The organism is Amorphus suaedae, from assembly GCF_053629675.1.
The window spans coordinates 228353-284911 of record NZ_JBRJIT010000001.1 but is presented as its reverse complement, the minus strand read 5'-3'; the positions used below and the strand labels follow the sequence as shown (position 1 = coordinate 284911).

The 56559-nt window shown below is 68.2% G+C and carries 52 protein-coding genes and 2 pseudogenes (2 of these 54 only partly in view); 28 read left to right on the top strand and 26 right to left on the bottom strand.

The features are described from left to right. Positions 1-487 carry the 3' portion of a pyridoxamine 5'-phosphate oxidase family protein gene (locus AB7M35_RS01280; RefSeq protein ID WP_453956585.1) on the top strand. Its footprint begins 182 nt before the window's first position, so the window shows 487 of its 669 coding nt (coding positions 183-669); the start codon falls outside the window, past its left edge; it ends in the stop codon at positions 485-487. A gap of 26 nt (positions 488-513) precedes the next feature. On the opposite strand, the gene AB7M35_RS01275 is transcribed toward AB7M35_RS01280, so the two are convergent. Together AB7M35_RS01275 and AB7M35_RS01270 are read right to left on the bottom strand one after the other, a co-directional pair. Next, positions 514-1716: a GGDEF domain-containing protein gene (locus AB7M35_RS01275; RefSeq protein WP_453956584.1), complete on the bottom strand. Its 1203-nt coding sequence runs from the start codon at positions 1714-1716 to the stop codon at positions 514-516. Between the two features lie 103 nt (positions 1717-1819). Then, entirely contained in the window at positions 1820-2347 is a 528-nt protein-coding gene (locus tag AB7M35_RS01270) for a MarR family winged helix-turn-helix transcriptional regulator (RefSeq protein WP_453956582.1), read from the bottom strand. 221 nt (positions 2348-2568) lie between these two features. Between AB7M35_RS01270 and AB7M35_RS01265 the strand changes: the two genes are divergently transcribed. The 5 genes from AB7M35_RS01265 to AB7M35_RS01245 all read left to right on the top strand — a co-directional run bounded on the left by AB7M35_RS01265 (position 2569) and on the right by AB7M35_RS01245 (position 10289). Next, positions 2569-4344 carry an N-acetylglutaminylglutamine amidotransferase gene (locus AB7M35_RS01265; RefSeq protein ID WP_453956581.1) on the top strand — a complete coding sequence of 592 codons (1776 nt, stop codon included), beginning with the start codon at positions 2569-2571 and terminating at the stop codon, positions 4342-4344. 222 nt (positions 4345-4566) lie between these two features. Further along, entirely contained in the window at positions 4567-6375 is a 1809-nt protein-coding gene (gene ngg / locus AB7M35_RS01260) for an N-acetylglutaminylglutamine synthetase (RefSeq protein WP_453956579.1), read from the top strand. Then, the gene (locus tag AB7M35_RS01255; protein ID WP_453956578.1) at positions 6363-7517 is read left to right on the top strand and encodes an osmoprotectant NAGGN system M42 family peptidase; all 1155 of its coding nucleotides are present in this window, start codon (positions 6363-6365) and stop codon (positions 7515-7517) included. Before ngg ends, AB7M35_RS01255 begins: the two co-directional genes overlap by 13 nt. A gap of 66 nt (positions 7518-7583) precedes the next feature. Further along, the gene (rnd, locus tag AB7M35_RS01250; RefSeq protein ID WP_453956576.1) at positions 7584-8858 is read left to right on the top strand and encodes a ribonuclease D; all 1275 of its coding nucleotides are present in this window, start codon (positions 7584-7586) and stop codon (positions 8856-8858) included. 234 nt (positions 8859-9092) lie between these two features. Continuing rightward, positions 9093-10289, top strand: a complete 1197-nt coding sequence (locus AB7M35_RS01245; RefSeq protein ID WP_453956574.1) for an amidase — start codon at positions 9093-9095, stop codon at positions 10287-10289. 121 nt (positions 10290-10410) lie between these two features. On the opposite strand, the gene AB7M35_RS01240 is transcribed toward AB7M35_RS01245, so the two are convergent. The 5 genes from AB7M35_RS01240 to AB7M35_RS01220 form a co-directional block, all read right to left on the bottom strand. Then, the gene (locus AB7M35_RS01240) at positions 10411-11955 is read right to left on the bottom strand and encodes a Ppx/GppA family phosphatase (protein ID WP_453956573.1); all 1545 of its coding nucleotides are present in this window, start codon (positions 11953-11955) and stop codon (positions 10411-10413) included. 1 nt (position 11956) lies between these two features. After that, the gene (locus tag AB7M35_RS01235) at positions 11957-14155 is read right to left on the bottom strand and encodes an RNA degradosome polyphosphate kinase (protein ID WP_453956572.1); all 2199 of its coding nucleotides are present in this window, start codon (positions 14153-14155) and stop codon (positions 11957-11959) included. Between the two features lie 104 nt (positions 14156-14259). Next, positions 14260-14901 (bottom strand): HdaA/DnaA family protein, encoded by a 642-nt coding sequence (locus AB7M35_RS01230; RefSeq protein ID WP_453956571.1) that lies wholly within the window; start codon positions 14899-14901, stop codon positions 14260-14262. A 77-nt stretch (positions 14902-14978) separates the two neighbouring features. After that, the gene (locus tag AB7M35_RS01225) at positions 14979-16178 is read right to left on the bottom strand and encodes an AI-2E family transporter (protein WP_453956569.1); all 1200 of its coding nucleotides are present in this window, start codon (positions 16176-16178) and stop codon (positions 14979-14981) included. A gap of 20 nt (positions 16179-16198) precedes the next feature. Next, entirely contained in the window at positions 16199-16744 is a 546-nt protein-coding gene (locus AB7M35_RS01220; protein ID WP_453956568.1) for a CDP-alcohol phosphatidyltransferase family protein, read from the bottom strand. A gap of 162 nt (positions 16745-16906) precedes the next feature. Here AB7M35_RS01220 and purM point away from each other — a divergent pair, with 162 nt between their 5' ends. Together purM and purN are read left to right on the top strand one after the other, a co-directional pair. Next, complete coding sequence (gene purM, locus AB7M35_RS01215) at positions 16907-17977, top strand: phosphoribosylformylglycinamidine cyclo-ligase (RefSeq protein WP_453956566.1); 1071 nt, start codon at positions 16907-16909, stop codon at positions 17975-17977. Then, positions 17977-18636, top strand: coding sequence for a phosphoribosylglycinamide formyltransferase (purN, locus tag AB7M35_RS01210; RefSeq protein WP_453956565.1), 660 nt, complete (start codon positions 17977-17979; stop codon positions 18634-18636). The genes purM and purN overlap by 1 nt, the downstream gene beginning before the upstream one ends. A 4-nt stretch (positions 18637-18640) precedes the next feature. Here the strand turns inward: purN and AB7M35_RS01205 are convergent, their stop codons facing one another. Both AB7M35_RS01205 and AB7M35_RS01200 read right to left on the bottom strand, forming a co-directional pair. Then, positions 18641-18964, bottom strand: a complete 324-nt coding sequence (locus tag AB7M35_RS01205) for a hypothetical protein (protein WP_453956564.1) — start codon at positions 18962-18964, stop codon at positions 18641-18643. Between the two features lie 150 nt (positions 18965-19114). Further along, on the bottom strand, positions 19115-21205 hold the full coding sequence (locus AB7M35_RS01200; RefSeq protein WP_453956563.1) for a molybdopterin-containing oxidoreductase family protein: 2091 nt from the start codon (positions 21203-21205) through the stop codon (positions 19115-19117). 278 nt (positions 21206-21483) lie between these two features. On the opposite strand from AB7M35_RS01200, the gene AB7M35_RS01195 reads away from it, so the two are divergent. Beyond that, a complete protein-coding gene (locus tag AB7M35_RS01195; protein WP_453956562.1) occupies positions 21484-22551 on the top strand; it encodes a TerC family protein in 1068 nt (355 codons plus the stop codon). A gap of 21 nt (positions 22552-22572) precedes the next feature. Here the strand turns inward: AB7M35_RS01195 and AB7M35_RS01190 are convergent, their stop codons facing one another. Further along, on the bottom strand, positions 22573-23079 hold the full coding sequence (locus tag AB7M35_RS01190) for an Lrp/AsnC family transcriptional regulator (RefSeq protein ID WP_453956560.1): 507 nt from the start codon (positions 23077-23079) through the stop codon (positions 22573-22575). A gap of 99 nt (positions 23080-23178) precedes the next feature. Beyond that, a complete protein-coding gene (gene pcaD / locus AB7M35_RS01185; protein WP_453956559.1) occupies positions 23179-23967 on the bottom strand; it encodes a 3-oxoadipate enol-lactonase in 789 nt (262 codons plus the stop codon). A 259-nt stretch (positions 23968-24226) separates the two neighbouring features. On the opposite strand from pcaD, the gene AB7M35_RS01180 reads away from it, so the two are divergent. The 6 genes and pseudogenes from AB7M35_RS01180 (at position 24227) to AB7M35_RS01155 (ending at position 29631) form a co-directional block, all read left to right on the top strand. Beyond that, entirely contained in the window at positions 24227-25159 is a 933-nt protein-coding gene (locus AB7M35_RS01180) for an AAA family ATPase (RefSeq protein ID WP_453956557.1), read from the top strand. Continuing rightward, positions 25156-26418, top strand: a complete 1263-nt coding sequence (locus AB7M35_RS01175) for a vWA domain-containing protein (protein WP_453956556.1) — start codon at positions 25156-25158, stop codon at positions 26416-26418. The genes AB7M35_RS01180 and AB7M35_RS01175 overlap by 4 nt, the downstream gene beginning before the upstream one ends. A gap of 117 nt (positions 26419-26535) precedes the next feature. Further along, positions 26536-27720 carry a PepSY-associated TM helix domain-containing protein gene (locus AB7M35_RS01170; RefSeq protein WP_453956555.1) on the top strand — a complete coding sequence of 395 codons (1185 nt, stop codon included), beginning with the start codon at positions 26536-26538 and terminating at the stop codon, positions 27718-27720. A gap of 133 nt (positions 27721-27853) precedes the next feature. Beyond that, positions 27854-28246, top strand: a complete 393-nt coding sequence (locus AB7M35_RS01165) for a DUF6481 family protein (protein ID WP_453956553.1) — start codon at positions 27854-27856, stop codon at positions 28244-28246. Positions 28247-28635: 389 nt separating this feature from the next. Then, a pseudogene (locus AB7M35_RS01160) lies at positions 28636-28893 on the top strand (RSP_7527 family protein); the annotation flags it as partial. Positions 28894-29220: 327 nt separating this feature from the next. Further along, positions 29221-29631, top strand: coding sequence for a DUF1801 domain-containing protein (locus tag AB7M35_RS01155; RefSeq protein WP_453956552.1), 411 nt, complete (start codon positions 29221-29223; stop codon positions 29629-29631). A gap of 21 nt (positions 29632-29652) precedes the next feature. Here the strand turns inward: AB7M35_RS01155 and AB7M35_RS01150 are convergent, their stop codons facing one another. The 3 genes and pseudogenes from AB7M35_RS01150 to AB7M35_RS01140 form a co-directional block, all read right to left on the bottom strand. After that, the gene (locus tag AB7M35_RS01150) at positions 29653-29877 is read right to left on the bottom strand and encodes a BrnA antitoxin family protein (RefSeq protein WP_453956550.1); all 225 of its coding nucleotides are present in this window, start codon (positions 29875-29877) and stop codon (positions 29653-29655) included. 212 nt (positions 29878-30089) lie between these two features. Further along, a pseudogene (locus AB7M35_RS01145) lies at positions 30090-31754 on the bottom strand (methyl-accepting chemotaxis protein); the annotation flags it as partial. Between the two features lie 256 nt (positions 31755-32010). Continuing rightward, a complete protein-coding gene (locus tag AB7M35_RS01140) occupies positions 32011-32925 on the bottom strand; it encodes an AraC family transcriptional regulator (protein WP_453956549.1) in 915 nt (304 codons plus the stop codon). A 95-nt stretch (positions 32926-33020) separates the two neighbouring features. Between AB7M35_RS01140 and AB7M35_RS01135 the strand changes: the two genes are divergently transcribed. Then, entirely contained in the window at positions 33021-33767 is a 747-nt protein-coding gene (locus AB7M35_RS01135; protein WP_453956547.1) for an SDR family oxidoreductase, read from the top strand. Positions 33768-33845: 78 nt separating this feature from the next. Here AB7M35_RS01135 and AB7M35_RS01130 read toward each other — a convergent pair whose 3' ends face one another. Continuing rightward, positions 33846-34748 carry an SDR family oxidoreductase gene (locus AB7M35_RS01130; RefSeq protein ID WP_453956546.1) on the bottom strand — a complete coding sequence of 301 codons (903 nt, stop codon included), beginning with the start codon at positions 34746-34748 and terminating at the stop codon, positions 33846-33848. A 97-nt stretch (positions 34749-34845) separates the two neighbouring features. On the opposite strand from AB7M35_RS01130, the gene AB7M35_RS01125 reads away from it, so the two are divergent. From AB7M35_RS01125 to AB7M35_RS01095, 7 genes are all read left to right on the top strand, one after another. Next, complete coding sequence (locus tag AB7M35_RS01125; RefSeq protein ID WP_453956545.1) at positions 34846-35673, top strand: helix-turn-helix transcriptional regulator; 828 nt, start codon at positions 34846-34848, stop codon at positions 35671-35673. Positions 35674-35816: 143 nt separating this feature from the next. Continuing rightward, positions 35817-37232, top strand: coding sequence for a carotenoid oxygenase family protein (locus AB7M35_RS01120; protein WP_453956544.1), 1416 nt, complete (start codon positions 35817-35819; stop codon positions 37230-37232). A gap of 495 nt (positions 37233-37727) precedes the next feature. After that, on the top strand, positions 37728-39179 hold the full coding sequence (locus tag AB7M35_RS01115) for a DUF1254 domain-containing protein (RefSeq protein WP_453956542.1): 1452 nt from the start codon (positions 37728-37730) through the stop codon (positions 39177-39179). Positions 39180-39357: 178 nt separating this feature from the next. Continuing rightward, positions 39358-39948, top strand: coding sequence for a nuclear transport factor 2 family protein (locus AB7M35_RS01110; protein WP_453956540.1), 591 nt, complete (start codon positions 39358-39360; stop codon positions 39946-39948). 90 nt (positions 39949-40038) lie between these two features. Then, positions 40039-41067, top strand: coding sequence for an AraC family transcriptional regulator ligand-binding domain-containing protein (locus AB7M35_RS01105; protein WP_453956538.1), 1029 nt, complete (start codon positions 40039-40041; stop codon positions 41065-41067). 118 nt (positions 41068-41185) lie between these two features. After that, complete coding sequence (locus tag AB7M35_RS01100; RefSeq protein ID WP_453956536.1) at positions 41186-41509, top strand: hypothetical protein; 324 nt, start codon at positions 41186-41188, stop codon at positions 41507-41509. A 161-nt stretch (positions 41510-41670) separates the two neighbouring features. Beyond that, positions 41671-42492, top strand: coding sequence for a hypothetical protein (locus AB7M35_RS01095; protein WP_453956535.1), 822 nt, complete (start codon positions 41671-41673; stop codon positions 42490-42492). A 125-nt stretch (positions 42493-42617) separates the two neighbouring features. Here AB7M35_RS01095 and parC read toward each other — a convergent pair whose 3' ends face one another. From parC to rpoZ, 11 genes are all read right to left on the bottom strand, one after another. After that, positions 42618-44864, bottom strand: a complete 2247-nt coding sequence (gene parC / locus AB7M35_RS01090) for a DNA topoisomerase IV subunit A (protein ID WP_453956533.1) — start codon at positions 44862-44864, stop codon at positions 42618-42620. A gap of 73 nt (positions 44865-44937) precedes the next feature. Next, positions 44938-45678 (bottom strand): DNA repair protein RecO, encoded by a 741-nt coding sequence (gene recO / locus AB7M35_RS01085; RefSeq protein ID WP_453956532.1) that lies wholly within the window; start codon positions 45676-45678, stop codon positions 44938-44940. Positions 45679-45716: 38 nt separating this feature from the next. Continuing rightward, a complete protein-coding gene (era, locus tag AB7M35_RS01080) occupies positions 45717-46643 on the bottom strand; it encodes a GTPase Era (RefSeq protein ID WP_453956531.1) in 927 nt (308 codons plus the stop codon). Beyond that, positions 46624-47343, bottom strand: coding sequence for a ribonuclease III (gene rnc / locus AB7M35_RS01075; RefSeq protein WP_453956530.1), 720 nt, complete (start codon positions 47341-47343; stop codon positions 46624-46626). Before rnc ends, era begins: the two co-directional genes overlap by 20 nt. Further along, on the bottom strand, positions 47340-48086 hold the full coding sequence (gene lepB, locus AB7M35_RS01070) for a signal peptidase I (protein ID WP_453956528.1): 747 nt from the start codon (positions 48084-48086) through the stop codon (positions 47340-47342). Before lepB ends, rnc begins: the two co-directional genes overlap by 4 nt. Before the next feature lie 91 nt (positions 48087-48177). Then, positions 48178-48621, bottom strand: a complete 444-nt coding sequence (acpS, locus tag AB7M35_RS01065) for a holo-ACP synthase (RefSeq protein ID WP_453956527.1) — start codon at positions 48619-48621, stop codon at positions 48178-48180. Then, positions 48618-49397, bottom strand: a complete 780-nt coding sequence (locus AB7M35_RS01060; protein WP_453956525.1) for a pyridoxine 5'-phosphate synthase — start codon at positions 49395-49397, stop codon at positions 48618-48620. The genes acpS and AB7M35_RS01060 overlap by 4 nt, the downstream gene beginning before the upstream one ends. A 25-nt stretch (positions 49398-49422) precedes the next feature. Then, on the bottom strand, positions 49423-50025 hold the full coding sequence (locus AB7M35_RS01055) for a DUF2062 domain-containing protein (RefSeq protein ID WP_453956523.1): 603 nt from the start codon (positions 50023-50025) through the stop codon (positions 49423-49425). 207 nt (positions 50026-50232) lie between these two features. Continuing rightward, positions 50233-50814: an orotate phosphoribosyltransferase gene (gene pyrE / locus AB7M35_RS01050; RefSeq protein ID WP_453956521.1), complete on the bottom strand. Its 582-nt coding sequence runs from the start codon at positions 50812-50814 to the stop codon at positions 50233-50235. A 99-nt stretch (positions 50815-50913) separates the two neighbouring features. Next, positions 50914-53082, bottom strand: a complete 2169-nt coding sequence (locus tag AB7M35_RS01045) for a RelA/SpoT family protein (protein ID WP_453956519.1) — start codon at positions 53080-53082, stop codon at positions 50914-50916. Positions 53083-53159: 77 nt separating this feature from the next. Next, on the bottom strand, positions 53160-53543 hold the full coding sequence (gene rpoZ / locus AB7M35_RS01040; protein WP_453956517.1) for a DNA-directed RNA polymerase subunit omega: 384 nt from the start codon (positions 53541-53543) through the stop codon (positions 53160-53162). A gap of 57 nt (positions 53544-53600) precedes the next feature. Here rpoZ and AB7M35_RS01035 point away from each other — a divergent pair, with 57 nt between their 5' ends. The 5 genes from AB7M35_RS01035 to AB7M35_RS01015 all read left to right on the top strand — a co-directional run. Beyond that, positions 53601-53924 (top strand): hypothetical protein, encoded by a 324-nt coding sequence (locus AB7M35_RS01035; protein ID WP_453956515.1) that lies wholly within the window; start codon positions 53601-53603, stop codon positions 53922-53924. 1 nt (position 53925) lies between these two features. Further along, complete coding sequence (locus tag AB7M35_RS01030; protein WP_453956513.1) at positions 53926-54525, top strand: LabA-like NYN domain-containing protein; 600 nt, start codon at positions 53926-53928, stop codon at positions 54523-54525. A 1-nt stretch (position 54526) separates the two neighbouring features. Then, positions 54527-55189 (top strand): uracil-DNA glycosylase, encoded by a 663-nt coding sequence (locus AB7M35_RS01025; protein WP_453956512.1) that lies wholly within the window; start codon positions 54527-54529, stop codon positions 55187-55189. 219 nt (positions 55190-55408) lie between these two features. Next, a complete protein-coding gene (locus AB7M35_RS01020; RefSeq protein WP_453956510.1) occupies positions 55409-55741 on the top strand; it encodes a TfoX/Sxy family protein in 333 nt (110 codons plus the stop codon). Positions 55742-56004: 263 nt separating this feature from the next. After that, positions 56005-56559 carry the 5' portion of a fasciclin domain-containing protein gene (locus AB7M35_RS01015; RefSeq protein WP_453956508.1) on the top strand. The gene runs 15 nt beyond the window's last position, so 555 of the gene's 570 nt are visible here — the first part of the coding sequence; the start codon lies at positions 56005-56007; the stop codon falls past the right edge of the window.

The following is a 56559-nucleotide window of genomic DNA, read 5'->3' as shown; positions in this document are numbered from 1 at the left end:
TCGGCCGACGGTGAGCTACAAGGGCGGCCCGCCGGGCGTCTGTCATGTGGTGGACGAGCGGACGCTCGTCTTCCCCAGCTATGACGGCAACGGCATGTTCAAGAGCATGGGCAATGCGGTCGACACCGGAAAGGTCGGGCTCCTGTTCATCGACATGGTGACGCCGAACCGCGTGCGCGTTCAGGGCGACGTGACCGTGTCGGATTCCGACCCGGAGATGGCGCGCTATCCCGGGGCCTCGCTGGTCGCCCGCGTGGCCGTGGAGCACTGCTTCCTCAACTGCGCGCGCTACATCCACAAGCACACGCGGGTGGCGGCGAGCCCGTACGTGCCGGACGCAAGCGGCTGCCAGCCGCACCCTTCCTGGAAGCGGATCGACATCGTCCAGGATGCCCTCGGCGCCGAGGACCGCGCGAAGACGGTCGCCGAAGGCGGCACGATCACCATGGACGACTACGCCGAGAAGCTGATGGCCGGCCAATCCTAGGCGGCGACGGGGCAGGACCGGGGGATTCAGGTGGTGCGGACGGTGGCGAGCGCGGTGGCGGCACCGTCCCGCGGGATCTCGCCGACGAAGACGGCCCGGTTGCGGCCTTCCACCTTGGCCCGGTAGAGCGCCCGGTCGGCCCGCTCGAACCATCTGGCGTAGCTTTCGTCCCCCACCCTTTCCGCGACGCCGAGGCTGGCGGCGATCGGCTCGGCGCCGTCGGGAATGGGAAAGCCCGCCTCCTTCACCTGCCGCTGAAGCTCGGTCACGAACCTGCCCGCTTCCGCCAGCCCGCCGTCCGGCAGCATGATGGCGAACTCCTCGCCGCCGAGCCGGCCGACGAGATCGTGCTCGCGGCCGATGCGCCGGAGCAGTCTCCCGAAGATGCTGAGCACCTCGTCACCCGCGCCGTGACCGTAGGTGTCGTTGACGCGCTTGAAATGATCGAGATCGCAAACGATCAGGGTGAACGGCTCTCCGGCCGATCGCTTCATGAACGCAGCGGTTCTTTCCTCGAACCCCCGGCGGTTGAGCACGCCCGTCAGGGCGTCAAGATCGCGTTCCCCCCGCAGGTCCTCGATGAAATCGATCAGCACCGCGACAATGAAGGAAACGATGAACGCGGCAGCGAGAACCGTGTTGGTCAGCTGCAGGATCTGCCAGTAGTTCGGATCCGAAAAGGCGCTCCTGGTCAGGGATGACGAATGCAGGGTGCTGAAGATCGCCAGCGGGACCAGTCCGACGCCGAAGACCACCATCGACCCCAGAAGCAGGCGGTCTCCCACGTGGCCGCGCGCCAGGTGCCGCAGACTTGCCGCCGTGCCCAGAAGGATCGCCGCGGCGGTAAAGTCCTGCAGGTAGACGCGCGCGTGAAAATTCGGCGTCACGAAATAGAAGTAGGCCACCAGCGTCGTCAGGCCGGCGACGATCGCGACATCCCAGACCAGCCCGATCCGCTTCCCCGATCTGGCGAGCACGCCTTCCACGGCCGCCAGGAAGGCGCACGTGACGACGGCGTTCGACAGCACCACGTTGACGCCGAACACCGGCAGAACCGGAAATATCTGCAGGAAGGCACCGCACACGGCGAAAAACGGGGCGCACGCGAAGATCAGCAGATAGTTCTGCCGCCCCAACAGCAGCCAGGCGCCGAAGCACACGAGGACGATCAGCCCCAACATGGTCGGGGCAAGCATCTGCAGCATCACATCTGCGGTGACATCGTTCATCGCTACCCGCTCCGCAGCGCCCTTTTCGCCGCGCGCGAGAGATCTGTCGAGTACTGACAGCAGCTGTCAGCGCTAAAATGAACGCGTTTGGATCCGGACTGGTTCACACGCCGCCGTCGCCTTCGGCAAGCCAACGAGCCTCTTCTCCCTCGCCCGTGTCCATCATGTCGGCGATCTCACCGAGCGCGGCGAGCAGAGCATCCTGACGGGTCGCGTCCAGTCCGTCGAAGCGGCGCACGAACGACTCCTGCAGAAGTGGCGGCGCCTTCGCCAGCGCGGCCGCGCCCTCGCCGGTCAGGCGCGTGTGGACCACCCGGCGATCGTTGGCGCTGCGGTAGCGTTCGACCAGGCCGCGGCCTTCCAGCTTGTCGAGGATTGTCGTCACCGTGGCGGGGCTGAGCGAGGCATGGGCGGAAAGCGTCGTCGAGGTGACTTCCCCGAGATCCCGGACGGCCTGCAGGACGATCAGCTGCGGGATGGTGAGTCCGACGGTGCGCGCCACCTGCCGCGACTGGAGATCGACCGAGCGGATGATCCGGCGCAGGACGATCAGCACGGAGCGGCTCCGGCTGCCCCCGCCCTGCTCGATCGGGGTTTCGTCCTCTCGCGCGTCTTCGCTGTCCGTCTGCATCATGCCATTCCGTCGAGCGGATTGGCGAAGCAAGACGGCCGGGACGCTCGACAATCCCGACCCGTCCGTCGGCGCTGGTCCCGTCCTTGCAGGGGCGGCACGACAACCGATGGTCATGGAACCTTATTTGCACTCAAAACTTTTGAGCTGTAAATATCTCTCGGATCCGGTTGGCCGGCGGGCCTGAGATCCACCCCCAGCGACGTTCAGGAGACCGATGTATGTGTGGCATTTGCGGCGAATTGACCTTTGACGGGACGATGGCGTCCGCCGCCGCACTGGGCCGCATGACGGAAGCAATGGCGCCACGCGGGCCCGACGCCGAGGGAATCGTCGGACGTGGGCGAGTGATGTTCGGCCATCGCCGCCTGTCGATCATCGACCTGTCACCGCGCGCCGAACAGCCGATGGTGGACACCAATCTCGGCCTGACGATCGCCTTCAACGGCTGCATCTACAACTACCCGGAGCTGCGCCAGACCCTGGAAGCCGAGGGCTATTCCTTCTTCGCGCATTCCGACACCGAGGTGATCCTCAAAGCCTATCACGCGTGGGGGCCCAACTGCGTGGAGCGCTTCCACGGCATGTTCGCCTTCGCGATCCTGGAACGCGACACTGGTCGCGTCGTGATGGCTCGCGACCGCTTCGGCATCAAGCCGCTCTACATCGCCGAGACGCCGGGCAAGCTGCGCTTCGCCTCCTCCCTGCCCGCCCTCATCGCGGGCGGCGGCGTCGACACCGAGATCGACCGGGTCGGCCTGCACAACTACATGTCGTTCCATGCCGTGGTCCCCGCGCCCCGGACGATCCTCAAGGGCGTCAAGAAACTGCCGCCCGCCACGGTGCGCGTGATCGAGCCCGACGGCGGCATCAAGGATCATGTCTACTGGAAGGTCAGCTACGAGCGAACCGACGAGGACGTCCACATGTCGGCCGACGAGTGGCGCGAACGGCTGCTTGCCGCGCTGCGCCTGTCGGTGGACCGGCGCATGGTCGCCGACGTGCCCGTCGGCGTGCTGCTCTCCGGCGGCGTCGATTCCAGCCTCATCGTGGCGCTGCTCGCCCAGGCCGGCCAGAAGGACCTCAAGACCTTCTCGATCGGCTTCGAGGACGCGCACGGCGAGGTCGGCAACGAGTTCATCTACTCCGACATCATCGCCAAGGAATTCGAGACCGACCACCACCAGATCCACGTGCCCTCCGCCAACATGATGGAGGCGCTGCCGGGCACCGTGGCGGCCATGAACGAGCCGATGGTCTCCTACGACAACGTCGGCTTCTACCTGCTGTCGAAGGAGGTCGCCAAGCACATCAAGGTGGTCCAGTCCGGCCAGGGCGCCGACGAGGTGTTTGGCGGCTATCACTGGTATCCGCCGATGGGCCAGACGGACGACCCGCTGGCCGAGTATGCGCGGGTGTTCTTCGACCGCGACCACGCCAAGATGGGACGCCACCTCTCGCCCGACTACATGCTCGAGGAGGACCCGAGCTTCGCCTACGTGCGCGATCACTTCGCGCTTCCGGGCGCGCCCGATCCGGTCGACAAGGCGCTTCGCATCGATTCCACCGTGATGCTGGTCGACGACCCGGTGAAGCGGGTGGACTCCATGACCATGGCGTGGGGCCTGGAAGCGCGCGTGCCCTTCCTCGATCACGAGCTCGTGGAGCTCGCCGCGCGCATCCCGCCGGACCACAAGCTGCGCGAAGGCGGCAAGGGCATCCTCAAGGACGTTGCGCGCCTCGTCGTGCCGTCGGAGGTGATCGACCGCAAGAAGGGGTATTTCCCGGTTCCGGCGCTGAAATACATCTCCGGTCCCGCGCTCGATCTCTGCCGTGAAGTGCTGTCGACCGACAAGGCGCGGGAACGCGGCCTGTTCCGGGAGGATTATCTCGACAGCCTGTTCGCCGATCCGTCCGCCCACATCACGCCGCTGCGCGGCAACGAGCTGTGGCAGGTCGCGGTTCTGGAGATGTGGCTGCAGACGAACGGGGTCTAGGCGGCGTCCGGTCGGGAACGATCCGCCGATCGGAATGCGCTTCGAACTGCCTTTGGCGAGCATGCCTTTCGGGTCGCTGTCCGATCCGGGTTCGTGCTCCAGGCCCGACAAGCGGACACCGCGCCTTACTGCGGTCCGCACCGATCACCACCTCGTGCGGACCCCCGCTCCCGCGAGACCGCCTGCGATACGACGTCCGATCGACGACGGAGAATGAATCTTATGAGCACCCCGCCGGATCCTCGCAGGGAACGCGGTTATTCACAGCGCCTTCGACGGATGCGCGAACAGGGCGTCAAGCCGTTACCCGGGCGCGACGGCCATCCGGCCTCGGACCGCTACAGCCAGACCGGTATCTCGGTCGACTGCGGATGGGGCAACCTGCACTTCGCGCAGACCTTCGAAAGCCCCACCGCGCTTGCCGAACGCATGCGCAAGGAGGGTCCGGGCCGGCGCGACATCGCGTTCTACGTGCGCGAGCCCCACGTGGCGCTGGCGTCGGCGCCCCAGGAGCTGTTCCTCGACCCGTCCCACACCTACCGGCTCGAGCTGTCCACCTACCGCGCCTCGCGGCGCAAGCTGCAGGGCTTCACCGTCCGGCGGATGACCAACGAGGACGATGCGGAGGCGGTGAACCGCATCTATTCGTCGCGCAACATGGTGCCGGTGCGGCCGGACTTCTTCTGGCACCGGAAGGACCGCGCGCTCGTCTATCTGATCGCGGAGGACAACGCCTCCGGCGCGGTGGTCGGAACCGTCACCGGCGTCGACCACGTCCGCGCCTTCGGCGATCCGGACCGCGGCGCCTCGCTGTGGTGCCTGGCGGTCGATCCCCAGGCCCGCCACCCCGGCATCGGCGAGGCCCTCGTGCGCCGCCTGGCGGAGGTGTTCCAGGCGCGCGGCAACGCCTATCTCGACCTCTCCGTGCTCCATGACAACGACCAGGCGATCGCGCTCTACGAGAAGCTCGGCTTCTACCAGATCCCGGTCTACGCGCTGAAGCGCAAGAACCCGATCAACGAACGGTTGTTTGCCGGGCCCGGTCCGGAATCCGAACTCAATCCCTACGCGCGCATCATCGTCGACGAGGCGCGGCGCCGCGGGATCGACGTGACGGTGGTGGACGCCGAGGGCGGGTTCTTCCGCCTCACCTACGGCGGCCGCTCCGTCATGTGCCGCGAATCCCTCAGCGAGATGACGTCGGCGGTCGCGATGTCGATCTGCGACGACAAGACGGTGACGCGCCGGGCCGTGGAGCGCGCCGGCGTGCGGGTTCCCGCGGAAATGGAGACCACCAGCGCCGAGGCCGTGGCCGAGTTCATCGCCGAGCACGGCTCGATCGTCATCAAGCCGGCGCGCGGCGAACAGGGCCGCGGCGTCGCCGTGGGCCTCACCGCCGACGACGACGTCGAGGGGGCGATCGAGCGTGCCCGGCAGATTTCCGACCGCGTGCTGGTGGAGGAGTTCGTCGAGGGCGACGACCTGCGCCTCATCGTCATCGACTACCGGCTGGTGGCCGCGGCGGTGCGCCGCCCTGCCCGCATCGTCGGCGATGGCCGGTCGACGGCGCGCGAGCTCATCGAGCGGCTGAGCCGCCGCCGGGCCGCCGCCACCGGCGGCGAATCGAAGATCCCGCTCGATTCGGAGACCGAGCGCGCCCTGCGCGAGGCCGGCTGCACCCTCGACGACGTGATCGACGACGGGCGCGAGGTGGCCGTGCGCCGGACCGCGAACCTCCACACCGGCGGCACCATCCACGACGTGACCGACCATGTGCATCCGGCGCTGATCGACGCCGCCATCAAGGCGGCGCGGGCGATCGAGATCCCGGTGGTCGGCATCGACCTCCTCGTGAAGTCGCATCTCAAGCCGGATTACGTGTTCATCGAGGCCAACGAACGCCCGGGCCTCGCCAATCACGAACCGCAGCCCACGGCGGAACGCTTCGTGGACCTTCTCTTTCCGCTCTCGATCCCCCATGCTGCCCGGCAGGCCAAACGAACAGAACCGGAGAAACCGTGCCCCGCCTGACCATCGACACCGAGTACCTCAAGGACATGCTCGCCGAGTTCCTGTCGATAGCCAGCCCGAGCGGCTACACCGACACCATCGTCCGCGCCGCTGTCACCGAGTTGCGCCGGCTGGGTCTGGAGACGCAGATCACCCGGCGTGGCGCCATCCGGGCGCGCATTCCCGGCAAGAAGCGCCAGCCCGCCCGCGCCATGATCGCGCATCTCGACACTCTCGGCGCTCAGGTGAAGCAGCTGAAGGACAACGGCCGGCTCGAGCTGGTGGCGATCGGCCACTGGTCGGCGCGGTTCGCCGAAGGCGCGCGCTGCACGATCTTCACCGAGCGCGGCGCCTATCGCGGCACCGTCCTGCCGCTGAAGGCCTCCGGCCACACCTTCGGCGACGAGGTCGACGAACTGCCGGTCGGCTGGCGCTACGTGGAGCTGCGCGTCGACGCGCTGGCCGGCAGCAAGCGCGACCTGGAGCGGCTCGGCTTCTCGGTCGGCGACATCGTCGCCATCGACCCGCAGCCGGAATTCATCGACAACGGCTTCATCGTGTCGCGCCATCTCGACGACAAGGCCGGCGTCGCGGTGCTGTTCGCCACCATCGAGGCGCTGGTCCGCGAGAAGCCGGAACTGCCCGTCGACACGATGTTCCTGTTCTCCATCGCCGAAGAGGTCGGCTACGGCGGCTCGTCGATCCTGACCCACGACATCGCCTCCATGGTGACCATCGACAACGGCACCACGGCGCCGGGCCAGAATTCCAGCGAGTTCGGCGTGACCGTCGCGATGGCCGACCAGACGGGCCCGTTCGACTGGCACCTGACGGACAAGCTGGTGCGTCTCTGCAAGGAGAACGACATCCGCTACCAGAAGGACGTCTTCCGCTATTACCGGTCCGACAGCGCCGCCGCGCTGGAGGCGGGTGCGGACGTGCGGACCGCGCTGATCACCTTCGGCGTCGACGCGTCGCACGGCTACGAGCGCATCCATCTGCACGCCCTGCGCTCGCTGGCGGAGCTTGCCACCGCGTACGTGACGAGCCCGGTGGAGATCCAGCGCGACGCCGAGCCCGTGGGTTCGCTGCTTGGCTTTCCCTCCCAGCCGATGGAAGATGCCGCACCGACCACCTCCGATCCGAGCGATCCGACGGTCTAGCCGGCGATGCCCGCCCGACCGTCCAGCCGCCCGTCCCCATAAACGCGTCCCTGTCCCCGCCCCCATATGAACCTGATCACCACCACCGCCGAACTGTCCGCCGCCTGCGAGCGGCTCGCGACCGCCGATTTCGTCGCCATCGATACGGAGTTCATGCGGGAGACGACCTTCTGGCCGAAGCTCTGCCTGATCCAGCTGGCGAGCACCGACGAGGCGGTGATCATCGACCCGATCGCCGGCGAGGAGATGGATCTCGCGCCGTTCTTCAAGCTGATGGCCGACGAGACCGTCACCAAGGTCTTCCACGCGGCGCGCCAGGACATCGAGATCGTCCACCATCTGGGCGGGCTGGTACCGCACCCGGTGTTCGACACCCAGGTGGCCGCGATGGTCTGCGGCTTCGGCGATTCCATTTCCTACGACCAGCTGGTGGCGCGGGTGACGGGCGCGACGATCGACAAGTCGCACCGCTTCACCGACTGGTCGCGGCGGCCGCTGTCCGACAACCAGCTCGACTATGCGCTGGCCGACGTTACCCACCTGCGCGAGGTCTACGCCTATCTGAACACCGCGCTGGCCGACCAGGGCCGGACGGAGTGGGTGCAGGAAGAGATGGCAACCCTCACCTCCCCCGAGACGTACCAGCAGACGCCGGAGCTTGCCTGGACGCGGCTCAAGCTTCGCGTGCGCCAGCCCCGCGATCTGGCGGTTCTGCGCGCCATCGCGGCATGGCGGGAGCGCGAGGCGCAGAGCCGCGACATTCCCCGCGGCCGGGTGCTGAAGGACGACGCGATCTACGAGATCGCCGCGCAGAAGCCGAAGGACGAGGCCGCGCTGTCACGCCTGCGGACGATCCCGCGCGGCTTCGAACGCTCGAAGTCCGGCCGCGACATCGTGACGACGGTCGCCGAGGCGCTCGCGAGCCCGAAGGAGACGTGGCCGGAAGTGCCGAAGCCGCGACAGGCGCCCGACGGCGCCGGCGCGGCGACCGAGCTGTTGAAGGTGCTGCTCAAGCAGGTGGCCGAAGCGAACGGCGTGGCCGCCAAGGTCATCGCGACCTCGGACGACCTGGAACGCCTCGCCTGCGACGACACCGAAGGCCTGGGAACGCTGTCGGGCTGGCGGCGGGAGCTGTTCGGCGAGAAGGCGCTCGCCCTGAAGGAGGGAAAGCTCGCCCTCAGCTTCGACGGCCGCCGCGTCGTCACGCTCGATTCCGACACACCCTTCGTGTCCGCGCCCGTCGGGAAGCGCAAGCCGCGCCGCCGGGGCCGCAAGACCGGCACGGGGACCAGCGAAGCAGAAGCGGCAACCGAGCCGACAGCGCCGGAAACAAAAGCCTGATCACAAGCGTTTAGCCAGCGAGATATCCGTCAGCCACGTCATCGGTGGCCGCATCGCACATCGACGCTTGGGCCCGCCGATCCGGCCTGATCAGAGCTCCGGGCGGAGAGCCCGCGGCTATAGCCTTGCGACCGGCCGAAGCGACGGGGTCGACGGGACGGGCAACCGTGACGCACGAGGCGCGCCTCGTCCGATCGTCCCCGCTGTATCCGCGTAAACGGGAGTTCAATCGGGATGACCTCCGAAGCGACCGCCAGCCCAGTCGACTATCGCTGCTTCTGCGACTATCCCGCCGTCGAGGTCGCAAACGCCGCGACCGGCCCGCTCGCCGGCACCGACTTCGCGGTGAAGGACCTGTTCGACGTTGCCGGCTATCCGACGGGATGCGGCAACCCCCGCTGGCCCGGCCTCGACACTCCGAGCACCACCACGGCCGCGGTGGTGACGACGCTTCTGGAAGCGGGAGCCGCGTTCGGCGGCAAGGCCATCACCGACGAGATCGCCTACAGCCTGAGCGGCCGCAACGCCCACTACGGCACGCCAGTCAATCCGGCCGCCCCGGATCGCGTGCCCGGCGGATCCTCGAGCGGCCCGGCCGTCGCGACCGCCGCGGGCCTCGTCGATTTCGCGATCGGCACCGACACCGGCGGCTCGGTGCGCGTGCCCGCCAGCCATTGCGGCGTGTTCGGCATTCGCCCGACCCACGGCCGCATCGCCCTCGATGGCTGCATGCCGCTTGCCCCGTCCTACGACACCGTCGGCTGGTTCGCGCGCTCGGGCGCGGTCCTGCAGTCCGTCGGCGACGTGCTGCTCGCCAACGACCCGCTCCCCCCGACCCCTTACTGTCTCGTGCTGACGACGACGCTGGACCTCCTGGAGCGCCAGACACGGGCGGCGGTCGAGCGCGCGATCCGGAGCGCAACACGTCACTTCAGGCGCGTCTTCGCGGTCTCCGACATTCTCCTGATCGAGGAAGACTGGAGCCTGACGTTTCGGGTGAGCCAGGGCGCCGAAGTCTGGCAGTCCATGCGGACGTGGATCGAGGACCGCAATCCCGAGCTGGGTCCCGGCGTGCGCGACCGGATTCACTGGGCGCGGAACCTCGCCAAGGACGACGTGACCTTCCACCAGAAGCGGCGCGCGACGCTCCGCTCCGAACTGCGGGCACGGCTTGGCCCGGACACGGTCTTCGTGCTTCCCACGACGCCTGCCGGGGCGCCGCTTCTCACAACGGCGGACGACGAGCTGGAGGATTTCCGCAACAAGCTGATCGCGCTGACGTGCCTCGCCAGCATCGGCGGGCTGCCGCAGGTGACGATGCCGCTCGCCACCGCGCCGGACGGCGCACCCATCGGGCTGTCGCTGATCGGCGCGCCGGGGGCCGACCGCACGTTGCTCGCCCTTGCGGCGGCGATCGACGCGGAACGCTAGAGGATGGCCGGCGGCAGGACCGAGGCCCGTACCGGCCATCGGCGCACAGAGTCTCCCCACGCGGAATGATCTGCGCGGTCAAGCCGTTAGCCGGAACAGCTGACGTGAATTCGGCGCGCCGCTAGGTAACGACCACCGTGCTGGCCTGGTCGGCAAGATCGGCGAGCTGGTCGAGGCGACGGCGAATGGCCTCGCCGTCGAGGGCCTGCAGGTCGCGCGGGATGTGCAGGACGATCCGTTCGCCTTCGCGCACCACCTCGGTGCGCGGGATGATGCCCGGCATCGCGGCGGAAATGCCGTAGGCGAGCCGCATGGCCGCTCCGAGGATGCGGGCCCGGAACTTCAGGCGCGACGACATCAGCCGCTGGATCGGCGGCAGCTGGGATTCCGAGACGGATCCGGCGTAGCGGTGGAAGATCGCCATCGCCAGATAGCCGCGCCCGGGATGGTCGACGCCGATGAACGCCCCGTTGGCGATCATCGCGACGGCCTGATCACCGCGGTAATCCGGATGGGCGCGCCAGGCGATATCGGCGAGCAGGCAGGCGGCAACGCGCAGCCGCGCCTCGTCCTCGGTCTCGGTGATGCCGAGCGCCTCGAAGACGCCGGCGGTCCAGGGGGCGAGTTCGCGGCAATGCCCGGGCGAGCGCGAGCGCAGATCGGCGAGCTCGGCGGAGGCGACGATCAGCGGATCCTCGGCGCGCGCCTCCGGCGACAGCTTCTCGTAGAGATGGCCCTCCCGCAGCCCCAGGGCCGACAGCAGCACCACTTCGGGCTGGCCGATCTTCAGCACCTGCTCCAGCACCGCCGCGCCGAAGGGCAGCAGCGGCCGGCGGGCGCGCGAGACCACGTCGATGCCTTCGATCTCGGAGACGTCCGAGCGCACCACCATGCGGCAGAGCTCGAAGGCCTCGTCGGCCGGGATGGCGTAGTGGTGCATGATGTGCAGCGGATAGTTGGTCCGGTGCATGTGGAGGCTGGCAAGCGCGCGCCACGTGCCGCCGACGGCGTAGAAGGTCCGGCCGGCGGCGCCCTTCAGCCCCTCCGACTGCTCCAGCGCCTCGGCGGCCAGCTTGCCGGCCTTGCGCGCCGAGCCCTTGGCGACTTCCGACAGGCGCAGCCCGCCGAGCGGAAACGTCTCGCCGACCCCGAGCTGGTCGCGCTTCAGGTCGATGAGTTCCAGGCTGCCGCCACCGAGATCTCCCACGACCCCGTCCGGCTTCCAGAAGCTGGAGGCGACGCCGAGCGCCGACACCTTTGCCTCGTCCTGGCCCGTCAGCACCTGCAGGTCGCCGCCGCAGATCTCCTTGACCGCCTCGATGAAGCCGGCGCCGTTCTCGGCGTCGCGTACCGCCGCCGTGGCGATCACGTCCAGCTGGGTCGCGCCGCTCTGGCTGGCGAGCTGGCGGAAGCGACGGATGGCCGACAGCGCGCTGTCGACGGACTCGTCGGCGAGCTTGCCCGTCTCCGACAGCCCCCTGCCCAGTCCGGCGAGGACCTTCTCGTTGAACAGCGGCGTCAGCGCTCGCGACAGCCGCTCGTAGAGCACCAGGCGCACGGAGTTCGAGCCGATGTCGATGACGCCGACCGGGCCGTAGCCCGGCAGCCGCCCCGGGGCGATCTCGTCGAGGGTGAAGGTTCCGACCGGATCGCCCGCGTCCGCCATCTCAGTGGGGCCGCTGTATTGGAGTGGCGAAGGTACGGGGGGAGTCGGTCTGAATGGATTGTCCACGGCCTGACAGCGACGGGTTGGTCATGAAGTATTCGTGGGCATTGAAGGGCTCCTCGCCCTCCGCCGGGATGATGCGGCGGTGACCACCGTTCGCCAGTAGTTCCCAGCTCTGCTGGTTGTCCGTGATGTTCGCCACCATGATCTGGTCGAGGATCTGAGCGTGGACCGTCGGATTGTCGATCGGCACCATGGCCTCCACCCGGCGGTCCAGATTGCGCGGCATCAAGTCGGCCGAGCCGATATAGACGATCGCCTCCGGCGACGGAAGGCCGAAGCCGTTGCCGAAACAGAATATCCGGCTGTGCTCCAGGAAGCGGCCGACGATCGACTTCACCCGGATGTTGTCGGAGAGGCCCGGAACGCCCGGACGCAGGCAGCAGATGCCGCGGACCACGAGGTCGACCTCGACGCCCTCCTGGCTCGCCGCGTACAGGGCGTCGATGATCTGGGCGTCGACGAGGGAGTTCATCTTCATCCACACCTGCGCCGGGCGGCCGGCACGGGCGTGCTCGATCTCGCCCTCGATGTGCTCCAGCAGGCGGTTGCGCAGGCTGACAGGAGAGACCGCCATGCGGGAAAGCTCCGCCGGGCGGGCGTAGCCCGTGATGAAATTGAAGATCCGGGCGACGTCCTGGGCGATCACCTGGTCGGCGGTGAAGAAGGACAGGTCCGTGTAGATCTTGGCGGTGATCGGATGGTAGTTGCCGGTGCCGATGTGGCAGTACGTGGCGAGCTGGCCGCCCTCGCGGCGCACCACCATCGACAGCTTGGAGTGGGTCTTCAGCTCGATGAAGCCGAACACCACCTGGGCCCCGGCGCGCTCCAGGTCGCGCGACCAGCGGATGTTGGCCTCCTCGTCGAACCGCGCCTTGAGCTCCACCAGCGCGGTCACCGACTTGCCCGCCTCGGCGGCCTCGCCGAGCGCCTTCACGATCGGGGAATCGTTCGAGGTCCGATAGAGCGTCTGCTTGATGGCGACGACGTCGGGGTCGCGCGCCGCCTGGGACAGGAACTGCACGACGGCATCGAACGATTCATAGGGATGGTGGACGACGATGTCCTTCTGGCGGATCGCCGCCAGGCAGTCGCCGCCGTGCTCGCGGATGCGCTCGGGGAAGCGCGGCGTGTACGGCTTGAACTTGAGATCGGGTCGGTCGACGCCGACGAGCTGGGAAAGGTCCTTCAGCGCAAGCCGACCATTGACGAGGAACACCTCGTCGCCGGCGACGCCGAGCGCCGAGGCCACGAACTGCCGCAGCGTCTCCGGCGTGGAGGATTCGATTTCCAGCCGGATCACCGATCCCCGGCGGCGGCGCTTCAGCGCCGTCTCGAAGGTGAGGACGAGGTCTTCCGCCTCTTCCTCGATTTCCAGGTCGGAGTCACGGATCACCCGGAAGGCACCCTTGCCCTTCACCTCGTAGGCGGGGAACAGACGCCCGATGAACAGGGCAATGACGTTCTCCAGCGCCACGAACCGGGCGGAATTGTCCTCTGCCGTCGACGGCACGCGGATGAAGCGGTCGACCTGGGCCGGAACGCGGATGAGCGCGATCATCGGCTCGGCCCCCTCGGCATCCAGATGGAAGACCAGCGTGAAGCCGAGGTTCGGGATGAACGGGAACGGATGCGCCGGGTCGATCGCCAGCGGCGTCAGGACCGGAAAGATGTGGCTCAGGAAATAGTTTTCCAGCCACTCCTGATCGTCGTGGGAGAGCCGATCGGGATCGCAGAGGAAGATGTCGGCCGATTCCAGTTCGCGGGACAGCTCCGCCCACTGGCGCTGCTGGGCGCGCTGCAGCTTGCTGACCGCCTCGCCGATCCGCGCCAGCTGGTCGCTGGGGGTGAGGCCGTCGTCGCTGCGGGTCTCCACGCCCTCGCGCTGCATGCCCTTGAGGCCGGCGACGCGGACCATGAAGAACTCGTCGAGATTGTTCGCCGAGATCGACAGGAAGCGCAGGCGTTCCAGCAGCGGGTGGTTCGCATTCTCCGATTCCTCGAGGACGCGCACGTTGAACTGCAGCCAGGAGAGCTCGCGATTGACGAAACGCTCCGGCTGGGTGCGCAGCTCCTCGCCGGTCATTCCCTCGATGCTGCTCTCAGCCGTTGCCGCTGCCTGTTCAGTGGTCGCGTCCATACGCCCCTCCCTGGTTCATCGCGCGGTCCTACACTGCGAGTATGACGGAATTTTCTCCCGGCCCGGAGGAAAGCGCCCTTTCCACCGATACCGGCCGCCCGCGATCACGTCTCCGGATCGTCGTCGCCCTCCGCCTCGCCCAGCCCCTCGCGCACCAGGACCTCCGCCGCCATCGGCCGGGTGATCGCGCGGCCGCGCGCCAGCGCCTCGCGGTCGAGCGCCTCGACCACCCGGAGCCCCGCCCGGAACGAGCGCTCCATGCGCCGCACCAGATAGTCCGCCACGGTCGGATCGACGGCGATCTGGCGATCGCGGAACAGCTTCGTCAGCACCCGCTGCAGCAGCTCGTCCTCGGGCTCGCCGATGAAGGTCGGGGGAATCGCGCGCAACCGCGAGGCGAGGTCCGGCGTGCCGATCTTCCACTCCGACGGCGGAACGCGGGCCGACAGCAGCAGGAACCCCTTGGCGGACTGGACCGCGTTCAGCAGATGAAAGAGCGCCGGCTCGTCGAGAGGGAAGCGGTCGCAATCCTCCACGACAAGCGTGCCGGAATGCACGAGCGACACCGGGTCGCTGTCGGCAAGGTCGTTGGCGGAAACGATGCGCGCATCGGCACGCGCGGCCCAGATGGCGGACAGATGGCTCTTGCCGGTGCCCTCGCCGCCGACCATCAGCGCGACGCGGTGCGGCCAGTCGGGCCAGCGTTCGATCAGCGCCCAGGCGGCGCCGTTGGAGCCGCCGACCACAAAATCCTCGCGTCGAAAGGACGGCGCCAGTGCGAGAGTTAACGGCAGTTGCCGTGGGCGCTCGTCCGGTCCGCCGATCACGCCCCTCCTTTTCGGGTCGGATGCGGCCCGGAGATCACCGGTGCCGCCTTGGCTCGGTAGGGACCCTCCCCGCTCGCCCCGACGTCGGGAGACAGCGGCACCGCGGCGACGGCGGGATCGCCCTCATCGTCGGTCACGTCTCCCTGGTAGATCCGGCTTTCGCGGTAGCGGCGGACGAAGAAGCGGACCAGCACGCCCACCGCGGCAGACGCCGGCACCGCGATCAGCATTCCGGCGAAGCCGAAGAGGTAGCCGAAGGCGAACAGCGCGAAGATCAGCCACACCGGATGCAGGCCGACCCGGCCGCCGACGAGCTTCGGCTGCAGGACGTTGCCTTCGAGGAACTGGCCGACCAGGAAGATCGCCACGACGATGCCGACCATGATGCTGTCGGGCCAGAACTGGTTGAGCGCGACGCCGACCGAAATGGCGAAGCCGAGGCCGGATCCCAGATAGGGAACGAAGGAGATGAAGCCCGCCGTCAGGCCGATGATGAGGCCGTGGTTGAGGCCGACGGCCACGAGCGAGACCGCGTAGAAGAGACCCAGGATCAGGCAGAGCGACACCTGACCATGGATGAACCCCGACACCGCGCGGTCCATCTCGCGGAACAGCTCGCGGATCGTGTCGGCGTGGGCGCGGGGCAGCAGATTGTCCAGCGTCTTCACCATGCGATCCCAGTCGATCAGCAGGTAGAAGGCGATCACCGGGGTGACCACGATGAGCGACAGCACCGAAATCAGCGCCTGGCTGCCGGACCAGACCGACTTGACCACGCTGCCGGCCCAGCTGGTGCCCTGGCTGACGAGGTTGGTCACCGCCGATTGCAGCTCGCTGGCGTCGACGCCGATGGCGTCGGCCAGGCGGTTCGTCTCGGCATGTTCGCTGAGGAAGGCCTGCAGGTGCGAGATGTAGCTCGGGACCCGCTCCAGGAAGCCGGTGATCTGGTTGAAGACGGCCGGCAGGATGACGACCATGCCGACGATGCCGACGATCAGGAACACGATGAGGATCAGGCTGGTGGCGATCACGCGGTTGAGGCCGCGGCGCTGGAGCCAGCGGGCGATCGGGTTCAGCAGATAGGCCAGGAACATGCCGCCGACGAACGGCAGCAGGATGCCCTGAAAGAGCCTGAGCAGGAGCAGGAAGCCGATCGCGGCAGCTACCCAGAAGACGATCTGGCGACCCAAGGTCACGGTTGAGGATCCTCTCCTGATCATTTGGCGGGGGTCCGCACGCTCATGTAGCGAAGCCACGCGACGAGATAGGCCCCGGCCGACGCCGCCGTCAAGGCAGCCACCACCAGCACCATCACGGCGATCGGACGGGCGAGGTTCAGGTCGAACGCCGAGGCGGCAAGCACCAGAGCGGCCAGCAGAATCTGGGCGACGGTGTTGAGCTTGCTCACGAACAGGGGGCGAATCGGCAGCGTCTGTCCGAGCAGGCTGGAGACGACGACGGCCGCGAGGATCAACGCGTCACGCGCCACGACCAGCGCGACCAGCCAGATCGGGAGCGCCCCCACCACGCCGAGCGCCACGAAGATCGACACCAGCAGCGCCTTGTCGGCTAGTGGATCCAGATACGCTCCCAAGCTGCTGGAAAGGTTCCACTTCTTGGCGATGAAACCGTCCAGTCCATCGGTCACGCCGGCGATGACGAACACCGCGAACGCCAGGATGTGATGACCGTCGGCGATGGCCCAGACGACCACCGGCACGAGCAGAAAGCGCAGAACCGTCAGGAGATTGGGGATCGTCACGACACAGACCACGCCTTCGCTGCTGTTTTTGCGTGCGATTTATGACATGCGTCCGGGGCGCGCGCATCTGCGGATCTTCCAGCCGCGCGAACGAAAACCCGGTTGCATTCGATGCGCCGGCCGGATTGGATGCGGCCGAACCCAACGGAGCCTGCCCTCGCAATGACCAAGACCCCGGACCGCCCGTCCGTCACCTACGCCGATGCCGGCGTGGACATCTCCGCGGGCAACGCCTTCGTCCGTGCCATCGCGCCGCTCGCCAAGGCGACGGCGCGCGCCGGCGCGGATGCCTCGCTCGGCGGCTTCGGCGGCCTGTTCGACCTGAAGGCCGCGGGCTTCGAGGATCCGCTCCTCGTGGCCGCCACCGACGGGGTGGGCACCAAGCTGAAGCTCGCCAGCGACACCGGCGTCCACACGACGATCGGCATCGATCTGGTCGCCATGTGCGTCAACGACCTGGTCGTGCAGGGCGCCGAGCCGCTGCTGTTCCTCGATTACTTCGGCTGCGGCCGGCTCGAGGTCGGCGTGGCGCGCGACGTGGTCGCCGGCATCGCCGAAGGCTGCCGCCAGGCGGGCGCTGCGCTCATCGGCGGCGAGACGGCGGAAATGCCGGGCATGTATGCGCCGGGCGACTACGACCTTGCGGGCTTCGCGGTGGGCGCGGTCGAACGCGGCCGCGTGCTGCCGCGCGGCGACGTCGGAGCGGGCGACCGCCTGCTCGGCATCGCTTCCTCGGGCGTCCACTCCAACGGCTATTCGCTGGTGCGGCGCATCGTCGAGCAGGCGGGCGCCACGCTGGACGCCCCTGCTCCGTTCGACGGATCGAAGACCCTCGGCACCGCGCTCCTCGAGCCGACCCGGATCTACGTCGAGGCGCTCAAGAGCGTGTTCAAGGCCCGGCCCGACGCGGTGAAGGCGCTCGCCCACATCACCGGCGGCGGGATCACGGAAAACGTGCCGCGTGTATTGCCCAAGACGTGTTCGGCGGCGATCGCGCTCGACCGCATCCCGGTGCCGCCGGTGTTCTCGTGGCTGGCGTCCGCCGGTCCGGTCGAGGCCGGCGAGATGCTGCGCACCTTCAACTGCGGCGTCGGCATGGTGGTGATCGTGGCGCCGGACGATGCGGATGCGGTGGCCGATCTGCTGCGCGCGGCCGGCGAGACCGTCTTCCCGCTTGGAGAACTGGTCGAGGGGGACGGAGAAGTCGCCTACAGCGGCACCCTGGCCCTGTGATGAGCGCCCGCCGGACACCCGTGGCCGTGCTCGTCTCCGGGCGCGGTTCCAACATGGCCGCCCTGATCGAAGCCGCGAAGGCACCCGACTATCCGGCCGAGATCGTCCTCGTGATCTCCAACCGGCCGGGTGCCGGCGCGCTCGACACCGCGGCTACGGCCGGCATCGCGACCTCCGTCATCGACCACAAGGCGTTCGCGACCAAGGCCGCGTTCGAGGCGGCGGTCGCGGAGGCCATCGAGGCGAGCGGCGCGGAGTTCATCTGCCTGGCGGGTTTCATGCGGGTCCTGAGCGGCGCATTCGTCGACCGGTTCGCCGGCCGGATCCTCAACATCCACCCGTCGCTGCTGCCATCGTTCAAGGGCCTCGACACACACGAACGGGCGCTGGCCGAGGGCGTGCGCATCCACGGCTGCAGCGTCCACATCGTCAGCGCCGAACTGGACGCGGGCCCGATCGTCATGCAGGCCGCCGTCCCGGTGCTGGACGCGGACACGGCCGAGACGCTGGCGGCCCGGGTGCTCGCCTGCGAGCACCGGATCTATCCGGCCGCGCTCTCCGCCCTGGCAAGCGGGACGGCAAGACTTGTGGACGGTCATGTCCGGCACGTAGGGGCGAGCGAGCCGGCTGCCCCGCTGATCTGGCCGGGCGCCGGCTGATCGCTCACTGGCAGGCGGCGATGCCCTTGTAGACCTCGTCGCGGACCGAGCCCGTGAGAGGCGCCCCGACCTGGAGCCTGGCGACCTGGTCGGCGCTTATCGACGAGCCGGACTTGCGCGCGGCGCACTGGCAGCGCTTCAGGATGCCGTCGCTGTTTCCCTGCCGGCGGTACTGATCGTAGACGCAGGCATCCACCAGCTTGCGGGACAGCGCCCCGCTGCTCGCCGACGCGTTCTGCGCCATCGACGGCGTGGCCGCCATGACGGCGACCACCAGACCCAGGGAGGCCAGAAGCCGGCCGGCCCGCATCACATACCCCTCACCCATTCCGACACTCCCGCGATGTCTTCAAACGACGAGTCCATCTAGAGCAGGCCCCGCCCCGGTCGAGTGCGCGCGGCCAAGAGCGGTTGCCCAAGACATTGAATCCGGACGCATTTCCGCGCTCCCGGCGATTCCAGCTGCTCGAAAAAGGCTCTAGACCACGGCATCGGCGGCGGCAAGCGCCACGCGGGTATCGTGGAAGGCCGCACCGCCATAGGGCGCAATCGGTTCGGACGAGGTCAGCGTGTTGATGCCCCGGCCGCCTTCGAAGGCGGCGTTGGGCCACAGCCCCTCGGAAATCACCACACCGCGCTGAACCCCGGCAAACAGCCGGGCGGCGACCACCACCGTGCCCTGCCGGTTCGAGACGCTGACCCGCGCCCCCTCCTCCAGGCCGAGCGCGGCGGCATCGTCGGGATGGATCATCACCGTGGGCATCCGCTCCTTGGCGATCGAGCCGGGCGTCTCGTTGAACGTCGAGTTGAGGAACGATCGCGCCGGCGCGGTCACCAGCCGGAACGGAAACGCGTCGGTCGCGCCGTCGATAACGCCCCAATGATCGGGGAGCGCCGGGATCGCCTCCCACGGGCCCATGGGACCGTTGTTGTTGGCCTTGACCTTGGTCCAGTCCGGCTTGAAGCGGAACTTGCCGTCCGGATGATTGAAGCCGCCCAGATAGTGCGCCTCTTCGAACGGCGGCTGGCAGTCGATCCAGCCCTTTTCCTCAAGCTCGGCGAGCGTCCCGTGCCCGGAGTGCCGCAGCATCCAGTCGATGTGCGCGCGCGGGTCCATGTCGTCGCCCTTGTGGTGAACCCCCAGGCGGGCGGCGAGCGCGGTGTTCACCTCGTGGTTCGAGCGGCAGCCCTCGGGGCCGTCGATGAGCTTCGGCCCGAACAGCAGATACTGGTGGCCGCCGCCCTTGTAGATGTCGTCGTGCTCCACGAACATCGTCGCCGGCAGCACCACGTCGGCCATCCGCGCCGTTTCGGTCATGATCTGCTCGTGAACGCAGACGAACAGGTCCTCGCGCGCGAACCCGCGCTTGACGCGCTCCTGGTCCGGGCAGACCGAGACGGGGTTCGTGTTCTGGATCAGCATGGCGCTCACTGGCGGCCCGCCGAACAGGACGTCCGGGTCGCCGGTCAGCACCGCCCCCAGCCGCGACTGGTCGAGCCGACGGGTGGACGGATCGACCGCATCGGCCGCGGTCACCATCGACATGTTCAGCTGATAGATGGCGCCGTTGTTGTGGAAGGCGCCGCCGCCCTCGTGCTGCCAGAGGCCGGCCACCGTCGCGATCGACGCCGCCGCGTGCATGGCCACCGCGCCATTGCGCTGCCGGGTGAAGCCGTAGCCGAGCCGCAGGAAGGTGCGCGGCGTCGTCCCCACCAGCCGGGCGAAGGCCTCGATATCGGCCACCGCGAGCCCGGTGATGTCGGCGGCCCAGCCCGGCGACCGCTCGGCCAGATGCGCCTCCAGCTCGTCCGGACAGTCGGCGAAGCGGGCCATGTAGTCGCGGTCCGCATAGCCGTCGCGAAACAGGACGTGCATGACCGCGCAGGCGAGCGCCGCGTCGGTTCCCGGCCGCAGCACCAGCTTCAGGTCCGCCTGGCGGACGGTCTCGGTCTCGTAGACGTCGATCGCCACGATGGTCGCGCCACGGGCCTTCCGGGCGGCGATCGCGTGGGTCATCACGTTGACCTGGGTCGCGGCGGCGTTGGTGCCCCAGATGACCACGCAGTCGGACCTGTCGATCTCGCGCGGATCGGGACCGGCGAGCCTGCCGGTGCCGGCGATGTAGCCCGTCCAGGCGGGATTGGTGCAGATGGTGTCGAACTGGCGCGAATAGCGCTTCAGGTGGCGGACGCGGTGGATGCCGTCGCGCTGAACCAGCCCCATGGTACCGGCGTAGTAGTAGGGAAAGACGCTCTCGGAACCGTGGCGCGCTTCCGCCGCCAGAAAGGCTTCGGCCACCCGGTCGAGGGCCTCGTCCCAGCCGACTTCCGCGAACTGCCCGGACCCCTTCGGCCCCGTCCGCACCAGCGGCTTCGTCAGCCGGTCGGGGTTGTGCACGCGCTCGGCGTAGCGGGCGACCTTCGCGCAGATGACTCCGGCCGTGTAGTCGTTGGACTTCGCGCCGCGCACCCGGCCGATCGTGCGCGGGTCGAGGACGTCGATCTCCAGCGCACAGGTGGACGGACAGTCGTGGGGACAGGCTGAACGTCGAACGACGGGCTTGTTCATCGGGTCACGCTGCGGTTGACGGTCTTGAACGGCAGGCGGGCATCGATCGTGGCACGACCGTCATGCCCGCAGTCCTCCGACCCACGGGCAACGGCCAGGCGGCACGTCCGCCAGCGGGAGCGGAAATTCAGTTCCGTTCCAATCTACGCATCATCCCACGTGATGTCGCCCCCGGCCCTTGCATATGGGGCTCCGCGCACCGATCTTCCGACACATACCAGAGCAGGACGTGCGTTACGGTCGCGACACTTCGCCGGCTGCGTAAAAGCGAACCCCCGATGATTCCCGATTCAGACACGATTGGCGCATCCCCGGTCTTCTGGACCGTCTTCTTTTCACTCGTCGCCATCGTTCTGATCGTCGATCTGGGGATCCTGCATCGCCGGGCCCACGTCGTGGGCATGAAGGAGAGCCTGCTGCTCGCCTCGGGATACGCGGGCCTCGCCGTCCTGTTCGGTATCGGCGTGTGGGTCACCGCCGGCATGGACGCGGGCGCAAAGTTCTTCACCGCCTACATCGTCGAACAGAGCCTGTCCTTCGACAACGTGTTCGTGATGTCGGTGATCTTCGTCTATTTCGGGATCCCCCGCGAACACCGGCACCGCGTGCTGTTCTGGGGCATCCTCGGCGCCATGGTGTTCCGCGCCATCCTGATCGGAACCGGCGCCGCCGTCCTCCACAAGTTCGAGTGGGTGCTGCTGTTCTTCTCGGCCCTGCTGATCTTCACCGGCATCAAGCTTCTCCTCCACGACCATGAGGAGACCATCGACATCGCCAACAACCCGGTGTTCCGCTTCCTGGCGCGCCACATCCCGATGACCCACCGGATGCACGGCGCACGGTTCGTCGTGCGCGAGGAACGCCCCGCGACGGGCCGTGTGGCGCTGGTGGCGACGCCCCTGCTGTTCGCGCTGATCGTCGTCGAGATTTCCGACCTGATCTTCGCGGTGGATTCGATCCCGGCGGTGCTCGCCATCAGCCGCGACCCGTTCATCGTCTACACCTCGAACGTGTTCGCGATCCTGAACCTGCGGGCACTCTACTTCGTGATCGACGCGCTCGTGGCGCGCTGCTGCTACCTGAAGCCGGCGCTGTCCGCCGTCCTGATCTTCATCGGCGGCAAGATCCTCTGGGACGCGTTCATCGGCGAGACGGAGGCCCTCGTGAGCCTCGGCGTAACGGTGTTCCTGATCGGCGGCGCGATCGTGCTGTCGTTCCTGTTCCCCCGGAAGACCGCCACCAGCGAAGCCGTCGGCACCGACATGTCGGAGAACGGCGGCCCGCTGCCCCGGCGACCGTCCAACGAACCCGCCGTCGTCACGCGCGATCCGAGCAGGCTCGGCTGAGCCAGCGGACGGTCCGACGCCTCACGACGACGGCGACGGGCGGTTCTTGTCCTTGTCGAGCTGGATGAAGCCGAGCGGCAGCTCCGTGGTCGACTTGATGCGCTCCATCGCGAACGTGGTCGACACGTCCGCCACCTCGATCTTGGAAATCAGCTTCTTGTAGAAGGCGTCGTAGGCCTCGATGTCGGCGACGACGACGCGCAGCAGGTAGTCGACGGAGCCGGCCATCCGGTAAAACTCGACCACCTCCGGCAGCGCCTTGATCGCCGTCGCGAAGCGCTCCAGCCAGTCTTCGGTGTGCTGGTTGGTGGTGATCGCCACGAAGGCGGTGACCTTGGCGTTGACCTTCGCGGGGTCGAGAATCGCCACCCGCCGGGTGACCACGCCCTCCTCCTCGAGCCGCTGGATGCGGCGCCAGCAGGGCGTCGTGGAGAGGCCCACCTTTCGGCCGATCTCGGCGACGGGCAGCGTGCAGTCTTCCTGAAGGATGCCCAGGATTTTCTTGTCGGTACGGTCCAGAGTGATCATGGGAGTATCCGATTGCACAATCGGGCGAAATCGCCTCGCTTTGTGCAAACGTGTACTCCTGACGCAGCCATCTGGGAATGACGTTTCGCGCAGACCTGATCAGCGCGCAGCGAGGAACGGGATCACCCGGGCATTGAACAGCTGGGTCTGCTCGATGTTGGAGAGATGCGCGCAGTCCGGAAGGATCTCAAGTTCGGCCCCCTTGATCGCCGCCGCGATTTCCTCGCCGCGCGCCGGCGGCGTCGCCGGATCGTCGGCGCCGGCCACCACCAGGGTCGGCCGGCCGATGCCGGAAATCGCCGAACGCTGGTCCATGTCGCGGATGGCGGCGCAGCAGCCCGCGTATCCGGCCGGCGCCGTCTCCAGCAGCATGGCGCGGACCCGCGCGACCTTCTCCGGCTCGTTCTCGATGAACGGCTCGGTGAACCAGCGGGCGACCACCGCGTCGACGATGGCGGCCATGCCGTCGGCAAGCACCGTATCGATGCGCTGCTGCCAGGCGTCCTTCGGCGGCATCATCGCGGCGGTGTTGCAGAGCGCCAGCCGCGTGACCCGGCCGGGGGCGTGGACGCCGAGCCACATGCCCACCATGCCGCCCATCGACACGCCGCAGAAGGCGGCCTTCTCGATGCCGAAGCCCTTCAGCACCGCGACCGCGTCCTTGCCGAGACGATCGATGGTGTAGTCGCCGGCCGGCGCATCGCTCTTGCCGTGGCCGCGCACGTCGTAGCGGACCACGTGGAAGTGCTCCACCAGTGGCGCGACCTGATCGTCCCACATGGTGAGGTCGGTGCCGAGCGAGTTGGAGAGCAGCACCGCCGGCTTGCCCGGATCGCCGTCGCGACGCACATGGAGCGCAATGCCGTCGTCGGTGGTGATGGTGGTCATCGGTGGAGCCTCGCGAACGGAGTGAAACGGACGGTACAGCGCGGGGGCGAAACGTAATCCGCGCCGGGCGCGGAGGAAAGATGCGGAGCGCGCGAATTGCTTTCGCGGCCCCGCGGTGCTTGAAGCCGCCGCGCCGGAGCGTCATGGTGACGTCGTTTCCGGCCCGGCCGATCCCTCACCAGCGGGAGGCCCGGGCTTCATCCGCCTGTGGCGACGCGATGCCGCCTCTCCTGAAACGGCCCTCCCTTGGAGTCTGCGTATGACGATGACGCCCGTCCCCGGATCGATCGACGAGACGCTCGCCCTTCTGCAGGGCGCGAACTACGTCGCCGGCCGCTCGCTCGCGACGGTGCTGTACCTGGCGCTCAAGATGCAGCGGCCGCTGTTCCTCGAGGGGGAAGCCGGCGTCGGCAAGACCGAGATCGCCAAGGTGCTGGCGGGCGGGCTGAACCGCAAGCTGATCCGGCTGCAGTGCTACGAGGGACTGGACGTCTCCACCGCGGTCTACGAGTGGAACTACCCGGCCCAGATGGTGGAAATCCGCATCGCGGAGGCCGCCGGCCAGACCGACCGCACCGAACTCGCTTCCGACATCTTTTCCGAGCGTTTCCTGGTGAAGCGCCCGGTGCTGGAGGCGCTGGAGCCCGACCTCAACGGCCCGCCGGTGCTGCTGATCGACGAACTCGACCGCGCCGACGAGGCCTTCGAGGCGTTCCTGCTGGAAGTGCTCTCCGACAGCCAGGTCACGATCCCGGAGATCGGCACGATCCGCGCCGACCAGCCGCCGATCGTCATCATCACCACCAACCGGACCCGCGAGATCCACGACGCGCTGAAGCGCCGGTGCCTCTATCACTGGGTCGACTATCCCTCGGCCGAGCGCGAGCTCGACATCGTTCGCCTGAAGGCGCCCCAGGCGAGCGAGACGCTGTCGCGCGAGATCGTCGCCTTCGTCCAGGCGCTGCGCCAGCAGGACGACCTGTTCAAGGCGCCCGGCGTCGCCGAGACGCTGGACTGGGCCACCGCGCTTTGCGAACTCGACCAGATCGCGCTCGATCCGGCGGTGGTCTCCGACACGCTCGGCGTTCTGCTGAAGTACCAGGACGACATCGCCCGGGTGCAGGCGAGCGAGCTGACCCGGCTCCTCGAGCAGATCAAGACCAAACCCGACGAGACCCAGCCAACCCTATGAGCAACCCGGACGCCAACGACCGGCCCGAGGCCGCGGGGGCATCGACGGCCGATGCGGCCGGCGACCCGAGCGGCAGGCTCCTCGACAACATCACCCACTTCGCGCGGCTGCTGCGCGCCGCCGGCATGCCGGTCGGCCCGGCGCGCGTGCTGGATGCGGTTGCGGCGGTCGAGGCGGCGGGCATCACCCGGCGCGACGACTTCTACTGGGCGCTGCACGCCGTGTTCGTCTCCAAGCGCGAGCACCAGGCCGTCTTCCACGAGGCGTTCGAGCAGTTCTGGCGTGCCCGCGGCCTGCTGCAGAAGATGATCGAGCTGCTGTCGCCGGTCGCTCCGCCGCGCCAGTCGGCCCCCAAGGCGAAGGCCGGCTCGCTGCGGGTCGCGCAGGCGCTCAATGCCGGCCGCGAGCGCAACACCGAGACTGAGCGGCCCGAGATTGAGATCGACGCCCGCCACACGGTCTCCGGCTCGGAGGTGCTGCAGCAGAAGGACTTCGCCCAGATGACCGCGGCGGAGATCGCGGCCGCGAAGATCGCGCTGCGCTCGCTCGTGCTGCCGCTGGACACGGTGAAGACCCGCCGCTTCGTGACCGCCTCGCGCGGACGCCGCATCGACATGCGCCGGTCGATCCGCCAGAGCCTGCGCGGCGGCGGCCAGTCGATGACGCTCGCCTTCAAGAAGCCGGCGGAGATTTCCCCGCCGATCGTCGCGCTGTTCGACATCTCCGGGTCGATGAGCCCTTATAGCCGGCTGCTCCTCCACTTCCTGCACGCGCTCGGCGAGCGGCGCCGGGTGACGACCTTCCTGTTCGGCACGCGGCTTACCAACGTCAGCCGCCAGCTGCGCATGAAGGACCCCGACGAGGCGCTGGCCGCCTGCGCGGGCTCGGTGGAGGACTGGTCGGGCGGCACGCGGATCGCCGCCGCGCTGCGCGACTTCAACCGGAAATGGTCGCGCCGGGTGATGCACGGCGGACCGATCGTGCTGCTGGTCACCGACGGGCTGGAGCGGGATTCCGACGAGGACCTTGCCCACGAGATGGACCGCCTGCACCGCTCCTGCCGGCGGCTGATCTGGCTGAACCCGCTGCTGCGCTACGATCGCTTCGAGGCCAAGGCCCGGGGCATCCGCGCGATGCTGCCGCACGTGGACGAGTTCCGCTCCATCCACTCGCTCGACACCATCGCCGACCTGGTCGAGGCGCTGGGCCGCGAGCGCGGCACGCTGGAGACCGATCCGCGGAAATGGATGGCCGCGTAGGCATGAAGGGTTCCTTGCGTTCCCTCAATGCCCCGCCACCGGGATCCTCGTAGACGCGTGGTCAGGCCCGCGGCCGATGAACCCTTTCGGCCGCCTCTCCTGTCGAGCTCGCGCACCATGCCGTTCCGCCGCATCGTCTTCTGGTCCCATCTCGCCGCCGGGGTCGCCGTCGGCCTCGTCGTCTTCTTCCTGTCCGCAACCGGCGTGCTGCTGACCTACGAGCGCCAGATCGTCGCCTTCGCCGAGCGTCAGGCGTTCACCGTCGCCTCGGAAGGCCGGACGCGGCTCGACCTGGACAGCCTGGCGGCGCATGCCCGCGAGGCCCTTGGCGACGACGCTTCGCTGGTGCTCACCCGCGATCCGGAAGGCCCGGTGCTGGCGACAGCCGGGCGACGCGACCGCGCGTTCCTGGATCCCTACACCGGCGCGACCCTGGGCAGCGGCGTGGAGCGCGTGGATGGTTTCTTCGGTACCGTCGAACAGCTTCACCGCTGGTTCGCGCTGAGCGGCGACGCCCGCCCGATCGGACGCTCCATCATCGACGCGGCGAACCTGGCGTTCCTGTTCATCCTCGTCTCCGGCGCGGTTCTCTGGTGGCCGAAGCGCTGGCGGTGGTCGCTCCTGAAGACCAAGCTGCTCTTTCGCCGCGGGCTGCCGACGCCGAAGGCCCGCGACTACAACTGGCACCACGTGTTCGGCGTCTGGGCGCTGGTGCCGCTGGTGCTGATCGTCGTCTCGGGCGCGGTGTTCTCCTATTCCTGGGCGAACGGTCTGGTGTTCGCGCTCTATGGCGAGGCGGCGCCCCAGGGGCGCTCAGGTCCGCCCGCGGCAGCCCAGGGACAGGCAGGCGGCGGCGCCCGTGAGGTACGCCCAGCCGCGCGCGCCGCCGACCCGGTGTCGCTCGACCGGGTGCTTGAAACCGCCCGGAGCGTCGATCCGGACTGGCGCACGATCACGCTGGCGCTGCCCTCGGCGGGCGCGCGGACGGTGACGGCCACCGTCGATAGCGGCAACGGCGTCCAGCCCGCGGCCAGGACGACCCTGTCGGTTTCGCGGGCCGACGGCACCGTCGTCGCGGCGACCGGCGGCGACCAGCAGTCCCCCGGCCGGCGGGCCCGCACCTGGATGCGCTTCATCCACACGGGCGAGATCTACGGCATCGCCGGGCAGACTGTCGCCGGCCTGGCGTCGATCGCGGCGCTGTTCCTGGTGTGGACCGGCCTGTCGCTTGCCTGGCGCCGACTGATCTGGCCGCTCACCCGCAAGCGACCAGTGCGCGCGGCCCAGCGGGCCGGCGGATAAGGTCGGCCAAAACCGCGTCGGGGGGCAGCCACACCCGACCGGCGCATTGACCTTTTCTTCAACAAGGCCCATTTCCAGTGGGCAATTGCCGGACGGGGTCCGGTCATATCTTACAGACATGGTGAAACTCGGTTTGAAACACAGCAACAACGACTTCCAGGATCGCCTCAGCAACGCGAATGCCGCCAAGGCGGCTCTCCTGGAGAAGGCCAAGGCGAAGCTGAGCGACCCGGCGATGGAAGCGAAGCGCCAGGAGCGGGCCGCGGTTGCCGCCGCCCGCGAAGAACGCCAGAGGGCCAAGCGCGAGGAACAGGAGCGCCTGAAGGCCGAGGAAGCCGCACGCGAAGCCGCCCTCGCCGCCGAAAAGGCTGCCGAAGAAGCGGCGCTCGCCGCCGCCAAGGAAGCCGAGGAACAGGCCAAGCTCGCGGAGAAGAACCGTCTCCTGACCCGCGTGGTCGAGGACGAGGCCGCCCGCAAGGCGGCGCGCGACGCCAAGTACGCCGCCCGCAAGGCCCGCCAGCGCTAAGACCAGCCGGCGCCAAGACGCGCCAAGCAGACGGACGACGCCCTCGCCGTCCGTTCAGCCCACGACAACAGGCTCAGGGTCCCGCATCCTGGGCCCTTTTTGTATCCGTCCGCTACCGGGCGAAGGGGCTCCCTGGCCCGCCCCCGCACACAGGGACGGCCCGCGGCCGGACCCAGGCTTGCGTGGGGCCTGCTTCTGCTGCACTGCGCCACGCGCTCGACGCGACCCGGCCATGCATCCGCGGAGCGTCTCGCCCATCGCATTGCTGCATTGCAACAATTCACGGTACCGCATGGCTCGGGTCGGGACTATCTCATGTCGCAGAGGGGCAACACACCCCACCCGGTCCGCACCGATGCGGACGATCCGAACCGAAGACTGATGATACCATGAAGAACATCACGACCTCCCAGCCGCTCGACACGAACCGCATCGAAGCCCAGGCCCGCGTGCTGCGCGCCGAAGAGACCGCCCGTCTCGCCCGTGCCTTCGGCCACTTCGTCGTCTCCAGCTTTCGCTCGCTGTCCGCCAGCTTCGCCGAAGCCCGCCAGATGCAGCGCGTCTACTCCGAGCTGTCCGCGTTCTCCGACAAGGAACTGCGCGACATCGGCCTGAGCCGCTCCGACATCCCGGCCGCCGTTGCCGGCACGCTGCGCCGCCCGGTCGAACTCACCTCCATCGAGGGCAGCAAGACCGACGCGCCGGCCACCGCCGCCCGCGACGAGACCATCCGCCTCGCGGCCTGATCGCCCGACGGCCTGACGATCCGATCTCCTGGACGCCGGTTTCAGCCGGCGTCCGGATCAGCCTGCCGCTGCCGACCCGCAGCCACAGGCGATGACAAACGCCGATAGGCCATCTTGGCCGCCGGCTCGACACTGTCGCTGACAGCGCATCAGATTTCCCTTCGCCGGGAAAGGCTTTAGGGTGCTCCCCGAGCCCCTTCGCTGACGTCTCGAAAGAGGCAACCGGCCATGACTGACAGCGCGCCCGCAACCTCCCCCTCCGACAAGATCGACGAGAAGATCCGTGCCCTCGCCGACTGGCGCGGCGACGCGCTGGCGCAGCTGCGCCGATGGATCCGCGAGGCAGTTCCCGACGTCGTCGAGGACTGGAAATGGCGCGGCGTTCCGGTCTGGTACTGCTACGGGATGATCTGCACCGGCGAGAGCTACAAGGACAAGCTGAAGCTCACCTTCGCCAAGGGCGCGTCGCTCGAAGACCCCTCCCGCCTGTTCAATGCGAGCCTGGATGGCAATGCCCGCCGCGCCATCGACGTCCACGACGGCGATGCGATCGACGAGACGGCCTTCAAGGCCCTCGTCCGGGCCGCCGTGGACCTCAACCGCGCGGGCGCCAAACGCCCAGCGCGCCGGAAGGTCTGAGTCTCCCGACCTTCAAACGCCCTAGAGCCCGGCCGCCTTGCGGAGCGCTGCGTTCATGCGGTCCTGCCAGCCGGGTCCGTCTTCCTGGAAATGCTCCAGCACGTCGCGGTCGATCCGGAGCGACACCATCTCGCGCCCCGGCGGCAGCGTGCCCGGCGCCGGGCGGGCGACCGGCTCGGCCTTCGGCTGGGCCGGCTTGAACAGCGCCTCGGCGGCGGCGCGGGGATCGGTGGGGCGACGGGCCATGGGACGGGTCCTGTGATGCGGCCGGCGGGCGGCGCTCGAGTTAGGCGAATCCGATCCCGAGTGTCGCACAGACGGCGGCGGGGGCAAGCGGCCGGCGACCATTCCGGCGCATGGCAAAGACCCGGACTCAGGATGCGCCTGCCCCCGGGCCGATGGCCTCTATCCGTTCGAACTGGAGCCGGCGGCGCTTCCGTCGCCGGCCCCAGGCTGCCTTATGCCGCGCGGATGCGGCCGATGAAGGCGTCGACCTGGCTGCGCAGCGAGGCGGCCTGGTCGGATAGCTCGTTGGCGGCGGTCGAGATTTCGGCCGATGCCCGGCCGGTATCGTTGGCGGCCGACGAGACCGACACGATGTTGGTGGAGACCTCCTGGGTGCCTTGGGCGGCCTGCTGGACGTTCTGGGCGATCTCGCCGGTGGCAGCCCCCTGCTCCTCGACGGAGGAAGCGATGGCGGACGAGATCTCGTCAACCTTCCGAATCGTCGCCGAGACGGCCTCGATCGCCTTCACGACCTCGTTCGTGGCCTCCTGGACCGTCGAGATCTGCGAGGTGATCTCGCCAGTCGCCTTGGATGTCTGCTCCGCGAGCATCTTCACTTCCGTGGCGACGACGGCGAAGCCCTTGCCGGCCTCGCCGGCGCGCGCCGCCTCGATGGTGGCATTGAGGGCGAGCAGGTTGGTCTGCGAGGCGATGTCGGTGATCAGGTTGACGACATCGCCGATACGCTGGGCACTCACCGCCAGATCGCGGACGACCGCCGCGGCGCTTTCGGCCCTCCCCGTCGCTTCGCGGACGACCTGGGAAGACACGCTCACCTGCTGCCCGATCTCGCGGACGGAGGCAGCAAGCTCATCGGCAGCCGACGCAACCGTCTGGACGTTGGACGTCGCCTGCTCGGCGGCGGCCGCGACGACGGTCGACTGCTGCGACGTCTCGTCCGCCGATGAACTCAGATTGCTGGCGTTCTGCTGCAGCTGGGACACGGCGGAGGCGACGGTGCTGACGATGGAAGAGACCTCCGCGTCGAAGCGATCGGCGAGCGCGTGCATGGCCGCCCGCTGTTCCACGACCGCGCGTTTCTCGGCTTCCGCCTGTTCCGCACGCAGCCGCTCGGTCTCGGCCAGATTGTCGCGGAAGACGACAAGGGCCGTTGCCATCTCGCCGATTTCGTTGTGTTTCCGGGTGTAGGGGATGTCGGCCTTGAGATCACCGCCGCTCACCTGGCCCATGGCCCGGGTGATGCGTCCGATCGGCCGCGACACGCCGAACACCGCGAACAGCATCGCAATCAGACTGACGACCGTGCTGAAGACAACGGCTGCGAGCAGAAACAGCCGCGTCTGCGAATAGCTTTCAACCGACATGGCGTAGTCGGATTTTGCGCCCTCGTTGTTCAGCGCGACGGCCTGATTGGCCAGCTCGGAGTACTCGTTGAACAATTGCCGCATCACCCCCTTGAACAGGTCTGTCGCCTCCGCATTCTGGTTTTTGCGGGACAGATCGATCATCCGGTCGTGCGCCTTCATGTAATCAGCGAACTTGGCGCGGAAGCGGGTGTTGATGCCCCTTTCCTCGTCCGAGGAGATCAGCTTGTCATAGACCTGCAGGTTGTTGTCGAGGCTCGTCAGAATGCGCGCCATGTTGGCTTCGGCCTCATTCATTTCCTCCGGCGTGGTGGAAAGGATGTGCGCGGCCTCCTCGATGCGAAGATCGGAGGTTTCGGTGTTGATCTTGTTGACATGATCGATGCTGGGAACCCAGTTCGTCGCTTCGTTCTTCACGTTGTTGTTGATGTCGCGCAGACTGCTGAGGGCAAGCCAGCCCTGGCCGATGATGAGGACGACGAGGAGGCCGAGGAGACCAAGCAGTGTGGTCTTGAGGTTGAGGCGCATGACCCGATTCCTGGGGGGTGAAGGGAGCCGGAGATTGGCGCCACGAGACTTGCCCAGGGCTTGCGCGCCTCCCTCGGGATCATGACCGCCGCGCGGCCTGCTTGAGACGGTGTCGCGGCCGTGGATTCCTGCCTTAGCGGTACGTGGCGGCGGGGTCGGCGGGGAGCGCATCGCCCCCGCGGTCCGGCCGGCGCGCCCGCGGCCATCGCGACCACCCTGTGGTCTCCCGCTCCGGGGCCGCCTAACCGTGCGCTCTGCCGCCATGCTCCCTGGCAAATGTCCCTGGCGAACAGCCGATCCGCTTGCGGAACGCGGTGCTGAAGGCGCTCGCCGACTCGTATCCGATGTCGTCCGCGATCCGGTCCAGCGTCTTCGCGCCGTGGGTGAGCGCGTCCTTGGCGATCGCGATCCGCCAGCGCGCCAGGTACTCGATCGGCGAACACCCGACGGCTTCGGAAAAGCGCGCCGCGAAGCCCGACCGCGACATGCCCGCGATCCGGGCGAGCCCGGCAACCGTCCACCGGGATCGCACGTCCGCATGGATCGCCCGCAGCGCCCTCGCGAGGGCGGGATCGCGCAGTCCGTTCAGCATGCCCGCCGAGGCGGCGTCGCCGCCGACGAAGCTCCAGCGCAACGCCTCCACCAGCAGGGCCTCGAGCAGGCGCTGGATGATCAGGTCCCTCCCCGGATCGCTCGCGACGCACTCGTCGGACAGAAGCTCGATCAGGCGGCCGAAGCGCGTCGAGCGGCCCTCGGCGGCCCGAATGTGGATGAGGTCGGGCAACAGCGCGAGGAGCAGCGGCGCGTTGACCCGTTCCAGCGAAAAGCTTCCCCCCATCGCCACGAAGTCGGGCGCGCCATCCGGCTCGCCGTGGCGGACCGCTTCGCCGCGCGGGTCCGCCGGCAGGCCCGCGATCCCCGGGTCACTGCCAAGCGAGAAGGCCGGCGTCGTCGGCAGCAGCAGGAAGTCGCCCTCCGCCAGCCGCAGCGGCGCCCTGCCGTCCACCGAGAGCCACGCCTCCCCGGACAGAACGATCGTGAAGCCGGGCGCATCGTAGGGCCGGTAGCGCACGCCCCACCGCCCCCGCGCGCTGATCGGTTTCGCGACGGCGGCGCTCGGCCGCAAGAGGGCGATGATGTCGCTCAGAGGATCCATCTGTCCGGACGATCCATAACGTTATATGGACTTTGAATTATATATCGTATCGGCGGCTTGTCTATCTTCCCCGCATCGCAGCCAAGGAGACAGACATGGCCCAGACGATCCTCATCACCGGCACCTCGTCCGGATACGGCAAGGCGACGGCGGAGCTCTTCCTCTCCCGCGGATGGAACGTCCTCGCGACGATGCGGCGGCCAGACCCCGCGCTCTTTGGCGACAGCGAGCGGCTGCGCGTCCTGCCGCTCGACGTGACGTCGGCGGACAGCATCGCGGCGCTGGTGGAAGCGGCCGGGCCGGTCGACGTGCTGGTGAACAACGCCGGCCTCGGCGGCGTCGGCGCCTTCGAGGCGATGCCGATGTCGCTGGTGCGCCAGCTCTTCGAGACCAACACCATCGGCGCGATGGCCATGTGCCAGGCCTTCATCCCGCAGATGCGGACGCGGCGGTCCGGCACGATCGTCAACGTGACCTCCAGCGTGACCCTCGGCGACTTCCCGCTCGCCGCGGTCTACACCGGCACCAAGCAGGCGGTCGAAGGCTTCTCCGCCTCGCTGGCCCATGAGCTCGGGCACTTCGGCGTGCGCGTGAGGCTCGTCGAGCCGGGCTATGCGCCGACCACCCGGTTCGCCGCGAACGCCGCCATCCCGGTGGCGGATCTGCTCCCGCCCGCCTACGCCGACTTCGCCCGGCCGATCCTCGAGGCCTTCGCCGCGCCCGAGTTGACGACGACCGAAGCCGACGTCGCCGAGGCGATCTGGACCGCGGTCCACGCGCCCGAAGGCCAGCTCCGCTTCCCGGCCGGCGCCGACGCCGTCACGCTTGCCCGGGCGCGCTGAGACCGCGTGCGCCCGCCGCCGGGCAGGCCGCATCCGGGAGCGGGGCTCTCCCGCCCCGCCCCCGACGTCGCGGCCGCGTCAGTGCACCCGGATGGCGCCGTAGTCCATGGCCTCCAGGTCGGCAATCAGGTCCGGCCCGGTGGGCTCCCAGCCGAGCTTCGCACGCGTGAGCGCGCTGTCGGCGGACATGTCGTGGCCGGCGAAGATGGCGAGCCAGCCGAAATGCTCCGCCGCCTCGTCCGGCGACACGGAGGCGACCGGCAGCTCCAGTCCGGCGCCCAGAACCTCGGCGATCCGCCGGACCGCGACCCCTTCCTCGGCGACGGCATGATAGCGCGCGCCCGGCTCGCCGCGGTCGATCGCCAGCGCATAGAGCCGAGCGACATCGAGGATGTGCGCCGCCGACCAGCGGTTCGCTCCCTCGCCGACATAAGCGAACACCCCCTTCTCGAGCGAGATCTGGATGTAGGGCGTGATCAGGCCCTGGCGCACCGTGTCGTGCACCTGCGGCAGGCGCATGACCGAGACGTTGATGCCCGCGTCCAGAAGCCGCTGTCCCGCCAGCTCCGAAGCGATGCGGGGGTTGGGATGTTGCGGGTTGAACACCGCCTCGGACGCCGGCTGGCCGTCGCCGGCGTCGCCCATGGTGATCGCGGACGTGATCAGCAGCGGGCTGTCGGAGCCCTTCAGCGCCGATCCCAGCGCCTCGATCACCCGCCGGTCCTTCTCGCAGTTCTCCGCGAAGCGCGAGAAGTCGTGGTCGAACGCCGTGTGGATCACCGCGTCGGCCTGGGCGGCGCCGGCCGCGACGGCGGCCAGATCCTCGAGGGTGGCCAGATGAGGGGTCGCGCCGGCCGCCTTGAGCGACCGCGCTCCCTCCTCAGACCGTGTCATGCCCACCACCTCATGGCCGGCGGACAGCAGTTCGGGCACGATCCGCGATCCGATGAAGCCGGTCGCGCCAGTCACGAAAACACGCATGGAAACCTCTCCGAGTTGTCAGGAGAGGCAAGATGGCCCAATCTTCTTCCTCTTAAAGACGTGACTTTATCATGGTATAGATCTCAATAGGCTCGCCATGCCCCGGCCGGACGACAATCCCCTCGGCACCTTCCTGCGCGACCGCCGCATGCGCCTCGATCCGGCCAGCTTCGGCTTCCCAACCGGGCGGCGGCGCACGCCGGGTCTGCGCCGCGAAGAGGTGGCGAGCCGCGCCAACATCAGCCCCACCTGGTACACCTGGCTGGAGCAGGGCCGCGGCGGCGCGCCGTCGGCGGACGTGCTGGAGCGCATCGCCGCCGGGCTCATGCTCACCGAGCCGGAGCGCGAGCACCTGCACATCCTGGCGTTCGGCCACCCGCCCGAGGCGCGCTACCGCGGGCCGGAAAGCGCCATCACGCCGCGGCTGCAGCGCGTGCTCGACGCCATGCCCACCTGCCCCGCCCTCATCCGGACCGCGACCTGGGACGTCATCGCCTGGAACCGGGCAGCGGCCGCTCTTTTGACGGACTACGCCGAGCTTCCTCCCCACCAGCGCAACGTGCTGCGGCTGATGTTCTCCAATTCGCGCGTCCGCGCCGCCCAGGCGGACTGGCTCGCCGTCGCGCGCTTCGTGGTCGGGGCGTTCCGGGCCGATGCGGCGCGCGCCGGCGCCGGCGCCGAGATCGGCAAGCTGGTGGAGGAGCTCTCCGCCATGAGCCCGGAGTTCGCGGCGCTGTGGCGCGACAACGAGATCGCCGGCCACGGCGATGGCCTGAAGCGCCTCCACCACCGCGAACTCGGACCGATCGAGCTGGAGTTCTCGACCTTCTCGGTGGAGGGGCGGCCGGACCTGACCATGATGGTCTACAGCCCCGCCACGGAGGCCATCGCCCGGCGCGTGGCGGCGTTCCTCGAGAGCCGGTAAGCCCGTTTCCGCGCGTTCCGCCCGGACACGACCCCAGATTGCGCGCGACACGCGGCGCGCTTACGCTTCGGCGTGACCGTCTGGCGCCGGCCTCCCCGCCGCGACGCCCATGGGTTTCGTCCCGCCCGTCGAAGGACCCGCCGATGACCGCCGCGCCGCGCCCCGAGGACCCGACCTGGCATTCCCACGACCCGCACCTCAGCGGCGTATTCACGCCGGTGGCGCGCGAGATCGACGTGGCCGACCTCACCGTGGTCGCCGGCCGGATCCCGGAGGATCTCTCCGGCGCCTACATGCGCAACGGGCCGAACCCGCTGTTCCAGCCACTCTCCTACACTTACCCGCTGGACGGCGACGGCATGGTGCACGCCGTCTATTTCGACAACGGCCGCGCCCGCTACCGCAACCGCTTCGTGGAGACGCGCGAGCTCGCCGTCGAACGCCGCGCCGGCCGCGCGGTCTGGGGCGGGCTGATGGCGCCGATGCCCATCGATCCTGCGCTGCTTCAGGCGGGCGAGGCCGGCAGCCCGTTCAAGAACGGCGCGTTCATCAACGTGCTGGCGCACGGCGGCCATCTGCTGGCGCTCGGCGAGGCGGAAGCCGCCTACGAGATGACGATGGAGCTGGAGACGCTCGGCGAATGGACCGCCGGCACCGACCGCCCGCTGCCGATCGGCGCCCACAACCGCCGCCATCCGGCGACCGGCGACCTGTTCGCCATCGCCTACGATCCCGGCAGCCCCGAGGTGCAGGTCCGCCGCATCGACCCCGCCGGGCGCCTCGCCGACAATTTCGTCGTGACGCTTCCCGCCTCCAGCATGATCCACGACTTCGTGCTGACCGAGAGGCACGTCGTCCTGCTGGTCGGACCCGCGATCTTCGACATCGAGGCGGCGCAGCACGGCGGCCCGTTCCTCGCCTGGCGGCCGGAGCTCGGCACCACCATTGCCGTGATGGAGCTCGACGGCGGCGACCCGACGCTGTTCGAGGCGGAGCCCTTCTTCGTCTACCATTTCGCCAACGGCTTCGAGCGCGGCGGCTCGATCGTCATCGACTATGTGCGCCACCCCGAGTTCAGCCTGGGCCCCGATGGCGCGGACGGAGCGCCCCATCTGCACAGGCTGGTGCTCGATCCGGCGGCGCGGCGGATCCGCGACGCCCGGATCTCCGACTTCGCCACGGAGTTTCCGCGCGTCAACGACCGGCTGGAGGCCCAGGCGACACGCTTCGTCTACGTGCCGCAGCTCTCAGGCTCGCTGACCCACGGGCCCCACCCGTCCGCGACCTTCAACACGATCACCAAGGTGGACACCGAAAGCGGCGTCACCCGCACCCACGATCTCGGCGAGAGGGTCGCCGGCGAGCCGGTGTTCATCCCGAGGCCCGGCGCCTCGGCCGAGGACGACGGCTACCTCGCCGTCTTCGCCACCGACCCGGCCGCCATGATGAGCGACCTCGTCCTCCTCGACGCCGCCGACCCCAGCCGCGAACCGGTCGCCGTCATCCGCATGCCCCAGCGCGTGCCCCAGGGGCTGCACGGAACCTGGGTCGGACGGTAGGTTCTGCCTGCCGCCGGGTGGGCAAGGGCTTTTTTCCCGCTCACGCAGAATCCGCTGATGGGGGTGTCGCGACGGGCTTTGCGGCCGGCCCGGGCGGCGAACGGATCCGGGCCGTGACGCCCTGCCCCGCGGATCCGTGTGCAAACCTCCGGTGTCTGGCGGGAAATGCAAAGCCGGGCGACGCGGATTGGTTTCATTGTCCCCTCGCGCGTCGCCGCGGTGCGGCTGCGTTCTGTCCGGCGACGACGCCACGAACCGACGGCTGGATGCCCTTCGCCTTCGGGAGCAAGATCAACGATCCGCTTGCGACCATCGGCGGCAACCGCCGGAGGCGCGGTGCTCGCGCGCTCATGGAACCCGCCAGCCCCCGGGCGAAGCGGCAAGGCATCGGCGTGACGCGCCAGACTTGATGAAGCGGGAACGGACCGGCGTGGCTCCCTGAAGCCGCGGCGGCCCGATTGGCAGAACGACCATTTTTTGGGGTGGGGACACACAATGAACCTGAAATCAGTCATGGCGGGAGCGGTCGTCGCCGCCTCCCTGCTCGCGGGGACCGGCGCCGGCCAGGCGCGGACCCTGACACAGGATGACGCCAACACCATCGCGGTGGAGGCCTATCTCTACTTCTATCCGCTCGTCACGATGGACCTGACCCGGCGGCAGATGACCAGCCTGGATCCGGCCAAGAATCCGTTCGGCGGCGCGGAGAACTGGTTCACCAACGTGCGCGCCTACCCATCTGCCGACGAGAAGGCCGTCGTTCGACCGAACTTCGACACGCTCTATTCCGCCACCTTTCTCGACCTGACAGAGGAGCCGATGATCGTCTCGGCTCCCGATACCGACGGGCGCTACTACCTGCTCCCGATGCTCGACATGTGGACGGACGTATTCGCCTCGCCCGGCTGGCGGACCACCGGCACCGAGGCGGCGAACTTCCTGGTGACCCCGCCAGGCTGGCAGCCGGAAGCCGGCCGGGACCTCCCCGAGGGGCTTCCGGAGAACACGCAGAGGATCGCGGCGCCGACGCCGTTCGTCTGGGTCATTGGGCGCACCAAGACCGACGGGCCGTCCGACTACGCGGCGGTTCACAAAATCCAGGACGGCTACAAGGTCACGCCGCTCTCCAAGTGGGGCCAGGAGGTCAGCGAGCCGCCCTTCTCGCCGGACCCGACCGTCGACACGAAGACGCCTCCGAAGATCCAGGTCGATACGATGGGCGGGAAGGACTACTTCACCTACGCCGCCGAGCTCCTCAAGACCGCCCCGCCGCACGCGACCGACCAGCCGATCCTGGCGCGCCTGGAGCGTCTCGGCATCCGGCAGGGCGAGAGCTTCGACGTCGACGGCGCCGATCCCGTCGTGAAGGCGGCCATCGCGGCCGCACCGAAGACGGCCCAGCAGCTGATGGCCTGGAAGGCGCCGACGATTGCGGAGGCCGTCAACGGGTGGTCGATGGACGTCGACACGGTCGGCGTCTACGGCAACTACTACCTGAAGCGCGCGATCCTGGCGCAGATCGGCCTCGGCGCGAACGTGCCGCAGGACGCCATCTATCCGATCTCGCTCACCGACAGCAACGGTCAGCCGCTCGACGGTGCCAACGACTACGTCCTGCACTTCGAAGCGTCCGAGATCCCGCCGGTCGACGCCTTCTGGTCGGTCACCATCTACGACAACGACGGCTTCCAGGTCGCCAACAGCCTGAACCGATTCGCCCTCTCCAGCTGGATGCCGCTGGAACGCAACCCGGACGGCTCGGTCGACCTCTACTTCCAGAACGAAAGCCCCGGCGCGGACAAGGAGGCCAACTGGCTGCCGGCGCCGGACGGGCCGTTCAACGTGACGATGCGCCTCTACGCGCCGCGTCCCGAGGCGCTGATCGGGAAATGGGCGCCCCCCGGGATCACCAGGGTGCAGAAGCTCTCCACCCACACGGCGCAATAGCACCGCCCGGCGGACGCCGCCGACGATCCACGCGCGCCGCCGGGCTTCCGGCCCGGCGGCCGACCTCGTCCCGAATGCGCCGTGCCCCGCCGGCCGAGAGACGGGTGGCGTCCGCCCTCGCCCAAGCGCCGGGCGACCGCGAAGGGCGTCCAGCGCAGCCCAACACCTGGAGAGACACATGAATCCGTTTGTGCGCGGGGCCCTGGCGATCCCGCTTCTCGCCTGCCTTGCTGCCGGGTCGGCCTCGGCCAGCGACACCGCGATCCCGCCTGGCGCCACCGCTGCCGCCGACGTTGCGGCGCTCCGGTCCTACGCGCCGGCCGGCAATCCGGGCCGCACCGATTTCGACGTCGCCGACCGCACGGCGATCGCCAACCTGATCACCGCCTACTCGTTCGCCTACGACAACGGCGAGGCCGACGTCTGGCTCGGCCTGTTCACCGCCGATGCGGTGTTCGTCGCCGGCATCCCGGGTCAGACGCCGATATCGTTCACGGGCGAAGGCTTCCGCGCCTTCTGGACGGAGCGGATGAAGGAATTCCGCACTTCCGGCAACCTGCGCCGGCACCTGATGTCGAACGTCCTGTTCCTCGACCAGACCGCCGACACGGCGCATGTCAGCGTGGTGGGACTGCTGACCAATGCCAACGACGGCAAGACCTTCAGCGCCGTCTCCAGCCTCAACTACGAGGGCTGGCTGACGAAAGGCCCGGACGGCTGGAAGATCGAGCGCTGGCACGACTTCCCGGACGCGGCATTCCAGGAGTAGCTGACCGGACGCGCGATCCGCTTGCGCGTCCGGCCGACATTCGTCATGACCAACGGTGAGACTTCGCATTCTTCGCCGGTTGGGGGGCGAATGGCATTTGACGAGTCGGTGTCGCTCGTCCGCGCGAGCGGATTCGGCCCGCTTCCAACGGTCTTCGAACAACGGGCGGGCGAGCGGGAACTCTGGAAGGCCTTCGCCCAGGAAGGCCTTCCCCTCGCGGTGATCGACGCGCCGCAGACGCCCCTGCCGCTCAGCGCCATGATCGGCGTCTTCGAACGATGCGCGCATCTGCTGGGCGACCGGACGTTCGGGCTCGATGTCGGCTTCGAGATGGCGAAAGCCTGGGGCTATGGCCTGTGGGGCATGTACGGCGCGGCCGCGCCGACGCTCGGCGAGGCCATCGAACGATACTGCCGGACGTTGCGCGCCCACGCCGTCAGCGGACGGCTGGAGCTCCTGAGGGGCGACGACCACGCGCTCTGGCGCTGCATGGGCCCCTCCTTCAGCCTGGCGTCCATCCATCACGCCGATCACATGATCGGGCCGATGATCCTCATCGCGAGGGAGTATCTCGGGCCCCGCTGGGCACCCAAATGGATCGAGGTCTCCTATTTCCGCGACCCCGACGCCCGGCTGCTGGAGGACCGGCTGCAGGTGCCGATCCACTATGGCCGCCGTGCCACCGGGATCGCCCTCGCCCCCGCAGATCTGCTCGCCCGGCGCCCCCGGGACACCGCGAACGGCACCGAGATCATCACGCTGCGGGAGGTGTTCGCCGACCTGGTGCTGTCGCGGGCGCCCGAGCCGGCGCGTTCGATTTCGGCCATCGTGGCACTCAGGCTCCTCGACGGGCAGAGCGACATCGACGGAACGGCCCGGATGGCCGGCACGAGCGTGCGGAGCCTGCAGCGCCAGCTCGGCGAGAAGGGCTACACCTACCGCGACGTGGTGCGCGCGGCCCGCAGCGCGCGGGCGCTCAGCCTCCTGCGGGAAACGGACCGGCCGATCGTCGAAATCGCGATGCTTCTCGGCTACGAGGATCACGCCAGCTTCACCCGCGCGTTCCAGAGCTGGATGGGCTGCACGCCGTCGGAGTTCCGGGCGCGCCCTCACCCGTAGCGCTGGCGTGAAATGCCAAGCCCCCCACCCGCCTGCTCTTTATACCGTTGAGGTGGTGGCGACAGCTGATCCCTGCCGGCCGCACGTTGCGGACGGCGGGAATGCGGAGGGACGGGGCATGACGGTCTACTCGGTCTACTACGGGTCGGACGAAGCGCGGGCGAATGCGTTCGACCGCGAACTCGCCGACCGCTTCGGCGACACCTACCGGGTGAGCGACGATCTCTGGCTCATCGACACGGGGCGCGAAGCCGATGCGATCTTCGGCAGCCTGCGCGCCGCAATCGGGAAGGCCGATCGCCTGTTCATCGCCGAGATCACCCGCGACTTCTTCCCCCGGCTCTCCGAGAGCGGTCTGAGCTGGCTGTTCGCGCCCCAGCGCTCCTGGAAGGGACGCTACGTGGCCCGCGACGTCGCCGAGCGGATCCACGCCGCCGCCTGATCGGGCAGCCGAGCCTCGAGTTCCGAGACTTTTCTGGCCAATTCCACTGACTTGATCGACAGGAATGATCCGGCCAGGGCGCCGACCATGAAGCCCGGATATGTCCGGCACCTTCGAACGACGCCGCTGGCATTTCACGAGACGGAGGCCCTTGGGGCGACATGCGGATAGATCTGTTGCAGTTCCCGATGCCGTCGCGAGCGGCACTGGCCGCCGTGGGCGCGGCCGTCGTCTTTCTCGCCAGCCCGACCCTTCGCGCGGCCGACCTCGCGGGGCCCGCCCCGACCCCCGTTTCGAAGGCGGCCTCGCAGCCGGAGCTGACGATCAGCATCGCCCCCTACTTCTGGGCGGCCGGCATGTCCGGCACCGTGGCGTCCTTTGGGGCCCCGGGCGTCGACGTCGACATGAGCTTCTCCGACATTCTGAGCGACCTCGACTTTTCACTCATGGTCGCAGGTGAGGCCCGCCGCGGCCGGTTCAGCCTCACCACGGATTTCCTCTATCTGAAGCTCTCCACGAAGGAGACGACGCCGCTGGGCATCGCGGCCTCCAATGTCAGCTTCGGCTCGACGACCATGGAAGCGACAGCCCTCGCCGGCTATTCGGTCGTGGATCTCGCCAACGCCCGCCTCGACGTGGTGGGCGGTGCGCGTCTCTGGTCGGTCCGGAACGAACTTTCGTTCAACGGCGGCTTCTTCAATGGCCGCGGCTTCGAGGACAACGCCACCTGGGTCGACGCCATGGGCGGCCTCAAGGGCCGGATCGATCTCACCGATCACGTCTATCTGACCGGCATGGCGCTCGGTGGCGGAGGCGGCTCGAAGTTCGCCTGGGATCTGCTCGGCGGGGTGGGTTACGAGTTCTCCGACCGGATCTCCGCCGTCGCCGGCTACCGCGCGATCAGCGTCGACTACCAGAGCGGCCCGTTCGAATTCGACACCACGATCCAGGGTCCGATCATCGGAGCGTCCTTCACCTTCTGAAGGGGCGCAGGCGGGCCGGCCTGCCCGAACCATCCGGGCGGCCGGCCTGCCACCGCCATGCGCGGTTTCTGACCGAATTCCATCTCGAGATCACGTGGGCCGACGGCCCGCGTAGGCGACAACGCCTAGCTCGCGTCGAACCGGTTGCCGCGCGGGAACTTCGGCGGGGGAAGCCTGCCGGCCTGGGCACGGTCGCCCTGCCAGTCGCGCATCTCTTCCATGGTACGCACATGCCGGCGGCCCGAGCTGTCGGTCCAGGAGAGCCCGTCGTCGGCGGCGAACACCTTCAGGTCGGCGAGACCGCCGTCCTTGTAGCGCTGCAGGCGGACGCCGCGGCCCTTGGTCATCTGCGGGATCTGCGCCTTGGGGAACAAGAGCAGCTTGCGGTTCTCGCCCAGCACCGCGACCGTGTCGCCACCCGCGTCGACGATGCGGTAGGCTTCCTCGGTACCGCTGACGGTGAGGATCTGCTTGCCGCGCCGGGTGTTGGCGACGCACTCACTCTCGGCCACCAGGAAGCCGCGGCCGGCAGTGGAGGCGACCAGCAGCGTGCGGTCGGGCACGTGCACCAGCACGTCGACCACGTCGTGGCCCTGCTCCATGTCGACCATCAGACGGATCGGCTCGCCGTGGCCGCGCCCGCCAGGCAGCTTGTCGGCGCCGATGGTGTAGAAACGGCCCGCGGTGGAGACGATCAGCAGCTTGTCGGTGGTCTCGGCGTGAAGCACGCGGCTCAGCCGGTCGTCCTGCTTGAAGACGATCTGCGAGACGTCCTGCAGATGCCCCTTCAGCGCGCGGATCCAGCCCTTCTCGGAGACCACGACGGTGATCGGCTCGCGCTCGATCATCGCCTCGATGACGATGTCGTCGGAGAGCGACGGCGCCGTGGAGAACGTGGTGCGGCGGGCGCCGAGCTCGGTCTTCTGGCTGAACGTCTCGCGCAGCCCCTTCACCTTGTCGGCGACCTTCGACCACTGGGCGCCCTCGTCGGCCAGCAGCGCCTCCAGCCCGGCCTTCTCCTCGGTCAGGCTGGTGTGCTCCTTGCGGATCTCCATTTCCTCAAGCCGGCGCAGCGAGCGCAGCCGCATGTTGAGGATCGCCTCGGCCTGAACCTCCGTCAGGGTGAACACCCGGATCAGTTCGGCCTTCGGGTCGTCCTCCTCGCGAACGATCTGGATAACCCGGTCGAGGTCGAGATAGACGACCAGGAAACCGTCGAGGATCTCCAGCCGGCGGGTGATCTTGTCGAGGCGGTGCCGCGACCGGCGGATCAGCACGTCCTTCAGGTGGTCGAGCCAGGCCTTCAGCGCCTCCTTCAGCCCGACGACCCGCGGGACGGTGCCGCCCATCAGCACGTTCATATTGACGGGAATGCGCGATTCCAGGTCGGTCAGCCGGAAGATCGACTGCATCATCAGCTCGGGATCGACGGTCTTGGAGCGCGGCTCCAGCACGAGGCGGATGTCCTCGGCGGACTCGTCGCGCACGTCGTCCAGCAGCGGCAGCTTCTTGAGCTGTAAGAGGTCGGCGATCCGCTCCACCAGCCGGCCCTTCTGGACCATGTAGGGGATCTCGGTGACGACGATCTGCCAGGTGCCGCGGCCGAGGTCTTCCTTTTCCCAGCGCGCCCGCACGCGGACGCCGCCGCGGCCGGTCTTGTAGCATTCCAGCAGCGAGGCAGGATCCTCCACGATGACACCGCCGGTCGGGAAATCCGGCCCGGGCACCATCTTCACCAGCGTCTCGGTCGCCGCGTCCGGATGCTTGATCAGGTGCAGCGCCGCCTCGGCGAGCTCGGCAACGTTGTGGGGCGGTACGTTGGTGGCCATGCCCACCGCGATACCCGAGGCGCCGTTCGCCAACAGGTTCGGGAACGAGCCGGGCATGACGACCGGCTCCTGGTCGAGCCCGTCGTAGGTCTCGCGGAAATCGACCGCGTCCTCGTCCAGGCCTTCCAGGATGAGGCCGGCCACCGTCGTCATGCGCGCTTCGGTGTAGCGCATGGCGGCCGCGCCATCGCCGTCGATGGTGCCGAAGTTGCCCTGCCCGTCGACCAGCGGATAGCGGACCGCGAACGCCTGGGCCAGGCGAACGATGGCGTCGTAGATCGCCTGGTCGCCGTGCGGATGGAACTTACCCATCACGTCGCCGACGACGCGGGCGGATTTCTTGAAGGGCGTGCCGGGATCGAGGCGCAGCTGGCGCATGCCGAACAGAATGCGCCGGTGCACGGGCTTCAGGCCGTCGCGCACGTCCGGCAGCGCCCGGTGCATGATGGTCGACAGGGCATAGGCGAGGTAGCGCTCTTCGAGCGCCGCCTTCAGGTCGACGTCCTCGATGCCATCGCCGTCTGGAATCAGTGTCTCAGCCATGTTCGATGGGTAACGGTGCGCTGTCGAGGTAGCAAGCGAAGAAGGCCGCAAACGCCGCAGAAGCGCTGGCTTTTCAACCGTCGGGATCCAGGCCGCGTGCCACCGCGGAGACGAAGTGCTCGCGCGCCGGCGGCAGCCGCTTGTCGGTCGGGCCCAGCAGGCAGGCCTCCAGGAAGAAGCCGGTGAGGTCGAAGGCGGCGCGCACCTCGGCAGGCGTCGACGGCGTAGGGGCCGCGGCGTCGATCAGAAAACCCGGCAGCGTCAACAGCTTGGCGGCATAGGGCAGGCCCGCCTCGCGGGAGACGGCGCGGCCGGTTCGCGGCGAAACCCAGACCAGGTCTTCGGTGACGCCGGTCGCCGCACAGGAGGTGAGGTCGAGCCCGAAGCCCGCCTCTTCCAGGTAGGCCATCTCGAAGCGCACCATGATGGCGCCCGCCCCCCGCGCCTCGTCGAGATGCTCCAGCACCAGCCCCAGCGCCTCGTAGAGCCGCGGATGCGGATCGCGATCGGGCAGGAGCTTCAGGAGGCCGGCGAGCGACTGGATGCCGAAGGTGCCGGTGGCGGTCTCCATCAGCCGGCCGGCGCGGGCCTCGGCCAGCTCGATGGAGAAGTTGCCCAACTGATCTTCCAGGCGGGCGCGCCAGGTGAGCGACAGCGTGTTGCCGGGCTGCAGGCTCGGCCGCATCCGCCGCGACTGGCCACCGCGCACCAACCCGGCCGAGCGGCCGTGCTCGCGCGTCAGCACGTCGAGGATGACGCTCGTCTCGCCGAACGGGCGGGTCGCGAGCACGATCCCCTCGTCATGCCACTCCATGGCGGTGCGGTCCCTGGCCGGCAGTCAACGCGTCATCGCTAGTTGGAGAAGTCCAGGCCCATCTCGCGGAACCGCTCCGGATCGTCGGACCAGCGGCTGCGCACCTTCACGAACAGGAACAGGTGCACCGGCCGCTCGATCATCTGGGAGATCTCGGCCCGCGCCGCCTGGGAGATCGAGCGGATGGCCTGGCCGCCCTGCCCCAGCACGATCTTCTTCTGGCTCTCGCGCTCGACGTAGATCGTCTGCTCGATGCGGACGCTCTTGTCGCGCAGGCGCTTCCACTGCTCGGTCTCCACGGTCGAGGCGTACGGCACCTCGTCGTGCAGCCGCAGCATCAGCTTCTCGCGGGTGATCTCGGCGGCGAGCATGCGCTCCGGCAGGTCGGAGATCTGGTCTTCCGGATAGAGCCACGGCCCGGCCGGCATCCGCGCGCACAGGCCGCTCTTCAGGTGGGCGATGCCGCTGCCGTTCTGGGCGGAGATCATGAAGGTCTCGTCGAACTTGGCGCGCGCGTTCGCCTCCTGGGCGAGGCCCAGGAGCTCGGTCTTCTCGACCAGGTCGACCTTGTTGAGGATCAGGCACTTCGGCCCGTTGATGTTTTCCAGGCCCTGCAGCATCCGCTCGGCGCCCTCGTCGATGCCGCGCTTGGCATCGATCAGCGGGCAGACGAGATCGGCGTCCTGGGCCGAGCCCCATGCGGTGCGGACCATCGCGCGGTCCAGCCGGCGCTTCGGCGGAAAGATGCCGGGCGTGTCGACCAGGATCACCTGGCTGTCGCCCTCCAGCATGATGCCGCGCACCAGCGCGCGCGTCGTCTGCACCTTGTGTGTGACGATCGACACCTTCACGCCGACCAGCGCGTTCACCAGCGTCGACTTTCCGGCGTTCGGCGCGCCGATCAACGCGACGATCCCGCAGTGGGTGCGGGGGGCCTCGGGGGCCTCAATCGGTGTCTGCGTCATCGCTCCAAACCCCTTCGCGCACCAGAACGTCCCTGGCGGCTTCCTGCTCGGCTTCGCGCTTCGAGCGTCCTGTTCCAACGCCGGGTTCCCGGCCGGGCACCACGACCTCGACGGTGAAGCGCGGCGCATGATCGGGACCGCTGCGTCCGACTTCACGATAGGTCGGCGTCGGCTCGCTGCGCGCCTGCACCCATTCCTGAAGCGTCGTCTTGGCATCGCGGACCGGCGTCGCCGCCATCCGCATGCGCGGTCCCCAGTCCCGTTCGATCACGACCGCGGCGGCTTCGAAACCACCGTCGAGATAGAGAGCGCCCAGCACCGCCTCGCAGGTGTCGGCCAGGATCGCCGTGCGCTTGCGTCCGCCGCTCTGGCTCTCGCCGGTGCCCATCGCAAGCGCCGCGTCGAGCCGCCATTCCGCGGCCACCTCGGCGCATGTCTTGCCGCGCACGAGCTGGTTGTAGCGCTGGGCGAGCTCGCCTTCGTCGGCGTTCGGGTACGCACGAAACAGCAGCGACGCGATGCACAGGCCGAGCACCCGATCGCCGAGAAACTCGAGCCGCTGATAGCTGTCCGTCGACTTGGCCGATGGCGCCAGCGCGCTCGCGTGGGTCAGGGCCTCGCGCAGGAGGCCGCTGTCCGCAAAGCGATGATCGAGGACCGCTTCGACCTTGGCAAGTGCCGCCGGGTCGACCTCGGTCATAGGGTGTCGAAGATTCGGTTCCAGCGCACGTCCCATGGCCAGCGCCAGATCTGCCAAACCGGGGCTTCCTCGCGGATCGAGAAGAAGATGATCGACGCGCGCCCGACGAAATTCTCATACGGCACGTAGCCGACATAGCTCAGGACACGGCTGTCCGACGAGTTGTCCCGGTTGTCGCCCATCATGAAGTAGTGGCCGGCCGGCACCTCGTAGACCCGCGTGTTGTCCCAGAAGCCGTCGGGGTCGGAATCCAGCACCTCGTAGGAGACGCCGTTCGGCAGCGTCTCGATGAAACGCGGAATCCGGATCTCCTTGCCCGTCTTGTCGGTGTCGACGAAGTCGTCGATGCGCCGCTTCGGCACCGCTTCGCCGTTGATGTGCAGGACGCCGTCGATCATCTGGATCTTGTCGCCCGGCAGGCCGATCACGCGCTTGATGAAGTCGGTGGAGTTGTCGGCCGGCAGCTTGAAGACGGCGACGTCGCCCCGCTCGGGCGTGGAAGCGAGAATGCGACCGGAGAACGGCGCCGCGCCGAACGGGAACGAATAGCGGCTGTAGCCGTAGCTGAACTTGTTGACGAACAGATAGTCGCCGATCAGCAGCGTATTCATCATCGAGCCGGACGGAATGTTGAACGGCTGGAACAGGAAGGTCCGGATGACCAGGGCGATCAGCAGAGCCTGCACGACCACTTTCACGGTTTCGTACAGGCCACCCTGCTTCGCCGATTTTTCGCTTGCCACGCTGACCTGTCCTTAAAACCGCTGACGGCACCGCTTGCCGGTGCCGCGTCTTGATATCGGCTCGCCCGATGGGGCGCAACGCAACTCTCGCCTACGATGCCGGTTCCGAAGAAGACGCGCCAAGCGCCGCCGCCTGGTCCGGCGGCAACGCCGATATCATGACGAAGGCCTGGGCGATCGGCCACTCGTCGGTGATGGTGAGATTGATCACCGCGACCAGGCCGGCGGGCGTCAGCCGGCGCAGACGCTCTTCCGCGCTGCCCACCAGATGCATCGTCGGCTGGCCCGTGCGCAGGTTGACCACGCCCATTTCGCGCCATTTCACGCCCATGCGGATGCCGGTTCCGAGCGCCTTGGAACAGGCCTCCTTCGCCGCGAATCGCTTGGCATAGGAGGCCGCGCGATTCTTCCGCCGGTCCGAACGCGCCTGCTCGATGTCGGTGAAGACCCGCTCGACGAAGCGGTCGCCAAAGCGCTCGAGCGTCCGTTCGATGCGGCGGATGTCGATCAGATCGGAGCCGATGCCGATGATCATGCGCGCTTCCGGGCGGGGTCGGCGGACCGCGCTGCGTCCATCTGCCGCCGCATCTCGCCGATGGCGGCCGCCAATCCGATGAACACCGCCTCCCCCACCAGGAAATGCCCGATGTTGAGTTCGGCGATCTCCGGTATCGCGGCGATCGGCCCGACAGTGTCGAAGGCGAGGCCGTGGCCGGCGTGAACCTCCAGGCCGATCCGGTCGCCGTACGCGGCGGCCTCCGTCAGCCGCGCGAGCTCGGCCTCGGCGGCATCGGTCTGGCCGGCGGCGACCAGGTCGCAATAGCGCCCGGTGTGCAGTTCGACCACCGCGGCACCGAGATCGCGCGCCGCATCCAGCTGCGTCGCGTCGGCTTCCACGAACAGCGACACCCGGGCGCCGCTGTCGCCGAGAAGCCGGATCGGGATCGCGAGCCGGCTGCGTCCGCCGGCGACATCGAGGCCACCTTCGGTGGTGCGTTCGGCGCGGTTCTCCGGCACCAGGCAGACGGCGTGGGGCGCGATGCGCAGCGCGATCGCGACCATCTCGTCGGTCGCGGCCATTTCGAGATTCAGCGGTGCCGAAACCTCGCGCATCAGGCGGGCCAGATCGTTGTCGACGATATGCCTGCGGTCTTCGCGCAGATGCGCCGTGATGCCGTCAGCGCCCGCCTCGATCGCGAGACGGGCCGCGCGGACGGGATCGGGAAGCGCGCCGCCGCGGGCGTTCCGGAGCGTGGCGACGTGATCGATGTTCACGCCGAGCCGAAGGGGTCGCTGGATCGTCGGGGTCATGTGCTGCTGCCGTCGACCGTAGGTGTCAGAATCCCTGGCCCAGATCCGGACGCTGGCCGGCCCGGAGAGCCTGGGAGCGCTGCTGGAACCGGTTGCGTCGCGCCCGCTGATAGGCGGCAACGGCGTAGCGCGTGATGAAATAGGCGACCAGGCCCGCAATCAGGCCCAGAACCGCCCCGCCGACCACCATGGGAATGATGACAGGCCAGATCTTGTCGAAGGACTGCGACAGGAAGCCCGCCGACATGTCGGCCTGGGCCAGATGCTCCGAGGTCGGGAGATGGCCAGGACCGCCGCCCAGCACCTTGCGTCCCACTTCGAACGAGGCCGCCCAGATGAAGGGGAACGTCAACGGGTTGCCGACGGCGGTGCCCAGCGCCGCGGCCAGCATGTTGCCCGCGACCAGGAACGCGACGACGAAGCTCAGGAAGAAGTGGAACCCGACGAATGGGGTGAACGAGGCGAAGATGCCGGCTGCCACACCCGCAGCGATCGCGTGCGGCGACGCAGAGAGACGCATGACGCGCTTCTTGAAATACTGCATCGACCGTGACCACGACCGGCGCGGCCAGACGGCCACGCGCATGCGCTCCATAAACCGTGGTCGTTGGCGGCGGTTGAACAGCATGACCGGAATTCGTACCCGCGGCTCGAACAAGTTCGTCAACGGACGGCCGCGAGCCGGTGTTCGTCCATCGCAGTTCTGCAGTCCATCACCATGTTCCGGTCGAGCCTGGGCCCGATTCATGCCCGGAACATGACGATTTTCTAATTCGCGCGCGCTGCTTTCAACAATTCAAATGCAGCTGACCGGCAGGTGGCGAACCGCGACCGCTTATGCAAGTCCCCGACTGCCAGGTTTGACCGCCGGAATGGCTTCCAGCTCCGGCGGAAGCTGATCGGCAGGATAGGCCGGCACGGCGTACTCGGCCAGCGACACCAGCGGTGCGCCGACTTCGGCCGTGCCGCCGGAGCGGTCGATCAGCACCGAGCACGCGACCACGCGGGCGCCCAGTGCCTCGACCGCAGAGATGGTTTCCCGGATCGACAGACCGGTGGTGAGGATGTCCTCGACGATCACCACCCGCGCGCCCTCGGGCAATTCGAAGCGGCGCAGCCGGAACTGACCCTGCTCGCGCTCGACCCACACCGCGGGGACCCCCAGATGACGGGCCGTCTCGTAGCCGGGCACGATCCCGCCGACAGCCGGCGACACGATCATGTCGATGGGCTCGGACACCGTCTCGCGGATGCGCTCGGCGAGCGCGCGGCACAGGATTTCGGTCTTGTCGGGGTACTGGAAGACGCGCGCCTTCTGCAGGAACACCGGGCTGTGCAGCCCGGACGTCAGGACGAAGTGACCCTCCAGGATCGCGCCGCATTCGCGAAAGATGTCGAGTACGTCGTCACGCGTCATGTTCAACCGTTCCCTCTCGGCGTTTCACCCGGCAATTCCATAAAGCTTTTTCCCGCCCGGTGGAATCGAAAGGGAACGCAGGGCCATGCTCGCCGCTCGTCACCCGTGGACCCGGTGCGCATCGGAAATGACGGACAGCGCGCGGATCTTCTGGATGATCTTGGTGAGATGCTTCAGGTCCCAGACCTCCAGATCGATGATCATCTCGTGGAAGTCGTTGCCCTGGCGGAGCATCTTGATGTTGTCGATGTTGCCGTCGTGCTCGCTGATCACCTGGGCGATCAGTGCAAGGGATCCCGGCTCATTGATGGCAGCCACGGAGATCTGCGTCGGGAAGCGCGGCGGATCGGTCTCGTCGATGTCCCAGCGCACGTCGATCCAGCGCTCGGGCTGATCGTCGAACTCCTGCAGCGCCGGCGACTGGATGGGGTAGATCGTCACCCCCTCGCCCGGCATCAGGATGCCGACGATCCGGTCGCCCGGCACCGCGCCGACGTTCGGCGAGAACCGAACCGGCAGGTCGCCCTCGATCCCGCGAATGGGAAGCGACGCGGTCGGTTCCGTCGGAACGCGCTTCGGCTTGCGCGCGGGCTTCTTCACCTTCTTGGCGTCCTGCTCCATCGTTGCCGTGGGATCGACGGCACGCAGCACGTCGCTGGACGACAGCTCGCCACGGCCCACGGCGGCCAGGAGATCCTCGACGCCGGTCTGGCCGAGCCGGGAGACCGCGAGCTCCAGCGCCTCGTTGGTGAGCATCTTCGAGACGCGCTGGAAGGCGCGATCGACGATATGCCGGCCAAGGCCGGAGTATTGGGTGCGGACCGCTTCCCGGGTCGCCCGGCGGATCGCCGCCCGCGCCTTGCCGGTGACCGCCAGCGTTTCCCAGGCAGCAGGCGGCGTCTGGGCCTTCGAGCGGATGATTTCCACCTCGTCGCCGTTCTTGAGCTCGGTCATGATCGGCATGATCCGGCCGTTGACCTTGCAGCCCACGCACGTGTTGCCGACGTCGGTGTGGACGGCATAGGCGAAATCGATGGCCGTCGCGCCGCGCGGCAGCGCGATCAGCCGGCCCTTCGGGGTGAAGCAGAACACCTGGTCGTGGAACAGCTCGAGCTTGGTGTTCTCGAGAAACTCCTCCGGATTGTCGCCTTCGGCCAGGAGGTCGATTGTGTGCCGCAGCCATTCGTAGGCGCGGCTGTCAGCGGTGAGCCGCGCGATGTTGCGGCCGCCGCCCTCGCGGTCGGTATAAAGAGCGTGGGCCGCGATGCCGTATTCGGCGACCCGGTGCATGGCATCGGTGCGGATCTGCAGCTCGACGCGCTGGCGGCTCGGTCCGACGACCGTCGTGTGGATCGAGCGGTAGTCGTTCTGCTTCGGCGTCGAGATGTAGTCCTTGAACCGCCCCGGCACGGTCGGCCAGGTCGTGTGGATCACGCCGAGCACACGGTAGCAGTCGTCGACGGAGCTGACGATCAGGCGGAAGCCGTAGAGATCCGACAGCTGCTCGAAGCTGACCGACTTGCGCTGCATCTTGCGGAAGATCGAATAGGGCCGCTTCTCGCGGCCGCTCACCACGGCGGAAATGCCGCTTTCCGCCAGCCGCAGCGTCAGGTCGCTTTCGATGTTCTGGATGAGGCCGGCGTTGCTGCTGCGCAGGTTCTCGAGCCGCGCCGTGATCGCTTCGCACGCCTCGGGATTGAGGACCCTGAACGAGAGATCCTCGAGCTCCTCGCGCACCTCCTGCATGCCCATGCGGCCGGCGAGCGGCGCGTAGATCTCCATCGTCTCTTCGGCGACGGCGACCCGCTTGTGGGCCGGCACGTAGCGGATGGTGCGCATGTTGTGCAGGCGGTCGGCGAGCTTGACGAGCAGCACCCGCACGTCGTCGGCGATGGCCAGCAGCAGCTTGCGGAAGTTCTCGGCCTGCTTGGCCTTGGTGGACACCAGGTCGAGGCGCTTGATCTTGGTCAGGCCCTCGACGAGCTTGCCGATCTCCGGACCGAACATGTCGTCGATCTCGGCGCGCGTCGCGTCGGTGTCCTCGATGGTGTCATGCAGGAGCGCGACGGCGATCGTCGCGTCGTCGAGCCGCAGGTCCGTAAGGATCGCCGCGACTTCGAGGGGATGGGAGAAATAGGGATCGCCGGAGGCACGGGTCTGCGTGCCATGCTTGTGCATGGCGTAGACGTAGGCCTTGTTCAGGAGCCCCTCGTCGGCGGCCGGATTGTACCGGTTGACCCGCTCGAGAAGCTCGTACTGCCGCATCATGACTTATGCCCCGAGCCGCGGGGCCCGCCCCGCGACAGCCCCCGGACGGCTGCGCGGGCCGTCTGCTACTCCGTCACTCAGAGGTCGTCGGTCTTGTCGGGCGGAACCATGCCTTCCAGACCCTTGAGCAGCTCTTCTTCGCTCATGCGGTTGAACGTGAGGTCGACCTCGTCGTCGGCGCTGTTGCCGTCGGACCCGATCAGCGCGACCGTCTCGGCTTCCGGCTCGTCGACTTCCACGTACTTCTGCAGCGAGTGGATCAGCTCTTCCTTGAGGTCGCCGGGGCTCACCGTCTGTTCGGCGATCTCGCGCAGGGCGACGACCGGGTTCTTGTCGTTGTCGCGATCGACGGAAATCTGCGAGCCGCTGGAGATCATGCGGGCGCGATGGCCGGCCAGCAGGCACAGCTCGAACCGGTTATCGACCTTGTCGATGCAATCTTCGACCGTCACACGGGCCATCGGTGAAACTCCTTCTACGTCCGGGAATGCGAGGGGATATCAGGTCGTTTCCCCGAAATGCAAGACAAACCCGCAGGAAGTACCGGGATCGGCGGCGGGTTCGTCCGACTTCAGCTTGCCGAGACCGGCCGGCCCCGGCGGCAACCTGAATTGCCCATTCTTGAAAGACATTGTGTCGTGCAATATGTCACCAATATGGGCGACGAGTCGGTAATGTCCAACCGCGCGAGGTTCCGGACGCCGACGATGAGTGTGTGGCGAATGGAGCGTTTCATTGGGCCCCCGGGACGACTGTCGGCCGAGATCGGCGGCCTTTCGGCAGACACCGGACATTTCAGCAAGTTCTATTTCGGCATCAGTTCCAGCGTAAAGAAAGACTAGCATGTTCGACGATCGCGAGCGAATTGCACTGTTCATCGATGGCGCCAATCTTTATTCCACCGCGAAATCACTTGGGTTCGACATCGACTATCGCCGGCTTCTGAAGGAATTCGGCTCCAAGGGATATCTCTTGCGGGCGTATTACTACACGGCGATGATCGAGGATCAGGAGTACTCGACGCTCCGGCCGCTGGTCGATTGGCTCGACTACAACGGCTACAACGTCGTGACCAAGCCGCTGAAGGAGTTCTACGACCAGAGCGGCCGCCGCAAGGTCAAGGGCAACATGGACATCGAGCTGGTGGTCGACGCCATGCAGATGGCCGAGCACGTCGACCACATCGTCCTGTTCTCCGGGGATGGCGACTTCCGCCGCCTCGTCGAGGCGATCCAGCGCCGCGGCCGCAAGGTCTCCGTGGTCTCCACGCTCCAGACCCAGCCGCCGATGATCGCCGACGACCTGCGCCGCCAGGCCGACCACTTCATCGACCTGGTGACCCTGGAAGCGAAGATCGGCCGCGATCCGGCCGAACGGGCCGGTCGCGCATCGGAACGCTCCGATCGGCAGAACCGCGAGCCCGCCGGCCAGGACGATCTCTAGGGTGCCTGCCGCACGCGCCGCGGGCCTCGCCGACCTCACCGAGCCCGACCGCGACTGTCCGCGCTGCCCCCGGCTGGTGGCGTTCCGCCAGGCCAACCGCGCCGCCGCGCCTGACTGGTTCAATGCGCCGGTGCCGACGTTCGGCGATCCGGACGCCCGGCTGCTGATCGTCGGCCTGGCGCCCGGGCTGAAGGGCGCGAACCGGACCGGCCGGCCGTTCACCGGCGACTATGCCGGCGACCTTCTCTACGCGACGCTCGACAAGTTCGGCTTCTCCCGCGGCACCTACGCCGCATCGCCCGACGACGGCCTCACGCTCGTCGGCGCGGCGATCGTCAACGCGGTGCGCTGCGTGCCGCCCCAGAACAAGCCCCTGCCCGCCGAGATCCGCACCTGCCTGCCGTTCCTCGTCGCCACGCTGGAGGCAAGGCCGCGAATCGAGGCGATCCTCGTGCTCGGCAAGATCGCGCACGACGCGACCATCGCGGGGTTCGGCGGCAAGCCGTCGCGCCACAAGTTCGCGCACGGCGCCCGCCATCGGCTGGACGGGACGCCGCCGATCTATGACAGCTACCATTGCTCCCGCTACAACACGAACACCGGCCGGCTGACGGCCGCCATGTTCGAGAGCGTGTTCGGCCAGATCGTTTCCGACCTTAGCTGACCTCCGGTCGCCTTGCCGTCCTGCCGGCACACAATGGCCTTGGCGCACGGACCCGATCCGGGCGATGGTGACCCCTCGGAATCACGCTGGAGCATTTCGCGTTCGGATCGAGACCATCGGACCGGGGGGAATGGCTGAAGGCATTGATCCTGGTGCCATTCTGTCGATCGGTGCATGCCAGCAGATCGGACACGGCTTCAGGTCCGATGGGGGGCTGCCATGGCATATGACGAACACGCCGCCGAACGGGTGCGGCACGCGCTTGCCGATGTTCCGGATCTCACCGAGCAGACCGTCATGGGCGCACTGACCTTTCTCGTAGGCGGCGCCATGTGCTGCGGAATCACCGGCGAGGACCTCATGGTGCGCGTGGGCTCGGCGGCTTACGACGCGGCGCTCACCGAACCCCATGTGCTGCCGATGGAGATCGGACGCGGCCGGCGCCCGCGCGGCTTCGTCCGGGTGGCACCCGCCGGCTATCGGAGCGACAAGGCCCTCGCCAAGTGGGTCGCTCGTGGCGTCGCCTTCGCTTCGACGCTCCCCCGCAAGTAGTCCGGGCCACCTCTCCTATCCGACATCCCCGCATCACAAATCCGCACGGATTCCGGGCTGCCTGGCCTACTCCGTCGCCGTTCGCATGGCCGCGATCACCTGGCACTCACGCCACTGTGTCGTTCCGAAACCCGCCTCGGACACATCCTTCCGGCGACAGCCTCCGTACCTCCAACAGTCAGCCGCCACACAAGGTGACGCGGCGGACCACCGACCGGCCCCCACAAGGCCGGCCCTTTAAGTGTCCAAGGAGGACTTGTTTCATGCGTATTTCTCTCGCTCGCACCTGCACAGCCGCCGTCATCGCCGCAACCGTTGCCGGCGCCGCGCTGGTCTCGCCCGCCGTCGCGAAGAACCCGATGGTCGGCGGAGCGCCCATGTACGAGTCGAAGACCATCGTCGAGAACGCGGTCAACTCGAAGGACCATGAGACCCTCGTCGCCGCGGTGAAGGCCGCCGGCCTCGTCGACACGCTGTCGGGCTCGGGCCCGTTCGTGGTGTTCGCGCCGACGGACGCCGCCTTCGAGAAGCTGCCGGCCGGGACCGTGGCCACCCTGGTGAAGCCGGAGAACAAGGAGACGCTCACGGAGATCCTGACCTACCACGTGGTCTCCGGTCGCGGCACCGTTGCCCAGATGCACAAGACCGCGATGGATGCCGGTGGCTCGGTCGGTCTGGAGACCGTCAACGGCGAGCTTCTCACCCTCAAGGCGACCGACGACGGCGGCATCACGCTGACCGATGCGAAGGGCAGCACCGCCCGCGTCACCGTCGCCGACGTGCGTCAGTCGAACGGCATGATCCAGGTGATCGATACC

Bases quoted from the DNA above. Each gene is read 5' to 3' on its own strand.
- AB7M35_RS01135 (WP_453956547.1), top strand. From the start codon at position 33,021: ATGGCCCAGACGATCCTCATCACCGGCACCTCGTCCGGATACGGCAAG.
- purN (WP_453956565.1), top strand. From the start codon at position 17,977: ATGAGCGCCCGCCGGACACCCGTGGCCGTGCTCGTCTCCGGGCGCGGT.
- AB7M35_RS01170 (WP_453956555.1), top strand. From the start codon at position 26,536: ATGCCGTTCCGCCGCATCGTCTTCTGGTCCCATCTCGCCGCCGGGGTC.
- AB7M35_RS01195 (WP_453956562.1), top strand. From the start codon at position 21,484: ATGATTCCCGATTCAGACACGATTGGCGCATCCCCGGTCTTCTGGACC.
- AB7M35_RS01175 (WP_453956556.1), top strand. From the start codon at position 25,156: ATGAGCAACCCGGACGCCAACGACCGGCCCGAGGCCGCGGGGGCATCG.
- era (WP_453956531.1), bottom strand. From the start codon at position 46,643: ATGACGCAGACACCGATTGAGGCCCCCGAGGCCCCCCGCACCCACTGC.
- AB7M35_RS01240 (WP_453956573.1), bottom strand. From the start codon at position 11,955: ATGGCGGACGCGGGCGATCCGGTCGGAACCTTCACCCTCGACGAGATC.
- AB7M35_RS01110 (WP_453956540.1), top strand. From the start codon at position 39,358: ATGAATCCGTTTGTGCGCGGGGCCCTGGCGATCCCGCTTCTCGCCTGC.
- AB7M35_RS01055 (WP_453956523.1), bottom strand. From the start codon at position 50,025: ATGCTGTTCAACCGCCGCCAACGACCACGGTTTATGGAGCGCATGCGC.
- acpS (WP_453956527.1), bottom strand. From the start codon at position 48,621: ATGATCATCGGCATCGGCTCCGATCTGATCGACATCCGCCGCATCGAA.
- AB7M35_RS01035 (WP_453956515.1), top strand. From the start codon at position 53,601: ATGCAAGACAAACCCGCAGGAAGTACCGGGATCGGCGGCGGGTTCGTC.
- AB7M35_RS01235 (WP_453956572.1), bottom strand. From the start codon at position 14,155: ATGGACGCGACCACTGAACAGGCAGCGGCAACGGCTGAGAGCAGCATC.
- AB7M35_RS01125 (WP_453956545.1), top strand. From the start codon at position 34,846: ATGCCCCGGCCGGACGACAATCCCCTCGGCACCTTCCTGCGCGACCGC.
- AB7M35_RS01200 (WP_453956563.1), bottom strand. From the start codon at position 21,205: ATGAACAAGCCCGTCGTTCGACGTTCAGCCTGTCCCCACGACTGTCCG.
- recO (WP_453956532.1), bottom strand. From the start codon at position 45,678: ATGGAGTGGCATGACGAGGGGATCGTGCTCGCGACCCGCCCGTTCGGC.
- purM (WP_453956566.1), top strand. From the start codon at position 16,907: ATGACCAAGACCCCGGACCGCCCGTCCGTCACCTACGCCGATGCCGGC.
- AB7M35_RS01205 (WP_453956564.1), bottom strand. From the start codon at position 18,964: ATGGGTGAGGGGTATGTGATGCGGGCCGGCCGGCTTCTGGCCTCCCTG.
- AB7M35_RS01275 (WP_453956584.1), bottom strand. From the start codon at position 1,716: ATGAACGATGTCACCGCAGATGTGATGCTGCAGATGCTTGCCCCGACC.
- rnc (WP_453956530.1), bottom strand. From the start codon at position 47,343: ATGACCGAGGTCGACCCGGCGGCACTTGCCAAGGTCGAAGCGGTCCTC.
- AB7M35_RS01180 (WP_453956557.1), top strand. From the start codon at position 24,227: ATGACGATGACGCCCGTCCCCGGATCGATCGACGAGACGCTCGCCCTT.
- AB7M35_RS01030 (WP_453956513.1), top strand. From the start codon at position 53,926: ATGTTCGACGATCGCGAGCGAATTGCACTGTTCATCGATGGCGCCAAT.
- AB7M35_RS01190 (WP_453956560.1), bottom strand. From the start codon at position 23,079: ATGATCACTCTGGACCGTACCGACAAGAAAATCCTGGGCATCCTTCAG.
- AB7M35_RS01155 (WP_453956552.1), top strand. From the start codon at position 29,221: ATGACTGACAGCGCGCCCGCAACCTCCCCCTCCGACAAGATCGACGAG.
- AB7M35_RS01100 (WP_453956536.1), top strand. From the start codon at position 41,186: ATGACGGTCTACTCGGTCTACTACGGGTCGGACGAAGCGCGGGCGAAT.
- rpoZ (WP_453956517.1), bottom strand. From the start codon at position 53,543: ATGGCCCGTGTGACGGTCGAAGATTGCATCGACAAGGTCGATAACCGG.
- rnd (WP_453956576.1), top strand. From the start codon at position 7,584: ATGAACCTGATCACCACCACCGCCGAACTGTCCGCCGCCTGCGAGCGG.
- AB7M35_RS01140 (WP_453956549.1), bottom strand. From the start codon at position 32,925: ATGGATCCTCTGAGCGACATCATCGCCCTCTTGCGGCCGAGCGCCGCC.
- AB7M35_RS01150 (WP_453956550.1), bottom strand. From the start codon at position 29,877: ATGGCCCGTCGCCCCACCGATCCCCGCGCCGCCGCCGAGGCGCTGTTC.
- AB7M35_RS01045 (WP_453956519.1), bottom strand. From the start codon at position 53,082: ATGATGCGGCAGTACGAGCTTCTCGAGCGGGTCAACCGGTACAATCCG.
- AB7M35_RS01115 (WP_453956542.1), top strand. From the start codon at position 37,728: ATGAACCTGAAATCAGTCATGGCGGGAGCGGTCGTCGCCGCCTCCCTG.
- AB7M35_RS01060 (WP_453956525.1), bottom strand. From the start codon at position 49,397: ATGACCCCGACGATCCAGCGACCCCTTCGGCTCGGCGTGAACATCGAT.
- AB7M35_RS01245 (WP_453956574.1), top strand. From the start codon at position 9,093: ATGACCTCCGAAGCGACCGCCAGCCCAGTCGACTATCGCTGCTTCTGC.
- ngg (WP_453956579.1), top strand. From the start codon at position 4,567: ATGAGCACCCCGCCGGATCCTCGCAGGGAACGCGGTTATTCACAGCGC.
- AB7M35_RS01130 (WP_453956546.1), bottom strand. From the start codon at position 34,748: ATGCGTGTTTTCGTGACTGGCGCGACCGGCTTCATCGGATCGCGGATC.
- AB7M35_RS01120 (WP_453956544.1), top strand. From the start codon at position 35,817: ATGACCGCCGCGCCGCGCCCCGAGGACCCGACCTGGCATTCCCACGAC.
- pyrE (WP_453956521.1), bottom strand. From the start codon at position 50,814: ATGACGCGTGACGACGTACTCGACATCTTTCGCGAATGCGGCGCGATC.
- AB7M35_RS01265 (WP_453956581.1), top strand. From the start codon at position 2,569: ATGTGTGGCATTTGCGGCGAATTGACCTTTGACGGGACGATGGCGTCC.
- AB7M35_RS01270 (WP_453956582.1), bottom strand. From the start codon at position 2,347: ATGCAGACGGACAGCGAAGACGCGCGAGAGGACGAAACCCCGATCGAG.
- pcaD (WP_453956559.1), bottom strand. From the start codon at position 23,967: ATGACCACCATCACCACCGACGACGGCATTGCGCTCCATGTGCGTCGC.
- AB7M35_RS01020 (WP_453956510.1), top strand. From the start codon at position 55,409: ATGGCATATGACGAACACGCCGCCGAACGGGTGCGGCACGCGCTTGCC.
- AB7M35_RS01105 (WP_453956538.1), top strand. From the start codon at position 40,039: ATGGCATTTGACGAGTCGGTGTCGCTCGTCCGCGCGAGCGGATTCGGC.
- AB7M35_RS01095 (WP_453956535.1), top strand. From the start codon at position 41,671: ATGCGGATAGATCTGTTGCAGTTCCCGATGCCGTCGCGAGCGGCACTG.
- parC (WP_453956533.1), bottom strand. From the start codon at position 44,864: ATGGCTGAGACACTGATTCCAGACGGCGATGGCATCGAGGACGTCGAC.